Source organism: Kitasatospora sp. NPDC034023 (assembly GCF_055575795.1).
This window is the reverse complement of the sequence record NZ_JBVIRY010000004.1, coordinates 282,969-338,705: the sequence shown is the minus strand read 5'-3', so window position 1 is coordinate 338,705 and position 55,737 is coordinate 282,969. Positions and strand designations below refer to the sequence as shown.

The window sequence follows — 55,737 nt, the reverse complement described above, 5'->3', positions numbered from 1 at the left end:
TCGCCAGCCGGGTTGGAGGCGCAGCTGTAGGTGTACAGCCGCGTGCCTGCCGGGTCGGAGCCGTAGTCGGGAAGGTCGAGGCAGTAGCCGCTCTTGGTGTTGACGAACTGGTACAGGGAGAGTCCGTTGACGGTGCGGGTGGACTCCAGGCTCCACATCTGGTTGTCGGCGGCGCCGAGCGTGCAGCTGAACTGGGTGACGGGGGTGTTCAGCGGGTTCGAGCCGTAGTTGGGCAGATCGGCGCACTTGCCCGTGGTGTCGTTGTAGAGCGCGTAGGTGCCGACGTAGGTGGCCGCGTGCGCGCTGGAGGCGAAGGCGAGAGGGGCGAGCGCCGCGACGCCGGCGACGGCGAGGAGGCGGGCGAACCTGGACTTGAGCATGCGGATTCCCCGATCGTGGGAGGGAAGGGCTGGGATTGCCGTGCCGGTTTCCGTGCGTGCGTGCGTGCCGGGCGCGGATGGCGCCGTGGTCGGGCACGGGAATCAGCGAACCGGATGACGTGCACGCCGTCGAATGATTCGATTCCGTTCGAAGACGATCGCGCTGCGGGAGGTTTTCGTGATCCGGATCAACCTGGGCGCGCGCGGTCTGGGCATGGTCAGGTTCGCCCTGTCACCCTTGGACGCGACGAAGGATCTGCTCTTCGCCCTCAGCAAGTCGCCGCACCTGCTGGACGCGACCTGGCGAACCCAAGCCGTGCAAGCACTGTCGGAGCATCGGCTGGGTCTGTTGGCCGTAGTCGCCGGCGGCGGCCCGCTCGGCTACGCCCCGGACTTCCTACGGCCCGAACCGGCCGGATTCCAGGTCTGTCCGGACAGCGCGCTGCACCAGGTGGCCACCACACCGGCGGAGCGGGTCCGCTACGAGATGACGGGGGCCGTCGGCGGCCACGCATGGGACCAGAGCGTGGCCCGCAGGCCGCCCCGGATGCTCCTAGAGGCCATGGACCGGGGCGAGGAGTACCTGGCCCAGCGGATGGCCGTGGAACTCGAGCAGTTCTGGCATGCCGTCCTCGCGCCGCACTGGCCCGGTATGCGCGCCCGGCTGGAAGGCGATGTCGCCACCCGGGCTTCCGCGATCGCCCGGCACGGGATCGCGGATGCCGTCAACAATCTCGCCCCCAATCTGCATTGGGACGGTGGCGCGCTGAACGTCGGCCTTTCCGCCACCAGTTCCCACCGACTGAGTCTCGACGCCGACGGCACGATCCTCGTACCCAGCCTCTTCGCCCGCAGGGCGATCTTCTGCGCGGCCGAACCCCCGGGTGCGCCGGCTCCCCGCACGCCCCTGATCGTTTATCCGGCCGTGCCCAGCGACTGTCTCCCGCCCACGAGCAGCGAAGAACTGATCGGTACGACGCGCCTGCGACTACTGGCCGAACTCATCCAGCCCCGCGCCACCGGAGAGCTCGCCGGCCTCCTGCACCTGAGCCCCGCGACCGTCTCCTACCACCTGCAGATCCTCCACCGCGCGGGGCTCGTGCAACGCACCCGCCGATCGCGGACCGTCATGTACCAAAGGCTCGTGGCGAAGCCCGGCTACACCGGTGGCCTCGGATGACCTGATCCCCGTGCCCAGGCGGAGGGCCGCCGGGGCGCGGGGATGGGGATGAGGGTCAGGCGACGAAGTGGTCGAACTCGCCGGCCTTGGCGCCACGAATCCAGGCGTCGAGCTTGGCGCGGGTGGTGGTGACGACGGTAGTGGGGTCGTCGGACTCGCGGATGTGGACCAGCTCACCTGCAGAAGCGATTTCGACACAGTTGGTCTGGTCGTTGCTGAAGCTGGACTTCTGCCAGTTGAGCTGGTGCATGTCTGTCTTCCCTGGACCTGGTAGCGGATGTGCTGGAGCAAGCCCAGTGAGTCGCGCTGGGCTGGTGATGACTCGGACGTCGCCGCTGATAGGGGTGGTAGTGCCAAGCCCCTGAGTCGATCGAACTTCCGATCAAATGTTGTCACGACCTCGGGATCGCCGATGAAGTCGCCGCCATGTGGGTGGTCGAGTAGAACGGTGTCAAGCCGTGCGTGCGCTCCTCGGATGAGAAGGAAGGGCGTGGATTGCAGCTGGTGGAGGGGCTCACCCACCGCTGGGGTGCGGAGCCGCAGAAGTTGGGCAAGCGGGTCTGGTTCGCGTTGGACGGCGTCGCGTGAACGCGCTCCACCCGATCCACCCGGCCGATCCGGCTCTGGGGCATCTCGCCGGTCGGGACATCACCGAACTGATCGTGGAACTCCGCACCGAGGGGCGCGAGTTCGGTTTGCTCTGGCCGTCCGCCAAGCCTGGGGAGACCATTCTGGACGGCCGGGTCCTCGTCTCCCTCGGCAATGTTCCGGCCGGCACCGTCATCAACCTCCTGGCGCTGCTGCGCGAGTTCAAGCGCCACCGGGGGTAAGGCGCTCAGGCCGCGGCGAGTTCGCGGACCGTCGTGGCGATGGCGGCGAAGTCCCTGCGCAGGATCTTGGAGTGGTTGCTCGGGACCTTCGCGCTGACCTTGATGTTCGGGTTGCGGGCGAGCACCGGGTCGAGGCCGGCGCGGATGCCCTCCATCACCTTCGCGTCCCCGCCCAGATTGCCGCCGGTGGCGAGGACGTACCGGGTCGGTACGGCGACGCGGTCGAAGACCGGGTCGAGGAGGGCGGGCGCGCAGAGTTCGTTGAGTTCGATGTTGATCTCGGCGTGCTGGGCGGCGCTCATCCGGGCGGCCAGGCCGATGCGGCGGCAGATCGGAAAGAGTGGGCTCAGGAGCCGGAACAGCTTGCGGATCCGGGCCCTGGTGGCGTCGTCCAGCCACTCGTGCGCCATCGCGCCGTCCACGGAGACCACCGCCGCCACGCGGTCGGGGTGCCGGGCGGCCCACTGGATCGCGAGCATGGCGCCGTAGGACCAGCCGACCAGGATCGGCCGCTCGATTCCCCGCGCCGTGAGGACGGCGTCGAGGCTGCGGACGGACGACTCGAAGGAGTAGTCGGAGGAGGTCCCGGACTTGCCGCGGGCGCGTTCGTCGAAGGTGATGTGCCGGTAACCGTCACCCAGTTCGGCGATGACGTGCTTCCAGTGCGACTGGTCGGCGTAGGAGCCGTTGAGGTACACGATCGCCTGGCCGGGGCCGCCGGTGTCGGTCACGGCGAGGGCGGTGTCGTCGACCGGGACCCTGCCGGTCCAGGAGGAGTGCTTGATGCTCATGGCGTCCCTTTCCGGGGTTCGGGGGCTCAGAGGCTGCGGGCGGTGATGTCGCCCTGGGAGGTGGTGGCGCGGATGTCGAGTCCGGTGGTGCCGTCGTTGCGCAGGGCGTTGCTGATGCGGCCGTAGGCAGTGGCGGCGTCCAGGGCGGCGGAGACTCCGGGAGCGGCGCCGACGGTGATGTTGCCGGACTGGGTGCTGAGCACGACGGTTCCGCGTACGGCCTGGGTGATGCGGATGTCGCCGCGGGCGGCGGTGATCTCGGCGGGGCCGTTGAGTCGGCCGATCTCGATGTCGCCGTCAGTGGCGGTGAGGCGGACGCTCTCGGCCTCGTCGATCTTGATCTGGCGGTAGGCGCCGTCGAAGGCGAGGTCCCCGAGGCGGCCGACGACGCGCAGCTCGCTGGCGGCGGCCTTGCCCTCGACGCGGGAGCCGGCCGGCAGCTGGACGGTGACCTCGACCGAGCCGGCGCCGAAGAGCCCGCCGGTTTCGGGGGCCTGGATCCGCAGGACGCCAGCGGCGTAGGAGGCGGTGGTCTGCTCGGCGGTCTGGACGTCGCGGTTCTTGGCCGGGTTGGCGGGCCGGATCTCGACGGTGGTGTCGGTGCGGTCGGTGGCGATGAGCTGGACGCGGCCGGCCGGGATGTCGAGGACGGCGGTGATCGCGGCGGGGGTGTCGAACTTCTGCATCGTGCTCTCCTTCGTGAGGCGGCGGGCGCTCCGTGCGCCCGCCGTTTCTGACGATGGAAAAGCTACGTTGCGTTCGATGATCAGGCAACGCACTCGTTGCGCAAAATATGCATCGCTGCAGGTAGTTGCCGGGAAATCATTGCAATAGGCCTGCAGCTAACGCAACGTCATGCGTCTTCTTCATTGCAATGGCGTGAGGATGAACGCTATACGGGCTCCAGTCGCAGCCGCCGGAACGGCCAGGGGGCCGGTTCGGCGGGGCCGAACCAGACGCGGACGTCCTCGCCGGTGCGGACGGGCAGGGCGGGGAAGCCGTTCTCGGCGTGTTCGGTGCGGTGCAACGCGTGGGCCGGGGCGAGGTGCCGGGCGGCGTAGGCGTCAAAGGCGGCCGCGTCGGCGGGGTGGCAGACGGTGGCGAGCACCTCGCGCGCGCCCGGACGCGGGGCGAAGCCGGGGCCGCGCAGCAGCAGGACGTCATCGCTGTCGACCATGGTGGCGTTGGCCGCCTCGCGGTGCTCCCGCCAGACCGGGCCGTAGTAGAAGGCCTCCAGCGCGCGGCGGCGCTCGGACATGGAGGGGAAGGCTCGCAGCCAGACGAAGCGGTCCGGGTCGTCCAGGTCGCGGAAGCGGCCGCCGACGGCGATGCCGACCGCCTCCTGTCCGGTCACGAACTCGCGTTCGAAGAGCTCGATCAGGGTCTCCCGGGCGCCGGGGCGCAGGGTGTACTGGCGCAGTTCGACGATGCTCATGCGTCGAGACCGTCGAGACCGTCGAGACCGTCGAGACCGCCGAGGTCGCCGAGGCCGCCCACGGCCGGTCCGGTACGGGTGAAGTCCATGGTCCAGTTGTGCTCCCAGGTGCGGCCGCCGTCGGCGGAGAACTCCTGCTCCCAGCGGGCGGCGTCCGGGCCGAGCCGGTGCCAGGTGAAGTGCACCCGGATCGGGCGGCCGGCGTAGGTGTCCTCGCCGTGGAAGTCGCCTCGGTCGCTGGTGAAGCCGCCGACCACCGGGGGATCCAGCTGTCCGGTCCGACTGTCGGACCAGTAGATCGACCACTGCTCCGTCTCGCGGTCGAAGAGCCGCAGGGTCACGCCCTGGCGGCCCAGGGTGGGGAAGGTGATCTCCTCGATGTTCCCCGCGCCCCCGAACAGCGGCCGGACCACCGTGTGACCGGGGAACTCCTCCCAGGTGCCGTTGTCCGCGTCGGCGAGCGGGGTGGTGAGGCGGCGGTTGGCCACGCTCCAGGAGCCGTGAAAGAAGTCGAAGTCGTCCATGCGCCGCAGGTTAGGGGCACTCCACTGACACCCACTGTCAGTGGAACCAGGGGATACTGGGCGGCATGCGCGCGAGTCGGCTGGTCACCCTGCTCCTGCTGCTCCAGAACCGGGGCCGGATGACGGCCGAGCAGCTGGCCGGGGAGCTGGAGGTCTCGGTCCGTACGGTCTACCGGGACGTCCAGGCGCTCGCCGCCGCCGGCATCCCGCTGTACGGCGACGCCGGACACGCCGGCGGCTACCGGCTGGTCGACGGCTACCGCACCCGCCTCACCGGGCTGACCGCCGACGAGGCGCAGGCCGCCTTCCTCGCCGCGCTCCCGGGCACGGCCGCCGAACTCGGACTCGGCGAGGCGCTCGCCGCCGCCCAGCTCAAGCTGAGGGCCGCTCTTCCGGCCGAGCTGCGCGAGCAGGCCGGGCGGATCCAGGAGCGCTTCCTGCTCGACGCCCCGGGCTGGTACGGCGACGCGGACGACACCCCACACCTGGCCGCCGTCGCCGCAGCGGTGTGGGCGCGGCGGGCGGTGGTCCTGCGGTACCGGCGCTGGCGGGCGCCGGAGGAGGTCGAGCGGCGGGTGGAGCCGTACGGGCTGGTGCTCAAGGCCGGGCGCTGGTACCTGGTCGCCGGCGGGCCGTCCGGGATGCGGACCTACCGCGTCGACCAGATCATCGAACTCGCCATGACCGAGCAGGAGTTCGAAGCCCAGGGCGACTTCGACCTCGCCTCGCACTGGGCGGCCTACCTCGCCGACTTCCGGGCCCGGCTGCACACCGGCGAGGCGCTGGTCCGGCTCACCCCGGAGGGCGCCCGCCGCCTCGGCGTGACACCCACGGACGACGGTTGGACGGAGGCCCGGGTGCCCATCGAGTCGGTCGACCACGCGCACGGCGAGTTCCTGCGGCTCGGCGCCGACGTCGAGGTACTGGAACCGGCCGAACTTCGCGACCGCGTCGCCGCGACGGTACGGGCACTGGCCGCCCGCTATCCGGGGTGATCCTCAGGCGACGAAGTGGTCGAACTCGCCGGCCTTGGCGCCCCGGACCCAGGCGTCGAACTTGACGCGGGTGGTGGTGACGATGTGGGTGGGGTTGTTCGATTCGCGGATGTAGACGAGGTCGCCGTCGGAGGCGATCTCCAGGTAGTTGGCTTGGTCGCCGCTGGTGCTGGACCTCTGCCACTCAAGGTGTTCCACGGTTGCCTTCCTCGGGTCCTGTGGTGGACGTGCTGACAATATCCGCGAGCAGAGCGGCATGGGATTGGGAAGCCACTACGGTTTACCCGGACATCACACGGCGGCGGGGGTTGTCGATGCAGGGCGCGGTGATCGGTGGGCGCTACCGGATGGGCGAGCGCATCGGGTCGGGCGGCATGGGCGAAATCTGGAGCGCCCACGACACCAGGCTGGCCCGGGATGTCGCCGTCAAGCTGATCCTGCCGCGCTTCGACGGCATGGACGACAGTGCGGAGCAGGCCCGCTTCCAGCGGGAGGCGCGGCTCACCGCCCGGCTCCACCATCCGAACATCGTCGGTGTCCACGATTGCGGGATCCACCTGGAGGCCGGGCTGCCGATGCCTTTCGTGGTCATGGACCTCCTCGCCGGGCAGTCGCTCGCCGCGCTGCTGAAGTCCGGCCGGCGTCCTGGCGTCGCGGAAGTCGTGGACTGGGGCATGCAGGTCTGCGGGGCGCTGGCTGTGGCGCACCGCGAGGGCGTCGTGCACCGCGACATCAAGCCCGCCAACCTCTTCCTCACCCGCCGTGTCGACGGTACCGAGGCTGTCGTCGTCCTCGACTTCGGCATCGCGGCCTACCTGCAGGGGAACCACACCCAGCTCACCCCCGACGGATACATGATCGGCACCGCCGCCTACATGGCCCCCGAGCAGGCCAGGCGCGAGAGCGTCGACGGCCGTGCGGACCTGTACGCGCTCGGCTGTGTGCTGTACGAACTCCTCACTGGTGCGCCGCCGTTCGGCATCCATGCGAATCCGGGTGCCCTCGCGGCCGCCCACATGTACGAGCCGCCCGTGCCGCTGCGGCAGCACCGGCCCGACCTGCCCCACGGCCTCGACCGGTTACTGCTCCAGCTCCTCGCGAAGAGCCCGGCCGGCCGCCCCCCGTCGGCGCTCGCTGCCGCCGAGGCCCTCGCGGGCGCCACCGACGACCGGCTCCCCACCGCGGGGGAACTGACCGCGACTTACGACCTGGCCAATTCCCTCGGTCGGCTGGGGCGCCACGGGGAGGCGGCGGCGTTGCTGGACGGGTTGGCGGCGGACCGTGCTCGCGTCCTGGGCGCCGACCACCCGGACACCATCAAGGCTCGGCACAACCGCGCGTACAACCTGGGTGAGGCGGGGCGCCACCTGGAGGCGGCGGCGCTGCTGGAGCGGGTGGTGGCCGACCGGGCGCGCGTCCTGGGTCCTGATCATCCGCACACGCTCACGGCCCGCCACAACCAGGCCTACTACTTGGGTCAGGCAGGGCAGCATGCTCGGGCGGCGGCGCTGCTGGAAGGGGTGGTGGCCGACCGGGCGCGTGTCCTGGGTCCTGATCATCCGCACACGCTCACGGCCCGCCACAACCACGCGTGCAACCTGGGCGAGGCGGGGCGCCACCTGGAGGCGGCCGGTCTGCTGGAGCGGGTGGCGGCCGACCGGGCGCGCGTCCTGGGTCCGTCCCATCGGCTCACGGTCATGTCCCGCAGGAGCCATGCGGTCTACGCCGAGCGGATCGGGCGGTTCGGTTGACCGTCGGCCCGATCGGCCTCGTCAACCGGCCGTCGGTCGACTGCCGCGGCGGCATCGTTTCGGTCATGTCAATTCGTGCGAGTCGTTGTGCTATTCCATTGGGGTGTCAGTCGTTCCTACACTGAAGCCCCGCCGCACGGGGGCTGCGGGAGGCAGGTTGCCGACGGGCCCGGGGGAGGCGCGTGTGACTGACCGGGGCTGGGACGAGGACGACACCCGGCCGTACTTCTTCCTCTCCTACGCGCACACCCCGAAAGCCGGTGCGCGTGGCGCCGGCGACCCGAACCACTGGGTCCGGCAGCTGTACCGGGACCTCTGCGAGGCGGTGCTCCAGCTGACCACCGCCCCGGACGGGGTGCCGGTGGGCTTCATGGACGAGTCCATGCACCAGGGCGAGTTGTGGGCCGATCGGCTGTCCGACGAGTTGGCGAGCTGCCGGGTGTTCGTCCCGCTGTACTCCCCCCGGTACTTCAACAGCGTGCCGTGCGGTCAGGAATGGCACGCCTTCACCCGCCGTCCGGTCTATCCGGCGAACCTCGACTCGGAGCGCACCAGCGGCATCGTCCCGGTGCTGTGGGCGCCGATGAGCCGTTACCGGCTGCCGAAGGTGGCCAGTGAACTCCAGTTCAACCACGCGAGTTTCGGGCCCGACTACGCCACCGAGGGCCTGTACGCGCTGATGAAGCTCACCTACTTCCGTTCCGCGTACGAGCTGGCCGTGCACCGCCTGGCGGCCCGGATCGTGCAGGTGGCGGAGGAGACGGTGATCCCCGTCGGGCGGCGTCTCGAATTCAACACCCTCCCCAGTGCGTTCAATGTGACCGCCCCGACCAGGCAGCTGCGGATCTCGGTACTCGCCTACCACCAGGGCGAGTTGCCGGATGGCCGCAACCCCGACTACTACGGCGAGCGGCGCACCGACTGGCATCCGTACCGGCCGGTCGGCTCGCCCATCGCGCAGCACGCGGTGCGGCTGGCACGGCAGTTGGGGTTCCAGCCGACCGTGCACGAGTTCGACGACGAGGCCGCGTCGATCATCGAGGGCAACGCCGAGGCCCCCGGCCTGCTGCTGCTCGACCGGTGGGCGCTGCGCGATCCGCGCCGGCGCGAACTGGTGCGGCGCTTCGACCGCTCGGACGCCACCTGGGTGAGCGTGCTGGAGCCGTGGAACGCCGACGACCCGGAGTGCCAGGAAAGCGCGGGCGAGCTGGGCGACCTGAGCGACGACACGCTGCGCATCACCCGGCGGGCGGGCCGTCCGAGCTTCCTCGGCGCGACCGGCCCGGCCCGCGCGACCGGGCTGCATTCGCTGGAGGACTTCGACGACGCGCTGCCCCGGGCCGCGATGAAGGCCAAGTACGCCTTCGAGGGCCGTACCAGGGCCGAACCGGAGGAACCTCCGCCACCCCGGCCGAGTCTGCGGGACGCGTTCCGGCGCGGGGGAGGCGGGCCAGGGCCGGACGGCTCGGGCGAGGACCCCTTCGCCCAGGACGAGAACAACGGCGGCGACCGGAACAACGGCGGCGACCCGCACCGCGAGCGCGACCGGAACAACGGCGGTGACCCGCACCGCGAGCGCGACCGGAACAACGGCGGTGACCCGCACCGCGAGCGCGACCCGTACCGCGAGCACGACCCGTACCGCGACGACGGCGATGACCCCGATGACGGGATGGCGCCCCTGGGAGGACGAGGAAACCGATGACCGAGAACCGCACCAGGAACCTCCGCCTCGGGGGCCTCGCCGCCGCCGATCTGGTCGCCCAGCGCGAGGCCGAGCGGCGGGCCGCGGAGCAGGACCGCAACGGCCGGATCATCACCTTCTACTCGTACAAGGGCGGCACCGGCCGCACCATGGCCCTCGCCAACACCGCGTGGATCCTGGCCGCCAACGGCTTCCGCGTGCTCACCGTGGACTGGGACCTGGAGGCGCCGGGCCTCGCCAAGTTCTTCCACCCCTTCCTCGACCCGGCCTCCCTCGCCGGCACCACCGGGATGATGGACCTGATCGCCGAGTACCGCGAGGAGGCGCTGCGCCCGGTCGAGCACGCCGAGGGCTGGCACCTGGACTTCGCCCGGGTGCACCCGCACGCGCTGTCGCTCACCTGGCCGCACTTCCCGTCCACCGGCAGCCTGGACTTCCTCTCCGCGGGCCAGTTCAACCGGGACTACTCCGAGGCCGTCACCCACCTCGACTGGGACATCTTCTACGACCGCTTCGACGGCGGGCAGTTCTTCGACGCCCTCAAGGCCGACATGGCCAAGCGCTACGACTACGTGCTGATCGACTCCCGCACCGGCCTGTCCGACATCGCCGAGATCTGCACCGTGCAGATGCCCGACGACCTGGTGGTCTGCTTCACCCTGAGCGACCAGTCGATCGACGGTGCCTCCCGGATCGCCCAGCACATCCACGACCGCTACCGCGAGCGCGGCATCCGCATCCTGCCCGTCCCGATGCGCATCGACGAGGGCGAGAAGGAGAAGGCGGACGCGGGCCGGGCGCTCGCCCGGGTCCGCTTCGACGGCCTGCCCGCCGGCTTCAACGGCGAGGAACTCGCCGCGTACTGGGGCTCGGTGGAGATCCCGTACCGGCCGTTCTACGCCTACGAGGAGATCCTCGCGACCTTCGGCGACCAGACCGGCACCCCGACCTCGATGCTGGCCGCCTGCGAGCGGCTGACCTCCATGCTCACCGACGGCCGGGCCCCCGGCCTGCCGCCGATGGACGAGGCGGTCCGGCTGCGCTACGTGGACGCGTTCACCCGCCGCCGCCCGTCCGTCCCGGCCGACCTCTACCTCTCCTACGTCCCCGAGGACCGGATGTGGGCGGACTGGATCGAGTCCGTCCTCACCCGGGCGGGCTTCCGGGTGCTGCCCCGCGACCTCAGCGCCGGCACCGACCCGCGCGAGGAGACCGAGCGCGGCATCGACTCGGCGTTCCGGACGGTCGCCGTGCTCTCGCCCGCCTACCAGCGCTCCCCGCAGGCCCGGGCGCTGTGGGAGTCGGTGGTCAGCTCCGACCCGTCCGGGACCAGGCGCCAGCTGCTGCCCGTCCGGGTCGGGGACGTGCGGCTCACCGCGCCGTTCAGCAACCGCAACCCGGTCGACCTGGTCGGCCGCGACGAGACGCAGTCGATCCAGAGCCTGCTGCGCGCCCTCGGCCGCGGCGACGTCCCGCTCGAGGACGCGCCCAACGGCGGGCCGCGGTTCCCCGGCAGCAAGCCGTCGGTGTGGGACGTCCCGCCGCGCAACCCCTCCTTCACCGGCCGCGCCGCCGTCCTGGAACAGCTGCGCAACCAGCTGCGCGGCGGCATGGCGGCCGTCCTGCCGACCCCGCAGACCCTGTACGGGCTCGGCGGCGTCGGCAAGACCCAGGTGGCGCTGGAGTACGCCCACCGCTTCATGTCCGACTACGACCTGGTCTGGTGGATCGACGCCGAACAGACCGAGCTGGTCGCCCCGGCCCTCGCCGAACTCGCCCGCCGGCTCGGCCTGCGGGTCGGCGACTCGGTGACCGAGGCCGCCGAGGCCGCCCGCGAGGCACTGCGCCGCGGCGTACCCACCTCGCGCTGGCTGCTGATCTTCGACAACGCCGACGAACCCGCCGAGATCCGCCGCTTCTTCCCCGGCGGCTCCGGCCACATCCTGGTCACCTCCCGCAACCAGGCCTGGACCGGGCACGCCGAGGCCCTGGAAGTCGACGTCTTCACCCGCGGCGAGAGCGTCGAACACCTGTGCCGACGCGCCCGCAGCCTCTCCCGGCCCGACGCCGACCGGGTCGCCGAAGCCGTCGGCGACCTGCCGCTCGCCGTCGAGGTGGCCGCCGCCTGGCTGGACACCACCGGCACCCCGGTGGAGACCTACGTCACCCAGCTGCACGCCGAAGCCGCCCGCGCACTCGCCGTCGGCCGCCCCGCCGACTACCCCACCCCGGTCGCCGCGACCTGGAACGTCTCCATCGGACGGCTGCGCCAGCAGTCCCCGGCAGCGGTGCGACTGCTGCAACTGTGCGCGTTCTTCGCACCCGAGCCGATCTCGATGAACCTCTTCTACAGCGACCAGATGATCCGGGCGCTGGTGAAGTACGACGCCGACCTCAGCGACAAGTTCATGCTGGGCAAGGTCATCCAGGCGATCGGCCGCTACGCGCTGGCCAAGGTCGACGCCGGCAGCAACAGCTTCCAGGTGCACCGCCTGGTCCAGGCGGTGATCCGGGCCGGCATGACCGCCGACGAGCAGGAGATCGCCGTCCACGAGGTGCACCGCATCCTCACCGGCGCCCGACCCGTCCTCGGCGACACCGACGACCCGGCCAACTGGCCCGCCTTCGACGAGATCTGGCCACACCTGTCGCCGTCCAGGGCCCACAACTGCGACGAGGCCGACACCCGCCAGCTGCTCATCGACCGGGTCCGCTACCTGTGGAAGCGCGGCGAACTCGACCGCGCCCGCGACCTCGGCCACGCCCTCGACGCGGAGTGGACCAGCAAACTCGGCGAGGACGACCGGCAGACCCTGCTGCTGCGCTTCCAGCTCGCCAACGTGCTGCGCTCCCAAGGCAACTACGCCGAGGCGCTGGCCCTGGACGAGTCCACCCTGGAACGCCAGCAGGCGCTGCTCGGCGAGCACCACCCGTACACCCTGATGACGGCCGGCTCGCTAGGCGCCGACCGCCGGGCCCTCGGCCGGTTCCAGGCCGCACTCGACCTCGACCGCGAAATCCTCGACCAGTTCCGCGAGTTGTTCGGCGACGACAACCCGCGCACGCTCTCCATGGCGAACAACCTGGCGATCGACTACCGCCTGGTCGGCGACAGCGAGGCCGCCCGCGAACTCGACCAGGAGACCCTCGACCGGCGCACCGCCGTCCTCGGCCCCAAACACCCCTACACCCTGTCCACCAAGTCCAACCTGGCCCGCGACCTGCGCGAACTCGGCGACTACCGGGGCTCGGTGGACCTGCTGCAGGAAGTCACCTCCGACCTCGGCGACGTCCTCGACCCGGACCTCCCGGAGAACCTGCGCAACGCCAAGTCGCTGGCCGTCTCGCTGCGCCGCATCGGCCAGCTCGCCGAGGCCCGCCGGATCACCAAGGAGACCTACGAGCGCTACCTGGAGCGCTACGGCGCCGACGCCCCCGACGCCCTCGCCTGCGCGCTCAACCTGGCCGCCGACCACAGCGCCTCCGGCGACAAGGAAGCCGCCCGCGACCTCTGCTCCACCGTCTTCGAAGGCCACCGGAGGCTGTTCGGCGACGAACACCCGTTCACCCTGGCCTGCGCCAACAACCTCGGCATCTACCTGCGCGGCAGCGGCGACGTCCAGGGCGCCATCGAGCGCGGCCGGCTCACCGTCGAGGGACTGACCCGCTCGGTCGGACCGGAACACCCCTACACCCTCAACGCGATGATCAACCTGGCCAACGCCTACGGCGACGACGGGCAACTGGCGCTCGCCGAACAGCTCGGCCGGGCCGCCCACCAAGGGCTGTGCGAGCGCTACTCGGGGCAGCACCCGGACGCGGTGGCCTGCGAAGCCAACCTGGCCGTCACCCTGCGGACGGCCGGCCGGCACACCCAGGCCGCCGAGCTGCGGTCGCGATCGATCGCCGAGCTGATCCGGCAGTTCGGCGAGGAGCACCCCAACACGGTGTCGGCGCGCGGCTGGAAGCGGATCAACCGCGACCTGGAGCCGCAGCCGGTGTGAGTCCGCTCCGGACAGGGGCGGGGTACGCTGCCGAGCCATGGCCACCACCCCGCCCCCGGTCCTGGTCACCCGGCGCCTGGCGCCCGGTGTCATCGAACGGCTCACCGCCCGCCACGCCGTCACCCGCCACGACTCCGACCAGGCGATGGACCGGGCCGAGCTGCTCGCCGCCGTCCGCGGCCGGCAGGCCGTGCTCACCACCCTGGACGACCGGGTCGACGGCGAGTTCCTCGACGCGGCCGGCCCCGGGCTGCGGATCGTCGCCAACCACGCGGTCGGCTACCACAACGTCGACCTGGCCGCCTGCGCCGAGCGCGGGGTGCTGGTCTCCCACACCCCCGGCGTGCTCACCACCGCCACCGCCGACATGGCCTGGGCCCTGCTGCTGGCCGCCACCCGCCGCCTCGGCGAGGGCGAACGCCTGCTGCGCTCCGGCACGCCCTGGACCTGGGCGCCCACCTTCCTGCTCGGCCTGGAACTGGCCGGCACCCCGCTCGGCGTGCTCGGCATGGGCCGGATCGGCCAGGCGGTCGCCCGCCGGGCCCGCGCCTTCGACATGCCGGTCAGCTACCACAACCGCCGCGAACTGCCGCCCGAGCAGGCCGAGGGCGCCGACTGGAAGCCGCTGGAGGACCTGCTCGCCACCTCCACCGTGCTGGTCGTCACCTGCCCGCTCGGCGACGCCACCCGGCACCTGCTGGACGCCCGCCGGCTGGCCCTGCTGCCGCACGGCGCGGTGGTCGTCAGCATGACCGCCGGCGTGGTGGACGAGGAGGCGCTGGCCGCCGCGCTGGAGTCCGGCGCACTGTTCGCCGCCGCCGTCGACAACTTCGAGCACGAGCCCGCCGTCCCGTCCGCGCTGCTCGCCCAGGAGCGCGCGGTCCTGGCCCCGCACCTGGGCAGCGCCACCGTCGCCACCCGACAGGCGATGGGCGGCCTGGCGGTGGACAACATCCTGGCAGTGCTCGACGGCGAACCGCCGGTCACCCCGGTGCGGCCCTGAGCCGGTAGGGCTAACCCGCTGCCCAGGCCAGGGCGGTGGTCATCACCCGGAAGGCTCCGAAGTGCGCGGCGCCGGGTTCCAGGAAGAGCTCGGCGTCCGGGATGTGGTCGGCCAGCCAGCGGGAGTGGTCGACCGGGGAGAACTGGTCGTCGGCGCCGTGCCAGAGCCAGGTCGGCACCCGGACGGACCCGACGTCGAAGCCCCAGTCGGCGGTGAAGGCCAGCACGTCGTCGATCCAGCCGTCCGCGCCGTGCCGGAACGCCTCCCGGTAGTTGCTCTGCAGCATCCGCCGCAGTCCGCTGTCGGCCACCACCGCCCGGTCGGCGGGGGAGAGTTCGGTGCGCAGCCCGTTCAGCAGCCGGACCGGGTCGTCCTTGATCTGCCGGGAGCGGAACTCCATCGCGTCGGCGATCCGGCCGTGTCCGCGCTCGGCCTCCTGGTACGCGCGGACGTTGGACGGGGTCATCCCCGCGTACCAGTCCAGGCCGGCCGCGTCGCGCGGCGCGAGGCCCACCAGGACCGCGACCCGGCTGACCCGCTCCGGCAGCAGCGCGGCGCAGGCCAGCGCGTGCGGGCCGCCGCCGGAGCGGCCGAGCACCGCGAAGCTGTCCAGCCCGAACTCGTCCGCGATGGCCCGTACATCGGCCGCCGCCGCGTTCACCCGGCGGCCGAACAGCCGGGTCGAGTCGCCGTAGCCGGGCCGGTCGTACGAGATCAGCCGCACGCCCAGCCGGTACAGCACGGTGCTGCGCGGGTGCGGGCCGACCCGGCTGCCGGGCATGCCGTGCAGCAGGAACACCGGTCGGCCGCGTGGGTCGCCGAGGGACTCGACCGCGAGGGCGCGGTCGTCCGCGGTCTTGACCATCCGTAACGACACCTGCGGCCTCCTCAGTGTTCCCGGTCGATTCGGTGCTCCGGGGCGGGTCGGTGCTCCGGGTCGGTCCCCTGCCCCCGGTGGTGCTCGTGCTCCCGGTGGTCCTCGTCCTCCCGGTCGTTCTCGTCCTCCCGGTCGGTGGTGGTGCGGACCTCCCGGCGGGCCTGCCAGGTGGTGTGCTCGCGGGAGATCGCGTCCTCGGCGTCCCGGGCCAGCCGGGCCCAGATCTCCTCGGCCTCCGGCGCGTCGAGGTCCAGCTCGGCGAGTTGGCGCTGGATCTGGGCCAGCTCCTCGGCGGCCAGCGCGTACGCGGCGGCCAGCGGCCGGTACTGGCGCAGTTGTGCCCAGGCGGTGACCGAGGCGGCCACCGCCGAGACGGTGCCCAGCGCGTCGTAGGTGAACGCGCCGAGCGCCCGCAGCAGCGCGAGCACCAGCCCGAGCGCGGGCAGCAGCACGCCCAGCACCCCGGCCCAGTGGCCGGTCCGGGCGCAGTAGCGGGCCTTGGCGCGGTACCAGTCGTGCTGCACCTGGATCCGCTCGCCCAGGTACACCTCGCGGCGCACCGCCAGCGGCTGCTCGCGCAGGTCGCGCATCGCCGCGGTGATCTCCGCCGCGCTCCCGGCCTCGCTCCCCGTCCCGCTCCCGGCCCCGCTCCCCGGCACGGCCACCGGGCTGTCCCGGAAGGCGCCGAGCACCCGGCCGAGCTGGAAGCGGTACAGGCCCTCGGCGTCCGGCAGGGTGCGCGGCGGCGGCTGGTAGGCGTCGGCCCGGACGGCGTACTTCCAGACCAGGGTCTTCACCGACTCGGCGGCCGCCCGGCCTTCGTACCAGAGGCCCTGCGGGTTCTGCCGGCTGATCACCACCGCCAGCGCGACCGCGCCGAGGTAGGCGCCGGCGGCCGGCCAGGCCCAGGGCTCGCCGTCGGCCGAGCCGGTCGCGGCGGCGACCACCAGCAGGACCAGCTCCCAGGCGGAGAGCAGCACCGAGCGCCGCTGGCCGCGCAGCGAGGCCGCGTCGGCGGCCCAGAAGAACTCGGGCAGTAGGTCCCGCTCGCGCACCCAGCCGGTTCGTCCCGCACCAGACGCCATGTTCGGCCCCCACCCGTCGCTCCGGTCGCACCGCTCTCCTGCCCCGGGCGGCTTCCCGGTACGCCTGGCGCGGCCGGGGGTGGCCCGCAATGGCCGGGAAGGCCCGGTGGATTGTCCGGGACTCCCCGTGTTCGTTCCGGTACCGAGCGTGCGCGGCACCCCGGGGCTCGGTGGGTGCGGCTCAGTAGGTGTAGAGGACCCGCTCGGCGTTGTCGGCCATCTGCCGGGTGTTCCACTCGGTGCCGCCCGGGACGTTGCCGGAGCGGAACAGCGGCGGGGCGGGGGCGTCCCCGGCGGCCGCCCGGTCGGCGAGCCGGCCGACCGCCGAGGCGACCACGGCCTGCATCAGTGCGCTGGTCACGATGGTGGAGACCGGGCCGAAGGTGGTCTCGGCGCCCGGGTGGGTCAGCTCGCCGTCGCCGACCGCGATCTTGCTGTCCAGCACCACGTCGCAGTGGTCCTTCAGGTAGGTGCCGGAGGGGTGGGCGGAGGGCACCTCCTCCGGGTAGGCCAGCGAGGTCACCCCGATCACCTTCAGGCCGCGGTCCCGGGCGTACCGGGCCAGCTCGACCGGCATGACCTGGCGGCCGGACAGCGAGATCACGAACAGCAGGTCGCCGGTGGTCGCCGGGGTCAGGTCCAGGGTCGCGGTGGCCAGCCCGGAGACCCGCTCCAGGGCGCTGGACAGGGGAGCGGGCATCACCGTCACCCCGGTCGTCCCGGGCACGTTCAGCAGGTTCATCGGGACCAGCCCGCCGGCCCGGTAGACCACGTCCTGGGCCGGCAGCGAGGAATGTCCGGCACCGAAGGTGAAGACCCGGCGGCCCTCGGTCATCGCCTCCGCCAGCAGCGCGGCGGCGGCCTCGACGGTGTCGGCCTCCTCCTCGCGCACCCGCTGGAGGTGGGCGATCGCGGCGTCGAAGTACCTGCCGACCAGGTCGTTCATCGGGTGCCTCCGCTCTCTGCCGGTGAGGGAGCCGGCCGGGTGGGGCGGTCCTGGTGGTCCAGACCGCCGGTGGAGAAAGCTACGGCCAGCACGGTCGCGTCCCGGCCGTACCGCTGTCAACAGGAACGAAATCCCGTGCCCGAAGCCCCCGGGCGGCCCCGGTTGTCGCCTCGGTACGTCAGAATTGGCGATGAGGACACCGAAGAACGGAGCCAGCGGCGATGTCTGGGCTGATCGACACCACTGAGATGTACCTTCGCACCATCCTGGAGCTGGAGGAGGAGGGCATCGTCCCGATGCGCGCCCGGATCGCGGAGCGCCTGGAACAGAGCGGTCCCACGGTCAGCCAGACGGTCGGCCGGATGGAGCGCGACGGCCTGCTCCAGGTTGCCGGGGACCGTCACCTCGAACTCACCGAGGACGGCCGCCGTCTCGCGGTGCGCGTCATGCGCAAACACCGCATCGCGGAGTGCCTGCTGGTCGACGTGATCGGCCTGGAGTGGGAGCAGGTGCACGAGGAGGCGTGCCGCTGGGAGCACGTGATGAGCGAGACGGTCGAGCGCAAGGTGCTCGCCATGCTCGGCCACCCCACCCAGTCCCCGTACGGCAACCCGATCCCGGGCCTGGACGAGCTGGGTGACACCAAGGCCGAGGGCGAGGGCTTCGACGCCGGGCTCGTCCCGCTGGACACCGTCAAGCCGGGCGAGGCCGGGGCCGACGTGGTGGTCCGCCGGATCGGCGAGCCGATCCAGACCGACAGCGCGCTGATGAGCACCCTGCGCCGGGCCGGCGTCCGGCCGGGTTCCACGGTCAAGGTGAATGTCGGCGTCGGCGGTCTGCTGGTCGGCACCGGGGACACCGCGGCGGAGCTGGGCAAGGACATCGCCCAGCACGTCTTCGTCGCCCAGCCCTGAGGCGCCGACACCGTACGGCCGAGTCGGGCCCGCTGCCTCCCGTGCAGCGGGCCCGACTCGTCCTCCCCGTCCCTCCCTGTTCCCCTCCGCTCCCTCCCTGCTCCCTCCCCGGGTTCCCCTCCGGCGCCTCGCCCGGCTTCCCCGTCCGAGCGCCCCTTCCGGCATCCCCACGCACCGCAATTCCTCCCCTCGGCCGATCATGGCAATCCTTGAGCGCTGTCACTCGTACGAGGGGCTTCTGCGGTTGACCAGCGGGTACACCGAAGCCTTATCCGGACTTGCGCAATCCGGAATCGCGTGGTCGGGGCAGGTGTCATCCGGGCAGGTGTCATCTGGACGCGCGCCATCCGGACATACATATGACGGGCCCTGCCTCCGGTGGGAGACAAGGCCCGTCACTCGCGCGCGTTGTGTCGCGCGGTGCACGCCCTCGCCCGATAGGCGTAGGGCGGCCGTTCGGGGGAGGTGAACCGGCCGGGGGCGCGGCCCCGCTCAGCCCACCGCCGCCGGCTGGGCGGCCTGCGCGCCGTGGTGGGCGGGCGACTCGCGGCCGCAGGCGTACGCGAGCGGGCTGATCAGCTCGGCGGCGTCGGGCAGCCAGCGGTTGAGCGAGGAGGGGGAGCGGGCCCACTGGGCGTACCCGGTGGAGCCGATCCGGGACGGCGGGGCGACCGTCCAGTCCCCCTCGCCGCGGGCGACCAGGTCCAGCCGGCCGGGCGGCCAGCCGAGCTTGCGGAGCATCTCCGGGAGCTTGGCCGCGACCCCGGGCAGCACCAGGAAGTGCAGCCGACGGCCGATCCGCCCGGGTGCGGCGGGCAGCACCGCCACCGGGCCGAGCTGGAGGTCCATCCGCTCCATCCGGGCCAGCGCCAGGCAGCCGGCCGTCTCCGGCACGTCCAGGACGTCGAAGGAGCGGCCGGTGGGCAGCAGGATCGAGGCCTGGGGCCGCTCGGTCCACCAGCGCCGCACCGCGCCCGGCCCGGCGCTCGCCTTGCGGGCCCAGTCCGCGTCCATCGGGTGGGCGCCCGGCAGCGTGCAGCGCGGGTCGGCGCAGGAGCAGCGGGCGGGCCCGTCGCCGTCGATCAGCCAGGCACCCGGGGCCACCTCCCAGTGGCGGTTCTCGGCGTAGCCGACGGCTTCGATGAGCAGCGGGGGCAGACCGGCGTTCTTGTCCTGGCCGGAGGCGTCGGGGATGTCTTCCACGCGCTGCTCAACTACCGTGTGTGAGCCTGGTTACGGCCCGACGGTGCCCGGTTGGGCGCATCCCGGCAATGTCACCCGTTCCGGTTACTCGACCGAGTTGGGGCGGCCGAGGGCGGGCGCAGCGGGGGCGCACGGGAGCATTTCCCAGGGCGCAAGGGGGGTGCGGATCGTCACCGTGGGTATCCCGCTGGCGTTGCTGATCGCTAACCTGGTGTCAGATTCCTTGGACGGTCGGACAGTCGGCAACAGATCAGCAGAATCGTCGCCCGCCGGCCGGGACCGGAGGGTGTGGGGAGGCGAAGCCCAATGGCCGCGAGACCACTCGTCGCACGACAGCCCAACGAGCGTCTGCAGCAACTGATCCAGGAGGCCAGCTGCTCCAACGCCGGCCTGGCCCGGAGGGTCAACCTCTGCGGTGCCGAGCACGGTCTGGACCTGAGGTACGACAAGACCTCCGTCGCCCGCTGGCTGCGCGGTCAGCAGCCGCGCGGGCAGGCGCCGGCGGTGATCGCCGAGGCCCTGGGCCGCAAGCTCGGCCGCAGCGTGTCGGTCGAGGAGATCGGCATGGCGGACGGCAAGAACCTGAGCTCGGGCATCGGGCTGCAGTTCGCGCCGACGCTGGGCGCCGCCCTGGAGCAGGTCTGCGAGCTCTGGCGCAGCGACGTCGGCCGGCGGGACTTCCTGACCGGGGCGACGGTCGCCGCCTCGGCGCTGGTGGAGCCCAGCCGGGACTGGCTGATCACCCCGCCGGACCCGGTGGTGGCGCGCACCGGCGGCCCCAGGGTCGGCCCGACCGACGTGGCCGCGATCAAGGCGACCACCGCGATGCTGGTCGACCTGGACCACCGATTCGGCAGCGGGCACGTGCGCCCGGTGGTGGTGCACTACCTCAACTCGGTGGTCTCCGGCCTGCTCGGCGGCGCCTACCGGGAGGAGACCGGCCGTCAACTCTTCGCCGCGGTGGCGAGGTTGACCGAACTGGCCGGCTACATGGCGGTGGACACCGGCCAGCCGGGGCTGGCCCAGCGCTACTACATCCAGGCGCTCCGGCTCGCCCAGGCGGCCGACGACCGCGGCTACGGCGGCTACGTGCTGGCCGCCTCGATGAGCCACCTGGCGGCCACCCTCGGCAACCCGCGGGAGATCGCCCAACTCGCCCGTGCCGCCCAGGAGGGCGCCCGGTCGGTGGCCACCCCGACGGCGATGGCGATGTTCTACGCCGCCGAAGCCCGCGGCCACGCCCTCCTCGGCGACGCCCGCTCCTGCGAGGCGGTGTCGGCCAGGGCGCTGGAGATGATGGAGAAGCGCCGCCCGGAGGACGACCCGGACTGGATCGTCCACTTCGACGACGCTTACCTCGCCGACGAGCTGGCCCACTGCCACCGGGACCTGGAACAGGCCGGCCCGGCCGAGCACTACGCCCGCCGGGCGCTCGACCTGCACCCGCCGACCCGGGTCCGGCGCCGCGCGGTGGACCTGGTGCTGCTGGCCACCGCCCAGTTGCAGCAGCGGGACCTGGAACGCGCCTGTGAGACGGGCACCCAGGCGGTCCGGCTGCTGAGCGGGCTGCGCTCCAACCGGGGCGTGGAGTACCTGGACGAGTTCCGGCGCCGGCTGGAGCCCTACCGGGAACAGCGGGTGGTCCGCGAGTTCCACGCCAGGGCGGACGCGGAGGCGGCCTGATCCGGCGGCGGCCGCGGATCGTCTGCGCAGGGAGCGTGACGGAGGTCCCGCCCACGTGGTCACCCGGTGAGGTGAACCGGTAGCGTGGGCGCGACGTCCAAGGAACTGTGATGCTCCCAAGAACCGACGAGATGTGGTCCGCCGTCAGCGCGCGGTCCTGCACAGGTGAGGAATCGCGTTGAGTCAGCGCCGCTCGTACCCCAACTCGGGTGACTTCAACCTGGACGACCTGTTCCGCCCCGAGCCCGGCCAGCCGCCGGGCCAGCAGGGCCAGCCGCAGGGCCAGCAGCAGTTCCCGGGCCAGCCGCAGGGCCAGCAGCAGTTCCCGGGCCAGCCGGGCCAGCAGCAGTTCCCGGGGCAGCCGCAGGGCCACTCCGCGGTGCCGCCGGTGGGGCAGCCGTCCGGGCAGCCGGAGTACCTCGGGGAGGGCGGGCACGCGCTGCCGACCCAGGCCGTGCCCGCGCAGCCGATGCCCGGCCAGCCGATGCCGGGCCAGCCGACGCCCGTGCCCGGGGCCCCGTGGGGTGCGCCGCAGCCCGGGTACGGCGTCCCGCAGGCCGACCCGGCCCCGGAGACCCAGTACCTGCCGCCCTACCCGGCCGGCGACCCGCAGGGGGGCGGCTACCCGGTGCCGCAGGCTCAGCCCGGCTTCCCGCAGCAGCAGCCCGCGCCCGGCTACCAGGCGTACCCGCCGGCCGCGCAGCCCCAGCCGGCCTACCCGGCGCAGGACTACGGCCAGGACCAGCACCAGGGCTACGCCCCGGATCGCGGGCAGGGCTTCGACGCGACCCAGGCCGGCGGGTCGGGGCGCGGCGGTCGCCCGTCCAACAAGCTGATCATCGGCGGGGTGGTGGCGGGCTGCGCGGCGGCCGGCATCCTGGTCGCCGTCCTGATGAGCGGCGGCACCGACACCAAGGACGGCAAGAAGACCACCCCGGTGGCCGCCACCACCACCACCGGCGTCCCCGGCACGGCGAGCGGGAGCGGCTCCGGCGCCGCCGTCGACCCGGACGTCAAGGCGCAGGCGCAGCCGCTGTCGGACCTGCTGGGCACCGCGAGCGACAGCCGCACCTCGGTGGTCTCCGCGGTCGCCTCGGTGCAGAAGTGCGACAAGCTGCCCGAGTCGCAGCAGGCCCTCACCGCCGCGGCCGGCAAGCGCCGCGAGCTGCAGACCAAGCTGGGCCAGCTGAAGACGGACAAGCTGCCCGGCGGCCAGCAGCTGGTCGAGCAGCTGAACGCGGCGTGGACCGCCTCGGCCCAGGCCGACGACGAGTACGCGGCCTGGGCGCAGGACGCGCAGGCCTCCTGCGACGCGAAGAAGCAGGACAACCAGCACTACAAGAACGCCGTCCAGGCCAGCGGCACCGCGACCACCGCGAAGAAGCAGGCCTCCACGCTCTGGAACACGATCGCCGGCCAGACCGGCCTGCCCAACCGCGGCGACGGCGACCTGTAACCCGGGAGTCGTGGGAGTCCGGGACCCGCGGGACTCGCAGGAGTCGCGGGAGGCAGCCGAGCCGCGGGAGACGCCGGACGGACCGAATCGGGGCGGGCCGCGACGGGCCCGCCCCTCGCGTCACGCCGGCGGACGGCCCCCGGTGAGCACCCAGCGGACGTCCACGAAGCCCGGTTGCTGCAGGGTCATCCGGCCGTTCTTGACCACCTGGTAGGTGACCCAGGTGTTCACCAGACGCGGCGACTCGGTGCTGGGCAGCATGTTGGTGGTGCCCCAGCTCAGCGGCGGGGTGACGCCGGTGTCGATGCCCTCTCCGGCGTCCAGCAGCCCGGTGACCGTCTTCGAGGTGACCGGCTTGCCGGCCTCCGCCAGCTTCTGCGCCACCGTCCGGAAGACCTCGTACGAGACCCAGGTGGTCTGCACCCCGGGGTCGGAGACGTCGATGGTGTTCCCGCCGGTGGTGTCGGCACGCACCACCGAGCGCAGCCCGTCCCAGATCTTCGCCGACTCCGGCGGGTACCAGCTGGTGACGTAGGCGCCGCCGAGCGGGCCGGGGTCGCCGCCGGTGGAGTCGACCACCGACTGCTGCACGCTGCCGATCACCGAGGCGATCCGGGTGTTCTTCGGGTTCAGCTGCCGGTAGGAGTCCAGCAGGTTGCCGGTCGGCTCGGCGGCCAGCGCGCTGGTGACGCAGTTGCCCGGCTCGTCCTTGCCGAGCGCCTTGCGGGCCACCGGGGTGTAGTCGGAGGACTGCTCGGGCGCCTTGACGTCCAGCAGCTTGATCCCGGCCGGCCGCAGCGCGCCGCCGAGGTAGCCGAGCAGGTTGTCACCGGCCGGGGTGTCCGGGCGGACCAGCGCCACGGCCTTGCAGCCGGCCTCGACCAGCTGACGGCCGTTGCCCGCGATCAGCGCCGGCAGGCCGCCGTCCACCGGGTAGGACAGCGGGCTGGAGAACTCGGGCTGGGAGAGCCCGTACCCGCCGATCAGCGGGATGCCGGCGCGCTCCAGGACCGGCATGAAGGCCTCGCCCCACTGGCTGTAGGAGCCGATCACGGCGACGGCCTTGGTGTCCACCGCCTGCTGGGCGCAGGCACGGGCGCCCTCGACGCTGTTGTGCTCGTTGCAGGTGATCACTCGCAGCCGGTGGCCGTTCAGGCCGCCCTTGATGTTGACGTCCTGGCCGATGGCGGAGGCGAGCGCGGTCATGCCCGGCCGGTCGGCGGAGCGGGTGCCGGACGGGGCCCAGGTCATGACCGTCAGGTCGTCGCCGCCGGCGGCATCGGCCGGTCCGCCGCACGCGGAGGCCGAGAGGAGGGTGGGGAGCAGCGCCGCGGCGGTCACGGCGGCGGCGATCGGGCGTCGGCGGCGACGCCGCACGATCGGGGGAGGGCCCTGGAACGAGTCCCTTCGGCTGGTCATCGATCTTCCCTCTCTCTGGGCGCACTCCGGCGCACCGGATCCAGCCAAGCCCCGGTGCCACACGCCGAGAGGGCAGAAGTGCGAACGGTCGGCAAACGGCGGCTGAAATCCGGATCGGTACGCGTGTAGATCGCGAGTGGAGTACGAACAGACGGGGAACGTACGATCGTTCACCATGTCCGTCAGCACAGATTCTTCGCACCGGTCCGCCCGAAACCCTTCTCGTCCGGGCCACCGCTCCAGCACGATGGGCGGCATGCTCAACGATCTGCCCTGGTGGCGCTGGCGAGCCCGACTCCGCTCGGCGCTGCACATGCTGTCCGACCCCGGTTTCCAGCAGGAGGCCTGGCTGACCGGCCGGGAGGGGTACGGGGACGTGACCGACGCCGTGTACCGGCTGGTCGAGGACACCTGGCTGGACCGCTGGTCCGCCGAGAAGTACGTGGGCACGATCTTCCGGGACTCCGCCGAGGCCGCGGTGGTCGACGTCGCGGTGCTGCGGGCGGTGCAGATGCTGCACGAGGTCGGCGCGGACGCCCCGGCCTCCGCCTACCTCGGCCACCCCGGCTGGCCGGAGGCCGTCCGGGCCGCCCGCGAGGCGCACGTGCTGCTGGCCGCCAACGACGGGGACGACCCGGACGCGACGCCCAAGTCGCTGGACGTGCTGCGCATCCTCACCCAGGTCTGAGACCCCGGTCCGACCCCGGCCGGGCTCCGGCCGGACGGTGCCGTCCCGCAGTACGGGCAGCGGGGCGGCGGCTGTCCAGGATGTGACACGCTGGACCGTCCACGCACGTCACGAACTCAGAACGGGATACCCCCAGTGGAACAGCAGCCGGCCGGCGCCCAGTACGTCCTCACGCTGTCCTGCCCGGACAAGCAGGGCATCGTCCACGCCGTGTCCAGTTACCTCTTCATGACCGGCTGCAACATCATCGACAGCCAGCAGTTCGGGGACGGCGACAGCGGGCTCTTCTTCATGCGGGTGCACTTCTCCGCCCCCGAGCCGGTCACCGCGGACAAGCTGCGGGCCAGCTTCGCCGCGATCGGTGCCTCCTTCGCGATGGACTGGCAGATCCACCAGTCCGAGGAGCGGATGCGGATCGTCCTCATGGTCAGCAAGTTCGGGCACTGCCTGAACGACCTGCTGTACCGCACCCGGATCGGCGCCCTGCCGGTGGAGATCGTCGCGGTGGTCTCCAACCACACCGACCTGCGGGACCTGACCGAGAGCTACGGGATCCCCTTCCACCACATCCCCGTCACCAGGGACACCAAGGCTGAGGCCGAGCAGCGGCTGCTGGACCTGGTCGCCAAGGAGGAGGTCGAACTGGTCGTGCTGGCCCGCTACATGCAGGTGCTCTCCGACCAGCTGTGCACCGAGTTGTCCGGCCGCGTGATCAACATCCACCACTCCTTCCTGCCGAGCTTCAAGGGCGCCAAGCCGTACCACCAGGCACACGCCCGCGGCGTGAAGCTGATCGGCGCCACCGCGCACTACGTCACCGCCGACCTGGACGAGGGCCCGATCATCGAGCAGGAGGTGGCCCGGGTCACCCACGACGTCAGCCCGGACCAGCTGGTCGCGCTCGGCCGGGACGTCGAGTGCCAGGCGCTGGCCCGCGCGGTGAAGTGGCACAGCGAGCACCGGGTGCTGCTCGACGGCGCCCGTACGGTCGTCTTCGCGTAAACCGCGCCCAAGCCGCCTAACCGCCGCGTAAACCGCGTAAACCGCTGTGTAAGCCGTGTAACGGCCTTTACGGCCGAGACAGCAGCGGGAGCGCGTGCAGCACCTCGCGGACCGCGGCCCGGTCCCCGTGCTCGCCGACCGGCAGCCGGTCCGGGTCGCGGTGCGCGGCGGCCAACTGGCAGAGCTCCAGGCCGTTCAGCACCATCGAGGCCACCGGCTCCCCGCCGGGCGGCCCCGCGTCCGGGTCGGCCGAGCCGTTCGTGCCTTCGCCCCCGTCCAGCGGGACCAGCCACTCGCCGCCCGCCGGGCCGTCGACCACCAGCCGCAGCCGCCGGGTGGTCCGGCCCCCGCCGTCCGGCGCGGCCGGCGCCCCGGCGTGCTCGGGACGGGCGGCGCGCAGGCCGGCCAGCGCCCGGGGGAGCAGCCGGACCACCAACTCCACCATCTGCCGCAGGTGCTGCGGCGCCGGCGGGTCGTACGGGTAGGCGACCGCGCGGGCCACGTCCTCGCCGTGCACGTAGCACTCCAGGGCGCGGTCCACGAAGGCGTCGCGCAGCGGCAGCACCGCGCAGCCGTAGTCGACCGGGGTGTTGCCCTGCGGGGCGAGCGCGGCGCTGCGCACCAGGTCGTGGGTCTGTCGCCGCCACCGGGAGCGCACCGACTGCGGCGGCAGGGCGCCCTGGTCGGCGAGCATCCGGGCGGTGCGCGCGGTGATCGCGCGGTACGGGCCGCCCTGTGGCGGGACGCGCGGCGCGGCGGGCGGCACGGCCGGGTCCTGCGACGGCACCCGGCGTTCGGCGGCCGGGGCGGGGACGCCCGGGGCGGTCGGCACCGGGTCGGGCAGGCCGAGGGCGAGCGCCAGGAAGCCGTCCACGGCGGTCAGCCGGCCGAGCACCTCGGCCGGGCGCAGCCGCTCGGTGCCGCCGTGCCACGGCAGTTCGGCGACCTCCTGCCACTCCTCCGGGCCGAGGTCGCGCAGCAGCGCGTCGAGCTTGGCGGTCTCCGCGGTGTACGGCATGCCCCAGGCGGGGAGGGGCAGTTGGGCCGGGCGGCGGGCCAGGCACCAGTCGAGCACCTGTTGGCGCAGCGAGCCGGGCTGGTCCAGCGGCTCGTCCAGGGAGAGCCAGCCGGCCGCGTCGCGCAGCCGGGCCGCCTCGTCGGCGCACTCCGGGCAGGCGCGCAGGTGCTGTTCCAGGTCGGCGGCGTCGCGGGCCGGGCAGGCGCCGAGGGCCCAGGCGCCGAGCAGCGAGCGCAGGGCGTCGTGCTGCTCCTCCGTGCTGCTCACGTCTCCCCGTCCCCGGCTTCGTCCTGGCGGGCGCGTTCCTCGGCCAGTTCGGTGGCCAGCAGCTCCAGTCCGAGCCGCATCCGCTGCTTGGCGGCCTGCTCGCTGATGCCGAGCAGCCGGGCCGTCTCCCGGTAGGTGCGGCCGTCGTAGTACGTCACCGCGATGGTCTCACGCAGGGGTTGGGGCAGGGAGTCGACCACGTACTGGACACGCGCGGCGGTGGCCACGGCGCGGATCTCCGCCTCGGTGCCCCGGGTGTCGCCGCCCGGCACGAGTTCGGTGGCCCGCCGTGCCCGCAGCCGTTCGACGGCGCGGCGGTGGGTGAGTGCGCCGAGCCAGGAGCGGAGCGTGCCCCGGGCGGGGTCGAAGTCCTCGGGGTGCTCCCAGACGTGGGCGAAGATCTCCCGGGTGAGCTGGACGGCGGCGGTCTGGTCGGCGAGTATCCGCCCGGCCAGGCCGTGCACCATCGGTGCGAGTTGGTCGTAGAGTTCGCCGAGCGCGGTCTCCTCGCCGCGGGCGAGGCGGCGCTGCAACTGCTCGTCCCAGCGCGGGGTCCGCTCCGGGGTGGCCATCGGGATCCACCCTCCTGCCCGGGGTCGCTGGCTTACCCAACGGTATCTTGCGGCCGGTCCGCGGCGGGAGGGAATCCGGCAAGAACGGAACCCGTCCTCGCGGATCGCTGTTTCGCGGTTTCCTTGTGTCGGTGGATCGCCGGGTGGGCGTGGAGCGCCGGCTCGGCGGGGATCTTCACATGGTGCGACGGTCGGCTGGTGGGACCGTCCGTCGTCGCCGCTGTTCGAGAGCCGCTGGACATATGTCGCACGGGTGGTTCGCGAGTGGCGGCCGGGGTGCCGGGGTCGTCCGGAGGTAGGTTCCCGACTGCGGGACCGGCGGGTCGGCCCGGGCCGGACGAGCGCCGGTACGAGGCTCGCGAGAGTGAGCGGGACAGTATGCACTGCCCTGTCCCCCGATCGCCGGAATATGCCGGAAGCGCTTGCTGCGGTCCGTCCGTCCGCCCATCCTGAGGCGTATTCGTGTCGCGGCCGGTGCGCGACCGACGGGTCGGCGCGGACGAGTGGGCGCGGGTGGACGGACCGGGCGATCGCCCGGGTGCGGCTCGGGTGGCGCCGGGCGGAGTGCGAGGGCCCGTCGGCCGGTCGATCCGGCCCGATCGGGACTTAGGCCGAACTGCGAGTGCAGGTGGTGGAGCGGTGCAGGTTCTTCAGGTACAGCTTGCGGTGCAGGCGGACCCCGCCGAGGTCGGCCGGGCTCGTCGGTGGGTGCGCTCGCGGCTGTTGAACCACGGGGTGGACCCGGACGCGCCGATGGCGGAGACGGTGGTGCTGGTGGTCTCGGAGCTGGTGACCAACGCCGTGGTGCACACCGGCTGTCCGGCCGTGCTGCGGCTCTGCCTGCCGGTGACCGAGAGCCCCGAGGAGGAGGCCCGGGCGGCCGGCCCGCTGCGGGTGGAGGTCGCCGACGCGAGCCAGGCCGCCCCGGCGCCGCGGCACGCCGGGCCGGACGAGGACGCGACCAACGGGCGCGGCCTGGAGCTGGTCGAGCTGCTCTGTGAGCGCTGGGGCTGGTACCCGGACGGCTCCGGCAAGCGGGTCTGGTGCGAGATCGGTTCCGACGCCCGGCCGGCCGATCCGCTGGCCGACGTGGACTGGGCGGCTTTGGCGCAATAGCGGCTTCCCCGGCGGCCCGGGAAGCGTGGCGATCACGGGAGCGATCACCGCTGCCGATCACCGTTGGCGATCACCGGCCGAAAGGTGACGCAACCATTCCGAATTTCGGACTACCCATTGACGTGACGTATCCGACTGATCACGCTTGGGTGCGGCTCTCCGTTGCGAGGGGACGCCGAGGGGTCGTCCGTCCACCGCCGCGGTGCCGCTGTCCAGGGGGATCGTGTCAGCGAGGGGGCCGCGGACTGTCGGTCACGGGCCGCTCCTCGGCGAGTGCGGAGGCCACGGCGCGGGTTCAGGGCCCGTGCATCGCGATTGGATGGCGGCGTGCCGTGCCGCGCTCGGGGTGCGCTCGGCCTGCCGCCATCCAATACGCCACCGGGGAGCGGCGGAATCCGGCCACTCGTCGCTGTTGCACGACCGCCGGAATCCGAGGACCTACCCGAGGACCTGTCCGAGGACCTCCCGGGGCGCCGCGCGGAAGGTGCGCCGGTAGGCGCTCGGCGCCACGTCGAGCCGGCCGCGCAGTTGCAGCCGCAGTGAGGCGGCGGTGCCGAAGCCGGACTCCCGGGCGATCTGGTCGATCGTCAGATCGGTGCGTTCCAGCAGCTGGCGGGCCCGCTCGGTGCGCTGGGTGGTGATCCACTGGCCCGGGCTGGCGCCGGTCTCCTCGCGGAAGCGCCGGGTGAAGGTCCGGACGCTCATGCCCGCCCGGTCGGCGAGCCGGCGCAGCGCGAGCGGCTGGTCCAGGTGCTCCAGCGCCCAGGCGCGCACCGCGGCGGTGCCGTGGCCGTCGGCGTCCACCGGGCTCGGGGCCTCCACGTACTGTTTCTGGCCGCCCTCGCGCCACGGCGGCACCAGGCAGTTGCGGGCCACCGCGTTGGCCACCGCGCTGCCGTGGTCGCGGCGCACCACGTGCAGGCAGAGGTCCACCCCGGCGGCGACCCCGCCGGAGGTGAGGATGTCGCCGTCGTCGGTGTAGAGCACGTCGGGGTCGAGCCGCACCCGGGGGAACAGCCGGGCGAAGCGCTCGGTGTAGCGCCAGTGGGTGGTGGCCGGGCGGCCGTCCAGCAGTCCGGCGGCGGCCAGGATGAAGGAGCCGGTGCAGATCGACATCAGCCGGGTGCCGGGCCGGATCCGGGCCAGGGCGGCGGCGATCGTCGGGGTGAAGCAGGCGTCGGCGACCGCGGGGCCGGAGTCGGCGGAGGCCGGGATCACCACCGTGTCGGCCCGCGCCAGGAGTTCGGGCCCGTGGTCGACGGCGACCCGGAAGTCGGCGCTGGTGGCGACCGGCCGCCCGTCCAGGGTGCAGGTGGCGACCTCGTAGAGCGGCTGCCCGGCCGGGTCCTTGGCGCCGCCGAAGATGCGGGCCGGGATGCCGAGTTCGAAGGCGATCACGCCCTCCAGGGCGAGTACCGCGACCAGGTGCGCCATGTCGTCCCCTCAGGTGTCGGCGGGTCCGGGCCAGCGTACGCGGGGCCGTGGCCCGATTCTTGCGAAAGCTGTCATTCAGGCCACTCGTCCGGGCCGCGGCGGCCCGGAACACTCCTCGTGTGACCGAACGCAGCGCCCTCACCCCCGTACCCGCCCCCGATCCGACCGCCCCCGATCCGGTTGGCGGGCCCGCACCGGCCGAGCGCCCCCGGGTGCACTACGCCTGGGTGGTGGCCGGCGTCGCCCTGCTCGTCCTGCTCGGCTCGGCCGGCTTCCGGTCCACGCCGAGCCTGATGATGGACGCCCTGCACAACGAGTTCGGCTGGTCGCTCGCAACGATCTCCCTCGCCACCTCCGTCAACCTGACCCTCTACGGCCTCACCGCCCCCTTCGCCGCCGCCCTGATGGACCGGTTCGGGGTGCGCCTGGTGGTGGTCTGCGCGCTGCTGACCATCTCGGTCGGCTCCGGGCTCACCATGCTGATGCGCGAGCCCTGGCAACTGGTGCTCTGCTGGGGCGTGCTGGTCGGCCTCGGCAGCGGCTCGATGGCCGGGGCCTTCGCCACCACCATCACCGGCCGCTGGTTCCGGGACCGCCAGGGCCTGGTCACCGGTGTGCTGACCGCCGCCGGCGCGGCCGGCAACCTGGTCTTCCTGCCGGTCGGCGCCTGGCTGGTCGAACAGCACGGCTGGCGTTCGGCCGTGGTCGTGGTCTCGCTCGCCGCCAGCGCCGTCGCCGTCCCGGTCCTGCTGCTGATGCGCGAGCGGCCCGCCGACCTCGGCCTGCTCCCGTACGGCGCGACCGAGGAGCCGCCCCCGCCGGTCACCGACGGCCGCGCGCTGGCCCGCTCGGTGCGGGTGCTGCGCGACGCCGCCCGCACCCGGGCGTTCTGGCTGCTGGCCGGCTCCTTCGCGATCTGCGGCGCCACCACCGCCGGCCTGGTCGGCACCCACTTCATCCCGGCCGCGCACGACCACGGCATGCCGGTCACCACCGCCGCGAGCCTGCTCGCCCTGATCGGCGTCTTCGACGTGCTCGGCACGATCTTCAGCGGCTGGCTCACCGACCGGGTCGACTCCCGGGTGCTGCTGACGGTCTACTACGGGCTGCGCGGCCTGTCCCTGTTCCTGCTGCCGCAGCTGCTGGCCGGCTCGCTGCACCCGCCGATCCTCGCTTTCGTGGTCTTCTACGGCCTCGACTGGGTCGCCACCGTGCCGCCGACCGTCGCGCTGTGCCGCCGGAACTTCGGCGAGGACGCCCCGATCGTCTTCGGCTGGGTGCTGGCCAGCCACCAGATCGGCGCGGCCGTCGTCGCCGGACTGGCCGGCCTGGCCCGCGACGCGCTCGGGAACTACGACCTGACCTGGTACGGCGCCGGCGGGCTGTGTGCGGTCGCGGTCGGGCTCTGCCTGGCCCTGCGCACCGGACGGACCGACCGGGCGGTACCGGTCCTCCCGTAGGACTGTCGGGCCGGAGAACTAGGCTCCGCCTCATGGCGCTCACCTTCACCCTGGACCCGAAGCTCGACCCCGACCTGCGGACCGACATCGTCCGGCTCTGGACCGACGTCACCAACGCCGGCGGCGCGGTCGGCTTCGTGGCGCCGGTCACCGAGGACGAGGTGTGGGACACCGCCGACCGCCAGTTCGCCGAGGTCGGGCCGGACGGCCCGGACCGGCTGCTGGCCGCGCACGACGGCGACACCGGCCGGCTGGTGGGCGTGCTGTTCTTCCAGTCGATGCGCTTCGGCCCCATGGAGCACTGGCGGATGCTCAAGCGGGTCATGGTGCACCCCGACTGCCAGGGCCGCGGCTACGGCGCCGAGCTGCTCGCCGAGGCCGAGCGGATCGCCAGGCAGTGGGGCCTGCAGTCGCTGCGGCTCACCGCGCGCGGCGGCCTGGGGCTGGAGCGCTTCTACGCCCGCAGTGGCTACCGCGAGGTCGGCCGGGTGCCGGCCGCGATCCGGGTCGCCCCCGGGGACGACCGCGACGACATCACGATGTGGCTCGACCTGCGCCGACCCGCCACGGACGGGTGAGAACAGCCGGGGCGGGTGACCCGTGCCCTACGCCGGCCGTCAGGCATGCTTGACTGGAGGACCGCCCCCGCCCGGCCCGCCCCCGCGCAACGAGAAGGATGTGTCCCAGTGAGCAGCACCGGCCCGGAGAAGTCGCACGCCACGCTCCGCTACACCTCCATGCGGGTCAGCATCTTCCTCGGCTGCCTGCTGGTGGCCCTGCTGCTCGGTCACTTCCGGGTCATCCCGGTCAGCGGCGAGGCGGGCATGATCTTCCTGTTCCTGCTGGCCGCGGTCGCCTCCGCGCCGCTCAGCTACGCGCTGCTGAGCAGGCAGCGCGACGAGATGTCCGCGCAGATCAGCGGCAAGGTCTCCGGGATGCGCAGCCGTACCGCCGAGCGGATCGCCGCGCAGAACGCCGAGGAGGACGCCGCCGACGACGCCGCCCGCGCGGCGACCGCCGGGCAGAGCTGACCCCGGCCCCACCCTCGACCGCCGACCCCGCCGCAGCCGCCGTGCCCGCCACCCCGGACTCCGCGCCGCCCGGGCAGCAGCCTGGGCGGCGGTCCGGCCAGCTGTCCGATCAGCCGTCTGGTCAGGCTCCCGGTCAGCCGTCCGGTCACGCGCCTGATCAGGTGCCCGCCGAGAGTGCGCTCGGGACCTGGCCGGCCCCCGTCCGTCGGCCCACCGGGCGGGACGTGGCCCGGCTCGCCGGGGTCTCCCAGGCCACCGTGTCGCTGGTCTTCTCCGGTGCCGAGGCCGGCCGCCGGGTCTCCGAGGCCACCCGGCAGCGGGTCCGCGAGGCCGCCCGCAGCCTCGGCTACCGTCCGCAGGCGGCCGGCCGGCAGCTGCGGCTGGGCCGCAGCGGGATGATCCTGCTCGCGGTGCCGAACCTCCAGGGCCCGTTCTTCGGCCGGGTGCTGGAGGGCGTTCACCAGGAGGCCGGCCGTAACGGCCTGGCGGTCGTGGTCAGTTCGGGCTGGGGCAGCGCCACCCTCGCCGAGGCCGCCACCGCCGGCCGCTTCGACGGCCTGCTGATCTGCTCCCCGGACGACAGCCAGCTCGGCGAGCTGCCCGCCGACACCCCCGCCGTCTTCCTGGACGCCGACCCGGGCACCGACCGCGCCCGTCCGACCGTCGAGCTCGACGTGGCCGGCGGGATGCGCGCCGCCGTCGAGCACCTGGCCGCCCTCGGGCACCGCCGGATCGGCCGGCTGCGCTCCACCCACGCCGCGTACACCTTCCGGGTGCGGCAGGCCGCCTTCGAGCGGGCGGTACGGGAACTCGGGCTGGACGTCGTGGAGTTGGGCGTGAGCCTGAACGAGGGGCACCGGGCCGCGCGGACCGTGGCGGACCGGCTGCTGGCCCGGGCGGACCGGCCGCACGCGGTGATCTGCGACGACGACGTGGTCGCCTCCGGGGTCTACCAGGCCGCCGCCGAGCTGGGGTTGCGGGTGCCGGAGGACCTGTCCGTGGTCGGCATGGACAACGTCGCGGTGTCAGCGCTGCTCGCCCCGCCGCTGACCACCGTCGACCTGCCCGGCGAGGAGCTGGGCCGGGCGGGCGCGGCCGCGCTGGCGGGCCTGCTGCGCGGGGAGCGGGTGGAGCCGGTGGCGCCGCTGGCCACCTCGCTGGTGCTGCGGGCCTCGACCGCGTCGGCCTGGCCCGTCGCCACCTGACCCACCTGACCTACCTGACCCACCTGACGTACCCGACGCATCTGACGTACCTGACTTGACGTCACCAGTGCATCCATCTTGTCGGATCAGTCCGAACAGGCGGTTACTGGTCGGTCCCTCTCGCGTCGCAGGCTCGGGAGAAACGGCGGACGATGAGATTCCGCCATGCGGACGTCCCGACCACGAACCCCACGCCTGCCCAGAGCGGCCCGACTGGCCGCGGCCTTCGGCCTCTTCGCGGCCACCCTGCTCACCGGCACCCTCACCGCCCCGCCCGCCGAGGCCGCCGTCCCTTCACCAAAACGGTCGACAGGGCCAGGGTGGCGCCCGGCGAGAACGTCACCTACACCCTGCGCTACACCTGCTCGGTGCCCGACTGCACCAACGGCCGGATCACCGACACGCTCCCCGCCGGGATGGAGTTCGTCGGCTGGACCCCGGACGCGACCACCGTCGACATCGCCGTGGGGGTGGGCTCGGCCCACCGGGGCGGGCCTCAGCCCACCGGGACGGGCTGGGCCAGACGGGGTGCGGCGGGCACCGGGTGGAACCAGCGCCGGGCACCGAGCAGCAGCAGCCCGCCGAGCGCGATCCCGCCCGCCGCGCACAGCGCGACCGGGCGCAGCGAGTCCTCGGCCAGGTTGCCGGAGACCGCGTAGCCGAGCGAGTTGCCGGTGGCGAACAGCGTCACCAGCCAGGCGAAGGCCTCGGTGACGGTGCCGGTCGGCGCGAGCTCGGCGACCAGGACGAACGCCGCCGCGAGCAGGGGAGCCAGCATGACCCCGGACAGGAAGGCCAGCGCGGCCATCGGGTACGGCCCGGGCAGGGCGACCAGCGGCAGGTAGGAGGCGGCCATCGCGAGCGCCATCACCCAGGTGCGGGTGGCGGTGGTCTGGCGCCACTTGACCGCGCCGTAGGCGAGCGCGCCGAGCAGTCCGCCGAGCGCGGCCAGCGCCAGCAGGGTGCCCGCGCCGCCCGGGAGCGCGCCGGTGTGGTGCTCGGCGTAGGCGATGAACAGCACGTTCTGTGCGCCGACCGCCCAGCCGGCCCCGGCCAGTCCGACCAGCAGCAGCACCAGGCCGGGGGAGCGCAGCGGTCCGAGCAGTCCGGCGGAGTGCTCGCGGACCGGGGCGCGCCAGGCCTTGGCCGGTGCGGCGGTGGCCACGATCAGCGCGCCGGCCAGGCCCAGCCCGGCGGCCACCCAGAGCGCGACCACCGGGCTGAACAGGCCGGCGATCCCGGCGACGGCCAGCGGCCCGGCGACGTAGAGGATCTGCTGGGAGGCGGAGTCGAAGGCGTAGGCGGTGTCGAGCTGTTCCTCCTCGACGACGTCCGGCCAGAGCGAGCGCAGGCAGGGCTCCAGCGGGGGCATGGCGAGGCCGGCGATCGCGGCGCCGACGGGAGCGGCGAGCGGGGAGCCGGGGGCGAGGGCGAGCAGGGCGTACCCGCCGCCGGCCATCGCGGCCGCGACGAGCAGGACGCGCGGCTGCCCGGTGCGGTCCACGATCCGTCCGAGCACCGGCCCGCCGACGGCCGCCGAGATCGCGTACGCGGCGGTGGCCAGCCCGATCCGCCCGTACGGCGCGCCGGCCTCGCGCAGGGCGAGGGCGATCACCAGGGCGGTCATGCCGGCGGGCAGGCGGCCGAGCAGGGTGCCGAGGAGCAGGCGGGTGACGTGGGGGGCGCGGAGCAGGGCGAGGTAGCCCATCGGCGTCTTCTCCGGTCTGGGCAGGCGAGGGCAGGGACGTCGTCAAAGTTATACGTATAACTGCTCGGCGGTCAATCGGGCCGCCACTCGGGGCTGATGGGGCGTCAGTCTCGTTCGTGCCCGGAGCGCGGGTTCGGCGTGGGGTGCGAGAGGGAGGGGGTTGGGCGCGATCTCAAACAAGTACTTTGAACATCTCAAACCTTTACTGCTAACGTATCGGCCATGTCAGCCTCAGACGCACTGCGGATGCACGGCCCGGGCCCGCTGCCCGGCGCCGCCCGCCCGTGCGCTCTGACCGGTGCTGTGGACAGCCCGCGCCGTTGTCGCGCCATGAGCTGTACTGCCCTGGGCTGTACGTCCCCGAGCTGTATCGCGGCGGCACGCCCCTGACCGGGGGCCCGGCCCCTTCCCGTCCGGCCCCGCGCCGTGCCGCCTGCTCCACCCCACACCTCATCGTCAGCAACGCCCTCCCCCGGAGACGCTCCCCCATGTCCACAGCGCCCGAGGCGACCTCGTCGCCGTCCGTGCTCGCCCGCATCCGCAAGACACCGTTCTGGGTGCAGATCGTCGCCGGCCTCGTGCTCGGCGTCGGCCTCGGCTACCTGGCCCGGGCCGCCGACATCTCCTGGCTGGCCACCACCCTGGAGACCATCGGCAAGATCTTCGTCCAGCTGCTCAAGCTGGCCGTCCCGCCGCTGGTGTTCACCGCGATCGTGGTGAGCGTCGCCAACCTGCGCAACGTCACCAACGCGGCCCGGCTGGCCACCCGCACGCTGCTCTGGTTCATGATCACCTCGCTGATCGCGGTCGGCATCGGCCTGGGTCTGGGCCTGCTGACCAACCCCGGCAAGGGCACCAACCTCAAGACCGAGGGCCTCAAGGCGCTCGACTCCAAGGGCACCTGGATCGACTTCCTGACCGGGATCTTCCCGACCAACATCGTCGACGCCTTCGCCAAGGTCAACGTGCTGCAGATCGTCTTCATGGCGGTCGTGGTCGGCGCGGCGATCATCAAGCTCGGCGCCAAGGCCGAGCCGGTCCTCAAGCTCAGCGAGTCCGTGCTCGAGCTGACCCAGACCGCACTGTGGTGGGTCATCCGGCTCTCCCCGCTCGGCACCCTCGGTCTGATCGGCAAGTCCGTCGCCAAGTACGGCTGGGACCTGCTCAAGCCCTTCGCCACGCTGACCCTCGACATCTACGTCGGCTGCGCGCTCGTCCTGTTCGTCGTCTACTCGCTGTTGCTGCGCTTCGCCGCCGGCCTCAACCCGCTGCACTTCTTCAAGGGCGCCTGGCCCGCGATCCAGCTGGCCTTCGTCTCGCGCTCCTCGGTCGGCACCCTGCCGGTGACCCGCCGCGTCACCGAGCGCCTCGGCGTCCCGAGCGAGTACGCGTCCTTCTCGGTGCCGTTCGGCGCCACCACCAAGATGGACGGCTGCGCCGCGATCTACCCGGCGATCGCCGCGATCTTCGTCGCCCAGGTCTACAACATCGAGCTCGGCATCAAGGACTACATCCTGATCGCGTTCGTCTCGGTGGTCGGCTCGGCCGCCACCGCGGGCCTCACCGGCGCGATCGTCATGCTGACGCTGACCCTGTCCACCCTGGGCCTGCCGCTGGAGGGCGTCGGCCTGCTGCTCGCCATCGACCCGATCCTGGACATGATGCGCACCGCGACCAACGTCGCAGGTCAAGTTCTGGTGCCGGTCGTGGTCGCCGCGCGGGAGAAGATCCTCGACGTCGCCGCGTACAACGACCCGCAGGGCGACCTGCTGGACGAGCCGGCCGGCGCCCCGGCGCAGGCCTCGGCCAAGGCTGCCGTCGCCGCCTGACGTTTCACGGCGCACACGGCGTACACGGCGTACCAACGGAAGGGCCCTTCCCCCGGTGGGGAGAGGGCCCTTCCGCGTGCTCTGCTGCCTTTCGGGCCCGGCCCCAAAGGCAGGGGGCCCACCGAAAGGCGGGCCCCCTTGGGTACTGCTCTTGTGTGCTCATGGTGACGGCTGCCAGCCGTCGATGGACCCGTCGGGGTCCCGAGCGATCAGATCATCAGAGGATGGTCAGACAGCGGTGACGTTCTCCGCCTGCGGGCCCTTCGGACCCTGGGTGACGTCGAAGGTGACCGTCTGGTTCTCCTCCAGCGAACGGAAGCCGTTCGCGTTGATGGCGGAGTAGTGAACGAAGACGTCCGGGCCGCCGCCCTCCTGGGCGATGAAGCCGAAGCCCTTCTCAGCGTTGAACCACTTGACGGTTCCCGTGGCCATGCCGTTCTCCTTGCGATGCGTGTCGGGGGCCACACCGTGTGACGCCCGGTCCGCTGCGCTGATCGCCCTGCCTCCGGACGAGTCCGAAGTTTTTCGATATTGCTGAAAAACTACAAAAAGCCTGCGGTTACATGCTCCGCAGGCTTCAAGTACTGCAAGGGGAATCAAACTGCAACTGAGGGCAACGCTAGCATGCGGCAGCTGTGACGACCAGAGGTCACTTACGGCGCCGAGGAGGCGTGTCGGAAGGGCTGGAGCGGGCGTGGAAAGGGGCGTTGGGGACGTGTGAGGGCGTGTCGGGTGGCCGGTGCGAGCCGTCGTGAACGGCGGGCATACGCTGCGGGAAGGCGTACGAACAGCAAGGGAGCGGCGCAGTGGCAGCACCGGACGCACAAACACCGGACGCGCGAACGCGGGAGCCCCAGAACACCCCGGGCGGGGACAACACCCCGGTCAGGCCTCGGGTCGGCCATATTCAGTTCCTGAACTGCGTCCCCCTCTACTGGGGACTCGCCAGGACCGGCAATCTGCTCGATCTGGACCTCACCAAGGACACCCCGGAGAAGCTCAGCGACCAGCTCGTCGCCGGCGCCCTGGACATCGGTCCGATCACCTGCGTCGAGTACCTGCGCAACGCCGACGACCTGCTGGTCCTGCCCGACATCGCCGTCGGCAGCGACGGCCCGGTGATGTCCTGCCTGATCGTGAGCAAGGTGCCGCTCGCCGACCTCGACGGCCGCCGGGTCGCCCTCGGCTCCACCAGCCGCACCTCGGTCCGGCTCGCCCGACTGCTCCTGGAGGAGCGCGAGGGCGTGCACCCGGACTACTTCAGCTGCCCGCCGGACCTCAGCGCGATGCTCGTCGAAGCCGACGCCGCCGTCCTGATCGGCGACCCGGCACTGCGCGCCTACCTCGGGCAGGCCGCCGACCTCGGGCTGACCGTCCACGACCTCGGCGAGATGTGGAAGGAGTGGACCGGCCTGCCGTTCGTCTTCGCGGTCTGGGCGGTGCGCCGCGAGTTCGCCCAGCGCTGCCCGGAGCTGACCGCGGCCGTGCACCGGGCCTTCCTGGAGTCCCGCGACCTGTCGCTGGTGGAGGCCGCCAAGGTCGCCGAGCAGGCTGCCCGTTGGGAGACCTTCGAGGCGGACGTACTGGAGCGGTACTTCAGCGAGGCGCTCGACTTCTCGCTCGGCGAGCGGCAGTTGGCCGGCGTCGCCGAGTTCGCCCGACGGGTCGCGCGCGACAGCGGCTTCGCGCCGGACGTGGCGGTGCGGCTGCTGGAGCCGGCCCGGCTGCCGGTGGGGTGAGGAGTCGGCCCCGCCGCCGAAGGGCTGAGGAGTCGGTGGGCTGAGCGGACGCTCCCGGGCGCGGGTGTGCGGTGTCCGAACCGTGACGAGAACGGGGTCCCCCCGGGGAACCCGGCCGGTACGGTTCGGCACGGGCAGTGAGCCCGCCGAGGGGAGCGTGCAGGATGCAGCCGCTGGAACCGGACGATCCGCGCGAGGTGGGCGACTACCGGTTACTGGGGCGGCTCGGGGCCGGCGGCATGGGCCGGGTCTACCTCGGGCGGACGGCGGGCGGACGCACCGTGGCCGTCAAGACGGTCCGCCGGGAGCTCGCCGTGGACGCCCGGTTCCGCGCCCGCTTCCGGCAGGAGGTGGACGCCGCCCGCAAGGTCGGTGGGGAGTGGACGGCGCCCGTACTGGACGCGGACACCGAGAGCGCCCAGCCCTGGGTGGCCACCGGCTACGTCGCCGGCCCCTCGCTGGGGGCCGCCGTCCGGGAGTTCGGGCCGCTGCCCGAGCCGACCGTACGAGCCCTCGGCGTCGGGCTGGCCGAGGCGCTGGCCCACGTGCACGGACTCGGTCTGGTGCACCGGGACGTCAAACCGTCCAACGTGCTGCTCACCCTCGACGGCCCCCGGCTGATCGACTTCGGCATCACCCGCGCACTGGACGGGACCAGCAGTCTCACCGGGACCGGCAACCCGATCGGCTCGCCCGGCTTCATGTCACCGGAGCAGGCGCGGGGAGAGAAGGTCGGGGCGGCCACCGACGTGTTCTCGCTCGGCGCGGTGCTCGCGTACGCGGCGAGCGGGACGCTCCCCTTCGGGCGGGAAGCGGTGCCGGCGGTGATGGTCTACCGGATGGTGTACGAGTACCCGGAACTGTCCGGGACGAGCGAATCGCTGCGCTGGATCCTGCTCGACTGCCTGGCCAAGGACCCGGATGCCCGCCCGACGCCCCGGCAGCTAGGTGCCTGGCTGGACGACGACAGGACGGTGGCCGCGCGGCTGGAACAGGGCGAGTGGCTGCCCGCCGGGCTCGCGGCGGCGGTGGGGCGCAGTGCGGTCCAGCTGCTGGACCTTGACGCGGAAGGGGGACCCGCGGGGTCCGCGGCGGCCGGGCCGGTGCCGCCGCGGCCGGCGGGGAGGCCTTCGGCGGGGAAGCCTTCGGCGGGGGCCGCCGCGGCGCCGCCGACTTCGCCGCCTCCGCCGCTGCGGCCCTCCGCGCCGCCGAAGCCTTCCCCGGCGCCTCCCAACGCGTCGTCGTTCGTGCCGCCGTCGCCCGGGGCGGCCGCGCCCCCGGGATTCGGGCCGCCGCCGAGGACGGTGCCGATGCGGGGCCCGCGCCGGGGCAGACGGCGTCGGTGGGTGGTGCCGGTGGTCGTGCTGGGCGTGCTGGGCGTGCTGGCCCTGGCCGTGGTCGGCACGGTGTTCCTGCGGTTCCTGGTGGCCGAGGCCGACCGGACGACCGCCTCCGGCGACCACACGGCGCCGCCGCTGGTCGCGCCGCTGGTCGCGCCGACGGTTCCCGGCGCCGTCGGGCGGAACCTCGTACCGGCGGCGTTCCTCGGCACCTGGCGCGGCGATGTCAGCGTGGTCGGCGGCGGCGTCATCGGCGTCATCACCGTCGCTGTCGGACAGGGCGGGATCGGGGACGAGAGCACCACGACCCGGATCGACGGCCCCACCGGGACGGTGTGCGAAGGCGCCTGGACGCTTCGGCTGGTCTCGGCGACGAAAGTCGTGTACACCTCGCGGCTGGTGGCCACGTCGAGCGCCGGGGCGTGTCAGAACGTCGCCGTCCCCCGCATGCTCACCCTCCTGCCGGGCGGCACCCTCCGCTACGACATCACCGACGGCACCACCACGACACAGGCCGGCGTGTTGCGGAAAGCGGGCTGACGCGGGCGGCGGAATCCGCTGGCGTAGGCTGGTTCGGCCGTACCCGGACGCCCCGTTGTCCGTGTCGGCGGCGCAGGCAGCAGCACCACCCGAGCGCCACCCGCGTACCACCCGAGTAGAGAGAAGGCCGTCAGGTGACCGAGCTCGCAGCGACCACCCTCGATGCGTCCAGCACCGACCTGCAGGCCGTGCTCGACCGGGCCGCCGCCGGCGGCCGGATCACTCCGGAAGAGGCGCTGGAGCTCTACCGCTCGGCGCCGCTGCACGCGCTCGGCTCCGCCGCCGACGCGGTGCGCCGCCGCCGCTACGCCGGTACCGAGCACATCGCGACGTACATCATCGAGCGGAACATCAACTACACCAACGTCTGCGTGACGGCGTGCAAGTTCTGCGCCTTCTACGTGCCGCCGAAGAGCGACAAGGGCTGGTCCCGCGAGCTCGACGAGATCCTGCGCCGCTGCGCCGAGACCGTCGAGCTGGGCGGCACCCAGATCATGTTCCAGGGCGGCCACCACCCGGACTACGGCGTGGAGTACTACGAGCGCGCGTTCTCGGCGATCAAGGCCGACTTCCCGCAGCTGGTGATCCACTCGCTGGGCGCCTCCGAGGTCGAGCACATGTCCCGGATCTCCGGCGTCTCCATCGAGGAGGCGATCACCCGGATCCACAAGGCGGGCCTGGACTCCTTCGCCGGCGCCGGCGCCGAGCTGCTGCCGGAGCGTCCGCGCAAGGCGATCGCCCCGCTGAAGGAGTCCGGCGAGCGCTGGCTGGAGATCATGGAGGCCGCCCACGGCCTCGGCGTGGAGTCCACCTCCACCATGCTGATGGGCACCGGCGAGACCAACGCCGAGCGGATCGAGCACCTGCGGATGATCCGCGACGTGCAGGACCGCACCGGCGGCTTCCGGGCCTTCATCCCCTACACCTACCAGCCGCAGAACAACCACCTGAAGGGCTCGACCCAGGCCACCGTCTTCGAGTACCTGCGGATGATCGCCATCGCCCGCCTGTTCCTCGACAACATCGCCCACATCCAGGGCTCCTGGCTCACCACCGGCAAGGAAGCGGGCCAGCTGTCCCTGCACTACGGCGCGGACGACCTCGGCTCGGTCATGCTGGAGGAGAACGTCGTCTCGGCAGCCGGTGCCAAGCACCGTTCCAACCTCACCGAGCTGATCCACCTGATCCGGGCCGCCGACCGCGTCCCGGCGCAGCGCTCGACCACGTACGAGCACCTGCGGGTGCTGGTCGACCCGGCCGACGACCCGGTCGACCCGCGGGTCGCCTCGCACATCGCCTCCACGGCGATCGAGGGCGGCACGGCGCACCCCGAGCTGAAGATCCTGAACAACAACTGAGGACGCTCCCCCCGCCGTGCTGACCCTGCACCGGGCCGCGTTCGTGCTGCCCGACCCGGCCGATCCCACCGCCCCGTCCATCGCGGACGGGGCGGTGGTGGTGCGCGGCGAGCACGTCGAGGCGGTCGGGCCGTACGAGGAGCTGCTGGCGGCCCACCCGGGCGCGCGGGTACGGGACTGGGGCTCGGCGCTGCTCGCGCCCGGGCTGCGCAACCCGTACGGGCACTGGCTGTTGGAGCGGGCCTACCACCCGGATCCGCGGGAGGAGATCGGCGTCGAGCCGGTGGCGGACGGGTTGGTCGGATCCACGGACGAGGTGCGGTGCGGGGCGAGCGCGCGGCGCGGGCTGCAGCGGATGCTCGGGTTCGGGGTGACGGCGGTGGCCGGGCCGTTCGAACGGGCGTCGGTGCGGACGGCGGTGGCGCGGTCGGGGCTGGCGGGGCTGCCGGGCTCCCCGGGCTCCTCGGGCTCCTCGGGTTCCTCGGGTTCCTCGGGTGTTTCGAGCGGTGCCGGTGCGGGGCCGTTGGATCCGCTGGCCGTGCTGCCGTTCGCGGAGGCCGTGTACGGGCGGGTGGCGGCCGGGGGCCGGGCGGACTTCGCGGTGTTCGCGGTCGCGGTCTCGGCCTCGGTCTCGGTCTCGGCAGGGGTCCCGACGGTGGTCGCGGCTGTGGTCCCGGCGGCGGGGGAGGGGCGTGCCGAGCCGGTGGCGGGCGGGTGCCTGGCCACGGTGCTGGGCGGGCGGTTGGTGTACCGGCGGCGCTGAGCCGGTCCGGCGGGGGCCTTAGGGGGGAGCTGCGGGCGTCGGCGGCGCCAGTGTGACGTACTCGTCAGTAGTCGGATTTCCTTGCGGCACAACGGACTTTCTTCGTGTGCACCCGAACTCCGGCGCCGGTGACGGGGAGTGATTGTCCCTTCGCCGTGACCTGAGGGCCCGCCAGCGGATACGATCCCGGACAGCTCACATCCGCACCCTCACCACATCACCGCCCGTGCCCGCGGGCGGCGGGGCCGCGTCCCCGGTCCCGAAGGCAAGCCAGGACAGGAACCATGCGAACCGCGACCGTTCCCCCGCCGCGCGTCCCGCGGTTGGGCCGTGGTTGGTACCTCGCCGCCCTGCTCAGCGCCGTGCTGGCCGTCAGCATGTGCCTGCTGGGTTGGCGTCAGGCCGACCAGGCCGACCGGATCGAGGCGCACCCGGTGAGAGTCGAGGGCGTCGTCACCCAGCTCCCGACCGGCGGCGGCACCTACAGCGCCGTCAGCTACCGGGTCGGCGGGCAGCCGCACACCGCGGCCGCGCTGCCGCTCGCGGACGGCATCAAGATCGGCGACCCGGTCTGCCTGGAGCACGCGGCCGACGACGCGGGCGCGGTGCGGATCTGCGGCGACACCTACCCGCAGCCGGTCGGCGTGGGCCTGGCCCGGTTCAGCGTGCCGGTCGCCGTGGTGCTCTTCGTGATCTGCGTGCTGCGCATCTGGCGCTACCGGAAGGCCGTCGCGATCCGCGCCGGGCAGGGGCGGCTGGCCGCCAACCTCGCCCTGGCGACGGAGGCGCTGGCGGACGGGATGCCCGCGATAACGCACGGCAAGCGCTCCCGCCGGAAGCGGCGCGCGGGCGGGCGGCGCGGGCAGCACTGAGGGAGCGGCTCGGCAGCCGGTGGGTGTGCCCCGTCGAACGCGGGGTGACCCTCGGCGGCCCGTCGGGGACCCGTTGGTGACCCGTTGGTGACCCGCTGGTGCGCCCCGTCGGAGGCCCGTCGGCACGCCCCGTTGGTCGGGGTGTCCGTGGAAGGGTGAACAATGGGGGCGTGACCCGAGCCTCTCTGGACAAGCAGCCGCACGAAGTCGCCGCCATGTTCGACGACGTCGCGGCCAAGTACGACCGCACCAACGACGTGCTCTCCCTCGGCCAGGCCCGCGCCTGGCGCCGGGCGGTGGCCGAGGCGGTGGCCGCCGGACCGGGGGACCTCGTGCTCGACCTCGGGGCCGGCACCGGTACCTCCTCGCTGCCCTTCGTCGAGGCCGGGGCCCAGGTCGTCCCGTGCGACTTCTCGGTCGGCATGCTCACCGAGGGCAAGGCCCGCCACCCCGAGCTGGCGCTCACCGCCGGGGACGCCACCCGGCTGCCGTTCGCCGACGGCACCTTCGACTCGGTGACGATCTCCTTCGCGCTGCGCAACGTCCAGGACACCGACGAGGCGCTGCGCGAGATGCTTCGGGTCACCAAGCCCGGCGGCAAGCTGGTGATCTGTGAGTTCTCCACGCCGACGTGGACGCCGTTCCGGACGGTCTACACCGAGTACCTGATGCGCGCGCTGCCGCCGGTCGCCACGGCCGTCAGCAGCAACCCGGAGGCGTACGTCTACCTCGCCGAGTCCATCCGGAGCTGGCCGGACCAGCCGGGCCTGGCCGCCAAGCTGCAGGAGAGCGGCTGGTCGAAGGTCGCCTGGCGGAACCTCACCGGCGGGATCGTCGCGCTGCACCGGGCGTACAAGACCGCGTAGTCGCCGGGGCCGGGCGGTCGGTCGGCCGGGACGGTGTCGCGGCCGCGCTCCCGGGGCGCGGGCGCTTCCGGCGGCGTGAGCGGAACTAGACTGCCGGAGACAAAAGCCGCCGTCCCCCGCCGCAGCTCCAGGAGTGTGTCCACGTGTCCGAGACCGCAGCCGATCTGACGAAGCCGGACGCCCCGGTGGAGAGCACGGCCGACGTCATCGTGGTCGGCGCGGGCCCGGCCGGATCCACCACCGCCTACTACCTGGCCCAGGCCGGGCTGGACGTGCTGCTGCTGGAGAAGACCGCCTTCCCCCGCGAGAAGGTCTGCGGCGACGGCCTGACCCCACGTGCCACCAAGCAGCTGGTGGACATGGGCATCGACGTCTCCACCGAGAACGGCTGGCTGCACAACAAGGGCCTGCGCATCATCGGCGGCGGCGTCCGCCTCGAGCTGGACTGGCCCGAGCTGTCCTCCTTCCCCGACTACGGCCTGGTCCGCAAGCGCGCCGACTTCGACGAGCTGCTGGCCCGTCAGGCCGAGAAGGCCGGCGCGCGGCTCTACGAGCGCTGCAACGTCAGCGGGCCGCTCCTGGACGAGCGCACCGGGCGGATCGTCGGCGTCACCGCCAAGCTCGGCGACGAGAAGCGGCCGGTCACCTTCCGCGCCCCGCTGGTGGTCGCCGCCGACGGCAACTCGACCAGGCTCTCGCTCGCCATGGGCCTGCACCGGCGCGAGGACCGCCCGATGGGCGTCGCCTACCGCACCTACTTCACCTCGCCGCGCCACGACGACGACTACCTGGAGTCCTGGCTGGAGCTGTGGGACACCCGCGAGGGGCAGCGCAAGCTGCTGCCCGGCTACGGCTGGGTCTTCGGCATGGGCGACGGCACCTCCAACGTCGGCCTCGGCATCCTCAACTCCTCGCCGGCCTTCGGCGAACTGGACTGGCGCGAGGTGCTCAAGGCCTGGTGCGCCGGCATGCCGGAGGAGTGGGGCTGCACCCCCGACAACATGACCGAGCCGATCCGCGGCGCCGCGCTGCCGATGGCCTTCAACCGGCAGCCGCACTACACCCGCGGCCTGTTGCTCGTCGGCGACGCGGGCGGCATGGTCAACCCGTTCAACGGCGAGGGCATCGCCTATGCGATGGAATCCGGCCAGATCGCCGCCGGGGTCATCGTGCAGGCCCTCGCCCGGGTCACCGACGGCGGCCGGGAGCGCGCCCTCCACGCCTACCCGCGCACCCTCAAGGACGTGTACGGCGGCTACTACACGCTGGGCCGCGCCTTCGTGAAGCTCATCGGCAACCCGAAGGTGATGCAGATCGCCGCCCAGCGCGGCCTCACCCACCCGATGCTGATGCGCTTCACCCTCAAGCTGCTCGCCAACCTGACCGACCCGCAGGGCGGCGACGCGATGGACCGCGTCATCAACGGGCTCGCCCGGGTCGCGCCGAACGCCTAGTCCGGCATGTGGCGCCGGCCGCTAGCCCGGCTCCGCCGCCGTCTCCGGGGGCCCGTCGACCGGGCGCCGCGAGGCGGCGGACCGCTGTTCGACGTAGGCCAGCCGGTCGGCGAAGACCCGGGCCGCGTCGGGGGTGAGCGTCCGCAGGGCGACGAGGGCGGTGAAGACGACGTCGCAGAGCTCGTGCTGGACGTCCTCCCAGCTGTGGGTCACCCCCTTGCGCGGGTTCTGGCCGGTGGCGCCGATCACGGCCGCGCCGACCTCGCCGACCTCCTCGGAGAGCTTGAGGATCCGCAGCAGGCGCTCCTCCTGGGGCGACTGCGTGCTCTGCCCGTCCAGCCATGCGACCAGGTGGTCGACGCTCTCCCAGATCCGGCTGTCCATGCGGCGCTGCTCCCCTGCGGTGTGGTTGGTGCTGCCACCGTACGGGAGCTGCGCGGTGCGGTGCGGCGGTCGGTCGGCGGGCAGGGAGGCGGGCGTCGGGCGGTCGGCGCGACGGTCGGGTCGGCGGGCAGAGGGGCAGTCGGCGGGCGGTCGGCGGCGGGCCGGGGTCGCCCCGGGTCGGCCCGGGCTGCCCGACCCGCCTTCGGTCAGCGGGTGCTGAGCTTCACGTGGCGGATGTTCACGGGGAGGTTGGGGAAGCCGTCGCCGGGGTTGTTCTGGTCGTCCTCGCCGCCGGCGGCGATCTTCTGCAGGACGTCCAGGCCCGCCGTGATCCGGCCGAACGGGGTGTAGGCAGGGGAGAGCTTGGTGTCCTTCCAGACGAAGAAGAACTGGCTGCCGTTGGTGTTCGGGCCGGCGTTGGCCATGGCGACGGTGCCGGCCGGGTAGGTGGCGCCGGTCAGGTTCTCGTCCGGGAAGGAGTAGCCGGGCCCGCCGCTGCCCGTCCCGGTCGGGTCGCCGCACTGCAGGACGTAGATCCGCTGGGTGGTGAGGCGGTGGCAGTGGCTGCGGTCGAAGTAGTCGTGCTCGGCGAGGAAGCGGAACGAGAAGGTGGTGCAGGGCGCCTTGTCGGTCAGCGCCTCGAAGGTGATCGCGCCCTGGCTGGTCCGCAGCGTCGCGCGGTAGGGCTGGGCCGCCTTCTTCGCGTCGAAGACCGGGATTCCCTTGAAATTGTCGGCCGGTACAGCTGGTGTGTAGGTGCAGCCGGCGGCGGGGGTAGTGGCCGCGGGGGCGGAGGTGCCCGCGACGGCGGTGCCGGTGCTCGCCACGAGCGGGAGGACGGTGGCGGCGGCGACCAGCGCCCAGTGCGTGCGCTTCACGTGACGGGCCTTCCGGGGGGTGGTGGACGGCTGGATTGTCATGGAGGAATCATCCACGGCCGGGTGGGGATGCGGTAGGGGGCGGGACGGCCGTGGTTCCCCGGGGCCCGGGGGTGTGATGGGCGGTCAGATGGGCCTGGGGGGGTGGGGATTCCGTCGGTGCTGTCGCGCTCGATGGCGGTCACGCTACGGGTATTGCCGGTATGGCGAGTGTTGCCTATGTTGCCGGTCTTGCCGGTGGGGCAAGGATGGTCGGTCTTGCCGGTGGGGCGAGGGTGGGCGGGGTGGCGGGGGTGGCCGAGCTGGCGGAGTCCTCCTCGGCGGAGGTGAAGAGCCCGGCGCGGGCGGCGAGGGCGGCGGCGTCGGCGGCCCGCTCGGCCGTGCGGGCGTCCAGTGGCTCGCCGGAGACGAACAGGCGGTAGTAGAGCGGGGCGGTAGCGGCGCGGACCACCTCGGCGCCGTCCGTTCCGGCAGGCAACTCGCCGCGGGTGACCGCCCGTTCGGCCACCCCGGCGGCCTGTCGGTGGCGGGCGGCGAAGAAGGCGCGCAGGGCGGCCGCGCCGGTGTCGGAGCGCTGGGCCGCGGAGATCAGTGCGGTGGGCGTGGGGCCCAGCTCCGGGTCGGTGAAGACGCTGAACACCTCCTGGGTGATCCGTCGGAGGTCCTGTCGGAGGTCGCCGGTGTCGGGCAGCGGCCAGGGCTGGTCGGCGGATGCGGTCAGGGCATCGGCGACCAGCCCGTCCACGCCGCCCCACCGTCGGTAGAGGGTCGCCTTGTGGACGCCGGAGCGGGTGGCGACCGCCTCGACGGTGAGGCCGTCGTACCCCTTCTCCGTGACCTCGGCGAGCGTGGCGGTGACCACGTCCGCCCGGACCCGTGCGCTGCGGCCGCCCGGGCGGGGGGTGGGGGCATGGGGTGGCTGCTCGGGATGGGTGGCTCCGGTCAAAGTCGACTCCAGTCGCATTAAGGCTTGCTGCGGGGGTGGTGGCGTGCCATGCTCATCGTAATGCGACTTCAGTCGCATTACGAGAGGAGCCTGAGTGACTGCGACCGCCATCCCCGATCCCACCGTGCTCCACCCGCTCACCGGCCACGATCGTGTCGTCCTGTTGCGACCGCTCGTCACCGACCCGCGGATCGAGGTCGGCGAGTACACCTACTTCGACGACCCCGACGGCGCCACCCGCTTCGAGGAGCGCAACGTCCTCTATGCGTACGGCCCCGAGCGCCTGGTGATCGGGAAGTACTGCGCGATCGCCACCGGGACCCGCTTCCTGATGGCCGGTGCCGCCCACCCGGCCATCGGCGTCTCCACCTTCCCCTTCACGATGTTCGGCGGCAGCTGGACCGAGCGGACCCTCGACATCGTCACGGACCTGCCCAGCCGGGGCGACATCGTGATCGGCAACGACGTCTGGTTCGGCTTCGGGGCCACCGTGCTGCCCGGAGTCCGGATCGGCGACGGCGCGATCGTCGCGGCTGGTGCGATGGTCACCGCCGACGTCGAGCCCTACACCATCGTCGGCGGCAACCCCGCCCGGCCGATCAGGCGGCGCTTCGACGACGCCGACATCGAGCGCTTGCGCCGCGCGGCCTGGTGGGACTGGCCGGTCGAGCTCGTCACCGAGCACGTGCGCGTCATCATGTCCGGAACGCCGACCGACATCGAGGCGATCGCCGTGGCGAACGGACTGATCGACGGCTGACCATCCGGTGTCCGGAACGACATTGATCACCGGCCGTCCGGTGAGCGAGGATGGCGCCCCTCGTTTCCGCGCAGTGCCCCGTCCACCGCCGGGCCTTCCGCCCGGCTCCTGGGTCCGTCCGACGCCGTACGGTCCTCGCGCCCGCCGGTTCCGTTCGCTCGGAGGGATCCTCGTCATGCCTGCCTCCCAGTCCAAGGACTCGTCCTCCTCGGTCCTTCGTGATCTTCCGGTGCTGCTCGTGGCGGTGGTGTGGGGGTCGAGCTTCCTCGCCGTCCAGCGGGTGGCCGAGCCGGGGACCGTCGTGGCGATGCTCGTCCTGCGCTTCGGGCTGGTGCTGCCGCTGCTCGGGGTGGTCGCCTGGCGGGCTCTGCGGAGGCTGAGCCGTGCCGAGTGGCTCGGCGGCGCCGCACTGGGACTGGTGCTCAGCGGGATCTTCCTGCTGGAGACCTACGGAGCTGTGCACACCTCCGCGACCAACGCCGGGCTGATCATCAGCCTCGCGATGGTGCTCACCCCGCTCGGCGAGAGCGCCCTCGGCCGGACCGCACCACCGCGGGCCTTCCTGGGGGCCGCCGGGCTGGCCGTCCTCGGCGTCGCCCTGCTCACCGGCGACGGCGGGCTGCGCGCTCCCTCGCTCGGTGACCTGCTGGTGCTGGGTGCCGCCCTCGTCCGCTCCGCGTACGTCCTCGCCATGGCCCGCACCCGGGCCCTGCGCGACACCGACATGCTCGCCGTGACCTGGGTGCAACTCGCCACGGCCACCGGAGTGTTCGCCGTCGTCGCGCTGTCCGTGGGGCCGGCGCCGTGGACCGTGGCCCGCTCGTACGGGGCCGGCCAGTGGGCCTGGCTGCTGCACCTGTCCTTGTTCTGCACCCTGTTCGCCTTCTTCGTCCAGATGTGGGCCGTGCGGGCCACTTCGCCCTCCCGCGTCAGCCTGCTGCTCGGCACCGAACCGCTGTGGGCCGCCGTCTTCGGGATCACCCTGGCCGGGAACCGGATGGGCCCGCTCGCCCTGGTCGGCGGAGCCCTGGTGCTGGTCGCCACCGAGTGGGGCCGTCGCACCGCTCCCGCGCCGCGCCCGGCCCGGGCAGAGGGCGGGGCAGGTGCCGGGGCGGATCCGGGGGCGGACGCAGGGGCCGGAGAGCAGAAGCGGGAGCCGGCCCCGGCGTGATCCGTGGTCGTGGTCACCGGCGCCGCCGCAGCGTCCGGCGGGCGTAGTCGAGGGTGACCGCGCCGAGCAGCGGGCCCCAGGCGACCAGGGGCAGGTAGGCGAGGGTCATCACCACGGCGGCGAAGCCGCGCGGCGAATCCGGCTCGGCCAGGTTGTGGGCCCAGCCGCCGAACAGCGCCTCCATGCCGAGGAAGGTGAGCAGCGCTGAGCCCAGCAGCGCCGGGACGATCGCGGCGAGCGGCCGGACCCGTCGACCGCCGATCAGTGGGATCCAGCCGGGTGTCACCAGGCCCCAGGGGCGGACCAGGCCGACGGTCAGGAAGGCCAGTGTCTCGGCCAGGGCGCTCAGCGCCACGCAGTAGACGGTGCCCCAACCCGGCTGGTGCGCGTCGAAGGCCGCGGCCGTGGCCCCGGTGAAGCCGACCGGGACACCGAAGCCGAAGGCGATCCGCCACACCCCCGAGGGGACGGTGCTCAAGGCGGCGGCCTTGGCGGCCAGCTGGGCCCAGCGCGGGGCGTCCGGGACGCCCGGGGCGGGCGGGGCGTCCTGGATGTCCGGGGCGGCCGGGTCGGTCTGGCGGGCGGTGCCCCGAGAGTTGATCACGAGCTTCGACATGGTGGACTCCCATCCTGTCCGGCCCCATCGGCCGGTGCGATGACTCAAGACTCGAGGTCCGACAGGGGTCCGCGGCAGTGCCGATCGGGCTGTTCTCCCTGCTCAACCGGCCTGTGAAATATGCCGATCGGCACAAGCGCACCGCCCGGACCGCGTCGTAATGTGACGGCAGTCGATGAGAGGTGGTGACGATGATTCAGATCCTGTCGCTGGTCGTCCCGGTCCTGCTGGTGCCGGCCTGGATGGTCCGCGAGCGCCACGGCACGGCCGCCGTGACGACCGTGCTCGGCGCGGTGTCGGCGACGGTCTCGGTCGTCGTCTGGGTCACCGGCCACTGGACGGAGGCGGCGCGTTGGACCGGGCTGGTCGGCCTGGTCGAACTGGCCGGGCTGCTGCTGGCGGTGGTCCTCAGCCTGCGCGCCGAGGACGGCCCGCGGTGCGCGGCGGCGGCCTGGACGGCGGGCGGAGCGGTAGCCCTCTGGCCGTCCCGGTTCGATGGGCCCGCCGACGCGCTCACGCTCTTCGGCTTCGGATCGACGCTGTCCCTGCCGGCCGTGCTGATCGGGCTCTACCTGCGCGGCCTGGACGACGGCCGGGCCCGCGCGGTGGCCGAGGCCAAGCGTGCCCAGCGGCTCGAACTGGCCCACGACCTGCACGACTTCGTCGCGCACGACGTCAGCGGCATGGTCGCCCAGGCCCAGGCGGGGGCGTATCTGGCGGCCATCGACCCGGCGCGGGCGGCCGAGATGTTCGAGCGGATAGAGCAGGCCGGGCAGCGGGCGCTGGCCTCGCTGGACCGGACGGTGCAACTGCTGCGCAGCGAGGAGGCGGCCGGCCGCGGTCCGCAGCCCGGTCTCGCCGAACTCGCGCAGGTGGCCGATCAGTTCACCGCCTCGGGCGGCGCCGAGGTCCGGGTGGAGTTGCCGGAGGGGCCGGTGCCGCGTGAGGTGGAGGGCACCGTGCACCGGATCGTGGTCGAGTCCCTGACCAACGTCCGGCGGCACGCTCCGGCCGCCCGAGCGGTCGAGGTCCGGGCCCGTCAGAGCGACGGACGGCTGGAGTTGACCGTGACGGACGATGGCGGGCCGCCGGCCCCGGGCGGGCGGCCGCGTGGCGGCGGCGGGAGCGGGCTCCCGGGGCTGGCGGCCCGGGTGGAAGCCCTCGGCGGCTCGCTGGAGGCCGGTCCGTACGAGCGGAAGGGCTGGCGGGTGACGGCGGTGTTGCCGCTGGACGCGGCTGTCGGCGGGCCGGAACGATCACAGAGGCCGACGCGGGTCGGCATGGGGGAGGTGCGGGGATGAGCAGTGGCACGGGGCCGGTTCGGATCCTGATCGCGGACGACCAGGCGGACGTCCGTAGCGCGTTCCGGATGATCCTGGACGTCCAGCCGGACATGACGGTGGTGGCCGAGGCGGCGGACGGTGCCGCGGCGGTGGAGGAGGCGAGGAGGCTGCGGCCGGACGTGGTGCTCGCGGACATCCGGATGCCGAAGCTGGACGGTCTGGAGGTCACCCGGCAGTTGGCCGGCCAGTGCAAGGTGATCGTGGTGACCACCTTCGACCTGGACGAGTACGTGCACACGGCGCTGCGGCACGGTGCGGCGGGATTCCTGCTGAAGCGCTCGGGGCCGGTGTTGCTGATCGAGGCGATCAGGGCGGCGATGGCCGGGGACGCGTTGATCAGCCCGCAGGTCACCGTGCGGCTCCTGCGGCACATGGCACTTCCGGGCGCGGAGCCGAAGCCCGGGCCGGTGGCCGGTGCGCGGACGGCGGGGCCGCTGGCGGCCGGCCCGGTGGAGGAACTGACCGCGCGGGAAAGGGAGATCGCCGAGCAGGTGGCGGACGGGGCGACCAACGCGGAGATCGGTGCGGGGCTGTTCATCTCACCGGGGACGGTGAAGAACCACCTCGCCAGCGTCCAGCGCAAGCTCGGTGCCCGTAACCGGGTGGGCATCGCGGCCTGGGTGTGGGAGCAGACGGCCGGCAAGAGGTAGCCGACGGACGCCGACTGCGCGCGCTTGTGAACGAAGGGTCAAGCGGGCGTTCGGACCCCCGCCACCCCTGCGAGTGAGCCGCTATAACACGTCAACATGGCGCCCTGAAATTTGCCCGCGTCGGCGCATAGTTGATATAGGAATACGCCCCTGACCAGCCCCTTCACAAGTAAATGCGACTGGTTGTGATCATTTGACTCCTTTGCGTTGACAAATCTGGGCATGTTCACATTCGCCACCATTCACATGGTGTCGTAGATCACAAAGATCGCGGTGAACTGCGTGTCGCAGATCACAAGCGGACGGGCATAGGATGCGCTCGTTCCAGGCTTTGTGAACTGCCTCACATGAGGTGGATCCCGGGAACCGGAAGGCGGGTTCACCGCAGCGTGACCCGCCGGTTCCGATCTGCAGTCAAGGACGACTGGACGGAGGGAGCGGGGGCTATGAATGCCTACGCGCCGATCCTCGTACTCGGTGCCATCGCGGCGGCGTTCGCGGTCGGCTCCGTCGTGATGGCCTCACTCACCGGCCCCAAGCGCTACAACCGGGCCAAGTTGGAGGCGTACGAGTGCGGCATCGAGCCGACCCCGCAGCCCGTGGGCGGTGGTCGGTTCCCGATCAAGTACTACCTGACGGCGATGCTCTTCATCGTCTTCGACATCGAGATCGTCTTCCTCTACCCCTGGGCCGTGACCTTCGACGCCCTGGGGATCTTCGGGTTGGTCGAGATGCTGCTCTTCATCGCCACCGTCTTCGTCGCGTACGCCTACGTCTGGCGCCGCGGCGGTCTGGAGTGGGACTGAGCGCGGGGTGGCCGCCGCCCTTGTGAACGAGCGGACAAGCCCGAACGGGCGGACGTACCAGAGGACTTGAGGGCATTGAGAGGGATCTGATGGGAATCGAGGAGAAGCTGCCGAGCGGCTTTCTGCTCACGACCGTGGAGACGGCCGCCGGCTGGGTGCGCAAGGCGTCACTCTTCCCGGCCACCTTCGGTCTGGCCTGCTGCGCGATCGAGATGATGACCACCGGTGCCGGCCGCTACGACCTGGCCCGGTTCGGCATGGAGGTCTTCCGGGGCTCCCCCCGGCAGGCCGATCTGATGATCGTGGCGGGCCGGGTGAGCCAGAAGATGGCACCGGTGCTGCGCCAGGTGTACGACCAGATGCCCAACCCCAAGTGGGTGATCTCGATGGGCGTCTGCGCCTCCTCCGGCGGGATGTTCAACAACTACGCGATCGTGCAGGGCGTCGACCACATCGTCCCGGTGGACATCTACCTGCCCGGCTGTCCGCCCCGTCCGGAGATGCTGATGGACGCGATCCTGAAGCTGCACGACAAGATCCAGCACGAGCCGCTGGGCGTGAACCGGCGCCGGGCCGAGGAGCTTGGCGAGGCGCTCGCCCTGCAGGCCACCCCGATCAGCGAGATGCGGGGGCAGCTGCAATGAACGAGCAGGTACCCGAGACCCGCCGGGACCAGCCGGTCCGCGAGATCCCGGTCGAGGTGGTCGGCCGCCGTCAGGGCATGTTCGGCGCCAAGGACAGCGGCGACACCTCCGGCTTCGGCGGTCTGGCGGCCCCGATCGTGCTGCCCGGCCCGAGCGAACGCCCGTACGGCGGCTGGTTCGACGAGGTCGCCGACGAGTTGGAGGGCGCCCTGGAGGAGCAGGGCCTGGACCCGGCCGAGGTGATCGAGAAGACCGTGGTCGACCGCGGTGAACTCACCTTCCACGTGGACCGCGTCCACCTGCTGAAGACCGTCCGCGTCCTACGCGACGACCCGGCGCTGCGCTTCGAACTGTGCCTGGGCGTGAGCGGCGTGCACTACCCCGGCGACAAGGGCCGCGAGCTGCACGCGGTCTACCACCTGCGGTCGATCACCCACGGTCGGCTGATCCGGCTGGAGGTCACCGCGCCCGACGCCGACCCGCGCGTCCCCTCCGTGGTGAGCGTCTACCCGACCAACGACTGGCACGAGCGCGAGGTCTACGACTTCTTCGGCCTGGTCTTCGACGGCCACCCGGCGCTCACCCGGATCATGATGCCGGACGACTGGCTGGGCCACCCGCAGCGCAAGGACTACCCGCTCGGCGGCATCCCCGTCGAGTACAAGGGCGCCCAGATCCCGGCTCCCGACCAGCGGAGGTCGTACAGCTGATGGACACTCAGCACTACGAGGAAGCAGACGCCCGCGAGACCACCGAGGGCCGGGTCTTCACCGTCACCGGCGGCGACTGGGGCGAGGTGGTCGAGGCGATCGGCCGGGCCGACGACGAACGCATCATCGTCAACATGGGCCCCCAGCACCCGTCCACCCACGGCGTGCTGCGGCTGATCCTGGAGATCGACGGCGAGACGGTGAAGGAGGCCCGCTGCGGCATCGGCTACCTCCACACCGGCATCGAGAAGAACATGGAGTTCCGCAACTGGGTCCAGGGCACCACCTTCGTGACCCGCATGGACTACCTGACCCCGCTGTTCAACGAGACCGCCTACTGCCTGGCGGTCGAGAAGCTGCTCGGCATCACCGGCGACGTCCCGGAG

At 72.6% G+C, this 55,737-nt stretch carries 54 protein-coding genes and 2 pseudogenes (2 of these 56 running past the window's edge); 34 read left to right on the top strand and 22 right to left on the bottom strand.

The window, feature by feature from the left end:
• Positions 1-380: the 5' portion of an RICIN domain-containing protein gene (locus ACZ52R_RS08660; protein WP_465753202.1), read on the bottom strand. It extends 217 nt beyond the left edge of the window; the window shows 380 of its 597 coding nt (coding positions 1-380); its start codon is at positions 378-380; its stop codon lies beyond the left edge, outside the window.
• A gap of 178 nt (positions 381-558) precedes the next feature.
• On the opposite strand from ACZ52R_RS08660, the gene ACZ52R_RS08655 reads away from it, so the two are divergent.
• Complete coding sequence (locus ACZ52R_RS08655; protein ID WP_465753200.1) at positions 559-1,560, top strand: ArsR/SmtB family transcription factor; 1,002 nt, start codon at positions 559-561, stop codon at positions 1,558-1,560.
• A 55-nt stretch (positions 1,561-1,615) separates the two neighbouring features.
• On the opposite strand, the gene ACZ52R_RS08650 is transcribed toward ACZ52R_RS08655, so the two are convergent.
• Positions 1,616-1,810, bottom strand: a complete 195-nt coding sequence (locus ACZ52R_RS08650) for a DUF397 domain-containing protein (protein ID WP_465753198.1) — start codon at positions 1,808-1,810, stop codon at positions 1,616-1,618.
• Between the two features lie 143 nt (positions 1,811-1,953).
• Positions 1,954-2,082: pseudogene (locus ACZ52R_RS08645) on the bottom strand (hypothetical protein); the annotation flags it as partial.
• 62 nt (positions 2,083-2,144) lie between these two features.
• Between ACZ52R_RS08645 and ACZ52R_RS08640 the strand changes: the two are divergent.
• Positions 2,145-2,390, top strand: a complete 246-nt coding sequence (locus tag ACZ52R_RS08640; protein WP_465753196.1) for a hypothetical protein — start codon at positions 2,145-2,147, stop codon at positions 2,388-2,390.
• A 5-nt stretch (positions 2,391-2,395) separates the two neighbouring features.
• Here ACZ52R_RS08640 and ACZ52R_RS08635 read toward each other — a convergent pair whose 3' ends face one another.
• From ACZ52R_RS08635 to ACZ52R_RS08620, 4 genes are all read right to left on the bottom strand, one after another.
• The gene (locus ACZ52R_RS08635) at positions 2,396-3,181 is read right to left on the bottom strand and encodes an alpha/beta fold hydrolase (RefSeq protein WP_465753194.1); all 786 of its coding nucleotides are present in this window, start codon (positions 3,179-3,181) and stop codon (positions 2,396-2,398) included.
• A 26-nt stretch (positions 3,182-3,207) separates the two neighbouring features.
• Positions 3,208-3,867, bottom strand: coding sequence for a DUF4097 family beta strand repeat-containing protein (locus tag ACZ52R_RS08630; protein ID WP_465616482.1), 660 nt, complete (start codon positions 3,865-3,867; stop codon positions 3,208-3,210).
• A gap of 206 nt (positions 3,868-4,073) precedes the next feature.
• Complete coding sequence (locus ACZ52R_RS08625; protein ID WP_465616484.1) at positions 4,074-4,616, bottom strand: NIPSNAP family protein; 543 nt, start codon at positions 4,614-4,616, stop codon at positions 4,074-4,076.
• On the bottom strand, positions 4,613-5,140 hold the full coding sequence (locus ACZ52R_RS08620) for a hypothetical protein (protein ID WP_465616486.1): 528 nt from the start codon (positions 5,138-5,140) through the stop codon (positions 4,613-4,615). The genes ACZ52R_RS08625 and ACZ52R_RS08620 overlap by 4 nt, the downstream gene beginning before the upstream one ends.
• A 65-nt stretch (positions 5,141-5,205) precedes the next feature.
• On the opposite strand from ACZ52R_RS08620, the gene ACZ52R_RS08615 reads away from it, so the two are divergent.
• Positions 5,206-6,135 carry a helix-turn-helix transcriptional regulator gene (locus tag ACZ52R_RS08615; RefSeq protein ID WP_465616488.1) on the top strand — a complete coding sequence of 310 codons (930 nt, stop codon included), beginning with the start codon at positions 5,206-5,208 and terminating at the stop codon, positions 6,133-6,135.
• A gap of 3 nt (positions 6,136-6,138) precedes the next feature.
• Here ACZ52R_RS08615 and ACZ52R_RS08610 read toward each other — a convergent pair whose 3' ends face one another.
• On the bottom strand, positions 6,139-6,333 hold the full coding sequence (locus ACZ52R_RS08610; protein WP_360494612.1) for a DUF397 domain-containing protein: 195 nt from the start codon (positions 6,331-6,333) through the stop codon (positions 6,139-6,141).
• A gap of 20 nt (positions 6,334-6,353) precedes the next feature.
• On the opposite strand from ACZ52R_RS08610, the gene ACZ52R_RS08605 reads away from it, so the two are divergent.
• The 4 genes from ACZ52R_RS08605 (at position 6,354) to ACZ52R_RS08590 (ending at position 14,598) form a co-directional block, all read left to right on the top strand.
• A complete protein-coding gene (locus tag ACZ52R_RS08605) occupies positions 6,354-7,886 on the top strand; it encodes a serine/threonine-protein kinase (protein WP_465616490.1) in 1,533 nt (510 codons plus the stop codon).
• Between the two features lie 184 nt (positions 7,887-8,070).
• On the top strand, positions 8,071-9,591 hold the full coding sequence (locus ACZ52R_RS08600; RefSeq protein ID WP_465616492.1) for a TIR-like protein FxsC: 1,521 nt from the start codon (positions 8,071-8,073) through the stop codon (positions 9,589-9,591).
• A complete protein-coding gene (gene fxsT / locus ACZ52R_RS08595; RefSeq protein ID WP_465616494.1) occupies positions 9,588-13,595 on the top strand; it encodes an FxSxx-COOH system tetratricopeptide repeat protein in 4,008 nt (1,335 codons plus the stop codon). Before ACZ52R_RS08600 ends, fxsT begins: the two co-directional genes overlap by 4 nt.
• Before the next feature lie 37 nt (positions 13,596-13,632).
• On the top strand, positions 13,633-14,598 hold the full coding sequence (locus ACZ52R_RS08590; RefSeq protein WP_360494603.1) for a 2-hydroxyacid dehydrogenase: 966 nt from the start codon (positions 13,633-13,635) through the stop codon (positions 14,596-14,598).
• A 10-nt stretch (positions 14,599-14,608) separates the two neighbouring features.
• On the opposite strand, the gene ACZ52R_RS08585 is transcribed toward ACZ52R_RS08590, so the two are convergent.
• The 3 genes from ACZ52R_RS08585 to ACZ52R_RS08575 form a co-directional block, all read right to left on the bottom strand.
• Positions 14,609-15,463: an alpha/beta fold hydrolase gene (locus ACZ52R_RS08585; RefSeq protein WP_360494600.1), complete on the bottom strand. Its 855-nt coding sequence runs from the start codon at positions 15,461-15,463 to the stop codon at positions 14,609-14,611.
• 23 nt (positions 15,464-15,486) lie between these two features.
• On the bottom strand, positions 15,487-16,560 hold the full coding sequence (locus tag ACZ52R_RS08580; RefSeq protein ID WP_465616496.1) for a DUF4231 domain-containing protein: 1,074 nt from the start codon (positions 16,558-16,560) through the stop codon (positions 15,487-15,489).
• 181 nt (positions 16,561-16,741) lie between these two features.
• Positions 16,742-17,506, bottom strand: coding sequence for a sugar isomerase domain-containing protein (locus tag ACZ52R_RS08575; RefSeq protein WP_465616498.1), 765 nt, complete (start codon positions 17,504-17,506; stop codon positions 16,742-16,744).
• 221 nt (positions 17,507-17,727) lie between these two features.
• Between ACZ52R_RS08575 and ACZ52R_RS08570 the strand changes: the two genes are divergently transcribed.
• Positions 17,728-18,420, top strand: a complete 693-nt coding sequence (locus tag ACZ52R_RS08570) for a metal-dependent transcriptional regulator (protein WP_465616500.1) — start codon at positions 17,728-17,730, stop codon at positions 18,418-18,420.
• 492 nt (positions 18,421-18,912) lie between these two features.
• On the opposite strand, the gene ACZ52R_RS08565 is transcribed toward ACZ52R_RS08570, so the two are convergent.
• The gene (locus ACZ52R_RS08565; RefSeq protein WP_465616502.1) at positions 18,913-19,623 is read right to left on the bottom strand and encodes a bifunctional DNA primase/polymerase; all 711 of its coding nucleotides are present in this window, start codon (positions 19,621-19,623) and stop codon (positions 18,913-18,915) included.
• A 306-nt stretch (positions 19,624-19,929) separates the two neighbouring features.
• Between ACZ52R_RS08565 and ACZ52R_RS08560 the strand changes: the two genes are divergently transcribed.
• Together ACZ52R_RS08560 and ACZ52R_RS08555 are read left to right on the top strand one after the other, a co-directional pair.
• Positions 19,930-21,306, top strand: coding sequence for a transcriptional regulator (locus ACZ52R_RS08560; RefSeq protein WP_360494589.1), 1,377 nt, complete (start codon positions 19,930-19,932; stop codon positions 21,304-21,306).
• A gap of 178 nt (positions 21,307-21,484) precedes the next feature.
• Positions 21,485-22,762 carry a hypothetical protein gene (locus ACZ52R_RS08555; RefSeq protein ID WP_465753192.1) on the top strand — a complete coding sequence of 426 codons (1,278 nt, stop codon included), beginning with the start codon at positions 21,485-21,487 and terminating at the stop codon, positions 22,760-22,762.
• Between the two features lie 120 nt (positions 22,763-22,882).
• Here ACZ52R_RS08555 and ACZ52R_RS08550 read toward each other — a convergent pair whose 3' ends face one another.
• The gene (locus ACZ52R_RS08550; RefSeq protein ID WP_465753190.1) at positions 22,883-24,181 is read right to left on the bottom strand and encodes an ABC transporter substrate-binding protein; all 1,299 of its coding nucleotides are present in this window, start codon (positions 24,179-24,181) and stop codon (positions 22,883-22,885) included.
• A 256-nt stretch (positions 24,182-24,437) separates the two neighbouring features.
• Here ACZ52R_RS08550 and ACZ52R_RS08545 point away from each other — a divergent pair, with 256 nt between their 5' ends.
• Positions 24,438-24,869, top strand: a complete 432-nt coding sequence (locus tag ACZ52R_RS08545; protein WP_465616508.1) for an SCO4402 family protein — start codon at positions 24,438-24,440, stop codon at positions 24,867-24,869.
• A gap of 135 nt (positions 24,870-25,004) precedes the next feature.
• Positions 25,005-25,871 (top strand): formyltetrahydrofolate deformylase, encoded by an 867-nt coding sequence (purU, locus tag ACZ52R_RS08540; protein ID WP_465616510.1) that lies wholly within the window; start codon positions 25,005-25,007, stop codon positions 25,869-25,871.
• A gap of 67 nt (positions 25,872-25,938) precedes the next feature.
• On the opposite strand, the gene ACZ52R_RS08535 is transcribed toward purU, so the two are convergent.
• On the bottom strand, positions 25,939-27,156 hold the full coding sequence (locus ACZ52R_RS08535) for an anti-sigma factor family protein (protein WP_465753187.1): 1,218 nt from the start codon (positions 27,154-27,156) through the stop codon (positions 25,939-25,941).
• Positions 27,153-27,728, bottom strand: coding sequence for a sigma-70 family RNA polymerase sigma factor (locus tag ACZ52R_RS08530; RefSeq protein WP_360494574.1), 576 nt, complete (start codon positions 27,726-27,728; stop codon positions 27,153-27,155). The genes ACZ52R_RS08535 and ACZ52R_RS08530 overlap by 4 nt, the downstream gene beginning before the upstream one ends.
• Before the next feature lie 639 nt (positions 27,729-28,367).
• Here ACZ52R_RS08530 and ACZ52R_RS08525 point away from each other — a divergent pair.
• Positions 28,368-28,844 carry an ATP-binding protein gene (locus ACZ52R_RS08525; RefSeq protein WP_465616514.1) on the top strand — a complete coding sequence of 159 codons (477 nt, stop codon included), beginning with the start codon at positions 28,368-28,370 and terminating at the stop codon, positions 28,842-28,844.
• Positions 28,845-29,282: 438 nt separating this feature from the next.
• Here the strand turns inward: ACZ52R_RS08525 and ACZ52R_RS08520 are convergent, their stop codons facing one another.
• Positions 29,283-30,278, bottom strand: a complete 996-nt coding sequence (locus ACZ52R_RS08520) for a GlxA family transcriptional regulator (protein ID WP_465753185.1) — start codon at positions 30,276-30,278, stop codon at positions 29,283-29,285.
• Positions 30,279-30,397: 119 nt separating this feature from the next.
• Between ACZ52R_RS08520 and ACZ52R_RS08515 the strand changes: the two genes are divergently transcribed.
• The 5 genes and pseudogenes from ACZ52R_RS08515 to ACZ52R_RS08495 form a co-directional block, all read left to right on the top strand.
• The gene (locus ACZ52R_RS08515) at positions 30,398-31,738 is read left to right on the top strand and encodes an MFS transporter (RefSeq protein WP_465616518.1); all 1,341 of its coding nucleotides are present in this window, start codon (positions 30,398-30,400) and stop codon (positions 31,736-31,738) included.
• 32 nt (positions 31,739-31,770) lie between these two features.
• A complete protein-coding gene (locus ACZ52R_RS08510; RefSeq protein ID WP_465616520.1) occupies positions 31,771-32,316 on the top strand; it encodes a GNAT family N-acetyltransferase in 546 nt (181 codons plus the stop codon).
• Between the two features lie 108 nt (positions 32,317-32,424).
• A complete protein-coding gene (locus ACZ52R_RS08505) occupies positions 32,425-32,769 on the top strand; it encodes a DUF4229 domain-containing protein (RefSeq protein WP_360494559.1) in 345 nt (114 codons plus the stop codon).
• Between the two features lie 161 nt (positions 32,770-32,930).
• Positions 32,931-33,974 carry a LacI family DNA-binding transcriptional regulator gene (locus ACZ52R_RS08500; RefSeq protein WP_360494556.1) on the top strand — a complete coding sequence of 348 codons (1,044 nt, stop codon included), beginning with the start codon at positions 32,931-32,933 and terminating at the stop codon, positions 33,972-33,974.
• 152 nt (positions 33,975-34,126) lie between these two features.
• Positions 34,127-34,435: pseudogene (locus tag ACZ52R_RS08495) on the top strand (hypothetical protein); the annotation flags it as partial.
• Between the two features lie 35 nt (positions 34,436-34,470).
• Here ACZ52R_RS08495 and ACZ52R_RS08490 read toward each other — a convergent pair.
• Complete coding sequence (locus ACZ52R_RS08490; RefSeq protein ID WP_465753183.1) at positions 34,471-35,682, bottom strand: MFS transporter; 1,212 nt, start codon at positions 35,680-35,682, stop codon at positions 34,471-34,473.
• Positions 35,683-36,170: 488 nt separating this feature from the next.
• Here ACZ52R_RS08490 and ACZ52R_RS08485 point away from each other — a divergent pair, with 488 nt between their 5' ends.
• Complete coding sequence (locus ACZ52R_RS08485; protein WP_465616524.1) at positions 36,171-37,511, top strand: dicarboxylate/amino acid:cation symporter; 1,341 nt, start codon at positions 36,171-36,173, stop codon at positions 37,509-37,511.
• Between the two features lie 228 nt (positions 37,512-37,739).
• Here the strand turns inward: ACZ52R_RS08485 and ACZ52R_RS08480 are convergent, their stop codons facing one another.
• Complete coding sequence (locus tag ACZ52R_RS08480; protein ID WP_097236595.1) at positions 37,740-37,943, bottom strand: cold-shock protein; 204 nt, start codon at positions 37,941-37,943, stop codon at positions 37,740-37,742.
• A gap of 374 nt (positions 37,944-38,317) precedes the next feature.
• On the opposite strand from ACZ52R_RS08480, the gene ACZ52R_RS08475 reads away from it, so the two are divergent.
• The 7 genes from ACZ52R_RS08475 to ACZ52R_RS08445 all read left to right on the top strand — a co-directional run bounded on the left by ACZ52R_RS08475 (position 38,318) and on the right by ACZ52R_RS08445 (position 46,443).
• Positions 38,318-39,250: a menaquinone biosynthetic enzyme MqnA/MqnD family protein gene (locus ACZ52R_RS08475; protein WP_465616526.1), complete on the top strand. Its 933-nt coding sequence runs from the start codon at positions 38,318-38,320 to the stop codon at positions 39,248-39,250.
• Positions 39,251-39,414: 164 nt separating this feature from the next.
• Positions 39,415-41,130: a serine/threonine-protein kinase gene (locus ACZ52R_RS08470; protein ID WP_465753181.1), complete on the top strand. Its 1,716-nt coding sequence runs from the start codon at positions 39,415-39,417 to the stop codon at positions 41,128-41,130.
• 134 nt (positions 41,131-41,264) lie between these two features.
• Positions 41,265-42,488 carry a cyclic dehypoxanthinyl futalosine synthase gene (gene mqnC / locus ACZ52R_RS08465; protein ID WP_360494543.1) on the top strand — a complete coding sequence of 408 codons (1,224 nt, stop codon included), beginning with the start codon at positions 41,265-41,267 and terminating at the stop codon, positions 42,486-42,488.
• A gap of 16 nt (positions 42,489-42,504) precedes the next feature.
• On the top strand, positions 42,505-43,251 hold the full coding sequence (locus ACZ52R_RS08460; protein ID WP_465753179.1) for an amidohydrolase family protein: 747 nt from the start codon (positions 42,505-42,507) through the stop codon (positions 43,249-43,251).
• A gap of 284 nt (positions 43,252-43,535) precedes the next feature.
• Positions 43,536-44,123 carry a hypothetical protein gene (locus ACZ52R_RS08455; RefSeq protein WP_360494537.1) on the top strand — a complete coding sequence of 196 codons (588 nt, stop codon included), beginning with the start codon at positions 43,536-43,538 and terminating at the stop codon, positions 44,121-44,123.
• 170 nt (positions 44,124-44,293) lie between these two features.
• Positions 44,294-44,989 (top strand): demethylmenaquinone methyltransferase, encoded by a 696-nt coding sequence (locus ACZ52R_RS08450; RefSeq protein WP_360494534.1) that lies wholly within the window; start codon positions 44,294-44,296, stop codon positions 44,987-44,989.
• Positions 44,990-45,132: 143 nt separating this feature from the next.
• The gene (locus ACZ52R_RS08445; RefSeq protein ID WP_465616533.1) at positions 45,133-46,443 is read left to right on the top strand and encodes a geranylgeranyl reductase family protein; all 1,311 of its coding nucleotides are present in this window, start codon (positions 45,133-45,135) and stop codon (positions 46,441-46,443) included.
• 21 nt (positions 46,444-46,464) lie between these two features.
• On the opposite strand, the gene ACZ52R_RS08440 is transcribed toward ACZ52R_RS08445, so the two are convergent.
• The 3 genes from ACZ52R_RS08440 to ACZ52R_RS08430 form a co-directional block, all read right to left on the bottom strand.
• A complete protein-coding gene (locus tag ACZ52R_RS08440; RefSeq protein ID WP_360494528.1) occupies positions 46,465-46,827 on the bottom strand; it encodes a MazG-like family protein in 363 nt (120 codons plus the stop codon).
• Between the two features lie 206 nt (positions 46,828-47,033).
• Entirely contained in the window at positions 47,034-47,747 is a 714-nt protein-coding gene (locus ACZ52R_RS08435; RefSeq protein WP_465616535.1) for a peptidylprolyl isomerase, read from the bottom strand.
• 175 nt (positions 47,748-47,922) lie between these two features.
• A complete protein-coding gene (locus tag ACZ52R_RS08430; RefSeq protein ID WP_465616537.1) occupies positions 47,923-48,651 on the bottom strand; it encodes a TetR/AcrR family transcriptional regulator in 729 nt (242 codons plus the stop codon).
• A 94-nt stretch (positions 48,652-48,745) separates the two neighbouring features.
• Here ACZ52R_RS08430 and ACZ52R_RS08425 point away from each other — a divergent pair, with 94 nt between their 5' ends.
• Positions 48,746-49,411 carry a CatB-related O-acetyltransferase gene (locus tag ACZ52R_RS08425; protein ID WP_465753177.1) on the top strand — a complete coding sequence of 222 codons (666 nt, stop codon included), beginning with the start codon at positions 48,746-48,748 and terminating at the stop codon, positions 49,409-49,411.
• Between the two features lie 175 nt (positions 49,412-49,586).
• Positions 49,587-50,582 carry a DMT family transporter gene (locus ACZ52R_RS08420; protein WP_465753175.1) on the top strand — a complete coding sequence of 332 codons (996 nt, stop codon included), beginning with the start codon at positions 49,587-49,589 and terminating at the stop codon, positions 50,580-50,582.
• Between the two features lie 13 nt (positions 50,583-50,595).
• Here the strand turns inward: ACZ52R_RS08420 and ACZ52R_RS08415 are convergent, their stop codons facing one another.
• On the bottom strand, positions 50,596-51,198 hold the full coding sequence (locus tag ACZ52R_RS08415) for a hypothetical protein (protein ID WP_465616543.1): 603 nt from the start codon (positions 51,196-51,198) through the stop codon (positions 50,596-50,598).
• A gap of 191 nt (positions 51,199-51,389) precedes the next feature.
• Here ACZ52R_RS08415 and ACZ52R_RS08410 point away from each other — a divergent pair, with 191 nt between their 5' ends.
• The 6 genes from ACZ52R_RS08410 to ACZ52R_RS08385 all read left to right on the top strand — a co-directional run.
• Entirely contained in the window at positions 51,390-52,499 is a 1,110-nt protein-coding gene (locus ACZ52R_RS08410) for a sensor histidine kinase (protein WP_465753173.1), read from the top strand.
• A complete protein-coding gene (locus ACZ52R_RS08405) occupies positions 52,496-53,191 on the top strand; it encodes a response regulator (protein WP_465616547.1) in 696 nt (231 codons plus the stop codon). Before ACZ52R_RS08410 ends, ACZ52R_RS08405 begins: the two co-directional genes overlap by 4 nt.
• A 446-nt stretch (positions 53,192-53,637) precedes the next feature.
• On the top strand, positions 53,638-53,997 hold the full coding sequence (locus tag ACZ52R_RS08400; RefSeq protein ID WP_030060100.1) for an NADH-quinone oxidoreductase subunit A: 360 nt from the start codon (positions 53,638-53,640) through the stop codon (positions 53,995-53,997).
• An 89-nt stretch (positions 53,998-54,086) separates the two neighbouring features.
• Positions 54,087-54,641: a NuoB/complex I 20 kDa subunit family protein gene (locus ACZ52R_RS08395; protein WP_360494507.1), complete on the top strand. Its 555-nt coding sequence runs from the start codon at positions 54,087-54,089 to the stop codon at positions 54,639-54,641.
• Positions 54,638-55,351, top strand: coding sequence for an NADH-quinone oxidoreductase subunit C (locus tag ACZ52R_RS08390; RefSeq protein ID WP_465753171.1), 714 nt, complete (start codon positions 54,638-54,640; stop codon positions 55,349-55,351). Before ACZ52R_RS08395 ends, ACZ52R_RS08390 begins: the two co-directional genes overlap by 4 nt.
• Positions 55,351-55,737, top strand: partial view of an NADH-quinone oxidoreductase subunit D gene (locus ACZ52R_RS08385; protein ID WP_465616551.1) — the 5' portion only. 945 nt of this gene lie beyond the right edge of the window; only the first 387 of its 1,332 coding nucleotides appear in the window; the start codon lies at positions 55,351-55,353; its stop codon lies off the right edge, out of view. Before ACZ52R_RS08390 ends, ACZ52R_RS08385 begins: the two co-directional genes overlap by 1 nt.

Coding starts and splice junctions, on each gene's coding strand:
- ACZ52R_RS08650 (WP_465753198.1), bottom strand. CDS start 1,810: ATGCACCAGCTCAACTGGCAGAAGTCCAGCTTCAGCAACGACCAGACC.
- ACZ52R_RS08635 (WP_465753194.1), bottom strand. CDS start 3,181: ATGAGCATCAAGCACTCCTCCTGGACCGGCAGGGTCCCGGTCGACGAC.
- ACZ52R_RS08630 (WP_465616482.1), bottom strand. CDS start 3,867: ATGCAGAAGTTCGACACCCCCGCCGCGATCACCGCCGTCCTCGACATC.
- ACZ52R_RS08625 (WP_465616484.1), bottom strand. CDS start 4,616: ATGAGCATCGTCGAACTGCGCCAGTACACCCTGCGCCCCGGCGCCCGG.
- ACZ52R_RS08620 (WP_465616486.1), bottom strand. CDS start 5,140: ATGGACGACTTCGACTTCTTTCACGGCTCCTGGAGCGTGGCCAACCGC.
- ACZ52R_RS08615 (WP_465616488.1), top strand. CDS start 5,206: ATGCGCGCGAGTCGGCTGGTCACCCTGCTCCTGCTGCTCCAGAACCGG.
- fxsT (WP_465616494.1), top strand. CDS start 9,588: ATGACCGAGAACCGCACCAGGAACCTCCGCCTCGGGGGCCTCGCCGCC.
- ACZ52R_RS08590 (WP_360494603.1), top strand. CDS start 13,633: ATGGCCACCACCCCGCCCCCGGTCCTGGTCACCCGGCGCCTGGCGCCC.
- ACZ52R_RS08585 (WP_360494600.1), bottom strand. CDS start 15,463: ATGGTCAAGACCGCGGACGACCGCGCCCTCGCGGTCGAGTCCCTCGGC.
- ACZ52R_RS08580 (WP_465616496.1), bottom strand. CDS start 16,560: ATGGCGTCTGGTGCGGGACGAACCGGCTGGGTGCGCGAGCGGGACCTA.
- ACZ52R_RS08575 (WP_465616498.1), bottom strand. CDS start 17,506: ATGAACGACCTGGTCGGCAGGTACTTCGACGCCGCGATCGCCCACCTC.
- ACZ52R_RS08570 (WP_465616500.1), top strand. CDS start 17,728: ATGTCTGGGCTGATCGACACCACTGAGATGTACCTTCGCACCATCCTG.
- ACZ52R_RS08560 (WP_360494589.1), top strand. CDS start 19,930: ATGGCCGCGAGACCACTCGTCGCACGACAGCCCAACGAGCGTCTGCAG.
- ACZ52R_RS08550 (WP_465753190.1), bottom strand. CDS start 24,181: ATGACCAGCCGAAGGGACTCGTTCCAGGGCCCTCCCCCGATCGTGCGG.
- ACZ52R_RS08545 (WP_465616508.1), top strand. CDS start 24,438: ATGCTCAACGATCTGCCCTGGTGGCGCTGGCGAGCCCGACTCCGCTCG.
- ACZ52R_RS08530 (WP_360494574.1), bottom strand. CDS start 27,728: ATGGCCACCCCGGAGCGGACCCCGCGCTGGGACGAGCAGTTGCAGCGC.
- ACZ52R_RS08520 (WP_465753185.1), bottom strand. CDS start 30,278: ATGGCGCACCTGGTCGCGGTACTCGCCCTGGAGGGCGTGATCGCCTTC.
- ACZ52R_RS08510 (WP_465616520.1), top strand. CDS start 31,771: ATGGCGCTCACCTTCACCCTGGACCCGAAGCTCGACCCCGACCTGCGG.
- ACZ52R_RS08490 (WP_465753183.1), bottom strand. CDS start 35,682: ATGGGCTACCTCGCCCTGCTCCGCGCCCCCCACGTCACCCGCCTGCTC.
- ACZ52R_RS08485 (WP_465616524.1), top strand. CDS start 36,171: ATGTCCACAGCGCCCGAGGCGACCTCGTCGCCGTCCGTGCTCGCCCGC.
- ACZ52R_RS08480 (WP_097236595.1), bottom strand. CDS start 37,943: ATGGCCACGGGAACCGTCAAGTGGTTCAACGCTGAGAAGGGCTTCGGC.
- ACZ52R_RS08470 (WP_465753181.1), top strand. CDS start 39,415: ATGCAGCCGCTGGAACCGGACGATCCGCGCGAGGTGGGCGACTACCGG.
- ACZ52R_RS08455 (WP_360494537.1), top strand. CDS start 43,536: ATGCGAACCGCGACCGTTCCCCCGCCGCGCGTCCCGCGGTTGGGCCGT.
- ACZ52R_RS08440 (WP_360494528.1), bottom strand. CDS start 46,827: ATGGACAGCCGGATCTGGGAGAGCGTCGACCACCTGGTCGCATGGCTG.
- ACZ52R_RS08435 (WP_465616535.1), bottom strand. CDS start 47,747: ATGACAATCCAGCCGTCCACCACCCCCCGGAAGGCCCGTCACGTGAAG.
- ACZ52R_RS08420 (WP_465753175.1), top strand. CDS start 49,587: ATGCCTGCCTCCCAGTCCAAGGACTCGTCCTCCTCGGTCCTTCGTGAT.
- ACZ52R_RS08415 (WP_465616543.1), bottom strand. CDS start 51,198: ATGTCGAAGCTCGTGATCAACTCTCGGGGCACCGCCCGCCAGACCGAC.
- ACZ52R_RS08410 (WP_465753173.1), top strand. CDS start 51,390: ATGATTCAGATCCTGTCGCTGGTCGTCCCGGTCCTGCTGGTGCCGGCC.
- ACZ52R_RS08405 (WP_465616547.1), top strand. CDS start 52,496: ATGAGCAGTGGCACGGGGCCGGTTCGGATCCTGATCGCGGACGACCAG.
- ACZ52R_RS08400 (WP_030060100.1), top strand. CDS start 53,638: ATGAATGCCTACGCGCCGATCCTCGTACTCGGTGCCATCGCGGCGGCG.
- ACZ52R_RS08395 (WP_360494507.1), top strand. CDS start 54,087: ATGGGAATCGAGGAGAAGCTGCCGAGCGGCTTTCTGCTCACGACCGTG.
- ACZ52R_RS08390 (WP_465753171.1), top strand. CDS start 54,638: ATGAACGAGCAGGTACCCGAGACCCGCCGGGACCAGCCGGTCCGCGAG.